This window comes from Bacteroidia bacterium (assembly GCA_026932145.1).
Classification (GTDB): domain Bacteria; phylum Bacteroidota; class Bacteroidia; order J057; family JAIXKT01; genus JAIXKT01.
Genome location: JAIXKT010000044.1, coordinates 1 through 57671 on the forward strand (window position 1 = coordinate 1; position 57671 = coordinate 57671).

At 39.3% G+C, this 57671-nt stretch carries 50 protein-coding genes and 1 tRNA gene (1 of these 51 running past the window's edge); 39 read left to right on the plus strand and 12 right to left on the minus strand.

Annotated features, from left to right (window positions below; genetic code table 11):
* The first annotated feature begins 65 nt into the window (after positions 1-65).
* Both LC115_09880 and LC115_09885 read left to right on the plus strand, forming a co-directional pair.
* Positions 66-1508, plus strand: coding sequence for a hypothetical protein (locus LC115_09880; protein ID MCZ2356973.1), 1443 nt, complete (start codon positions 66-68; stop codon positions 1506-1508).
* 217 nt (positions 1509-1725) lie between these two features.
* Positions 1726-2337: a hypothetical protein gene (locus tag LC115_09885; GenBank protein MCZ2356974.1), complete on the plus strand. Its 612-nt coding sequence runs from the start codon at positions 1726-1728 to the stop codon at positions 2335-2337.
* Positions 2338-2419: 82 nt separating this feature from the next.
* Here LC115_09885 and LC115_09890 read toward each other — a convergent pair whose 3' ends face one another.
* Positions 2420-3550, minus strand: a complete 1131-nt coding sequence (locus tag LC115_09890) for an anhydro-N-acetylmuramic acid kinase (GenBank protein ID MCZ2356975.1) — start codon at positions 3548-3550, stop codon at positions 2420-2422.
* A 149-nt stretch (positions 3551-3699) separates the two neighbouring features.
* Between LC115_09890 and LC115_09895 the strand changes: the two genes are divergently transcribed.
* From LC115_09895 to obgE, 4 genes are all read left to right on the plus strand, one after another.
* On the plus strand, positions 3700-4179 hold the full coding sequence (locus LC115_09895) for a transcriptional repressor (protein MCZ2356976.1): 480 nt from the start codon (positions 3700-3702) through the stop codon (positions 4177-4179).
* 10 nt (positions 4180-4189) lie between these two features.
* A complete protein-coding gene (locus tag LC115_09900) occupies positions 4190-4549 on the plus strand; it encodes an STAS domain-containing protein (GenBank protein ID MCZ2356977.1) in 360 nt (119 codons plus the stop codon).
* A gap of 4 nt (positions 4550-4553) precedes the next feature.
* On the plus strand, positions 4554-5801 hold the full coding sequence (locus LC115_09905; protein MCZ2356978.1) for an adenylosuccinate synthase: 1248 nt from the start codon (positions 4554-4556) through the stop codon (positions 5799-5801).
* Positions 5802-5932: 131 nt separating this feature from the next.
* Positions 5933-6964, plus strand: a complete 1032-nt coding sequence (gene obgE, locus LC115_09910) for a GTPase ObgE (GenBank protein MCZ2356979.1) — start codon at positions 5933-5935, stop codon at positions 6962-6964.
* Here obgE and LC115_09915 read toward each other — a convergent pair.
* Together LC115_09915 and tatC are read right to left on the minus strand one after the other, a co-directional pair.
* The gene (locus tag LC115_09915; GenBank protein MCZ2356980.1) at positions 6937-7440 is read right to left on the minus strand and encodes a hypothetical protein; all 504 of its coding nucleotides are present in this window, start codon (positions 7438-7440) and stop codon (positions 6937-6939) included. The genes obgE and LC115_09915 overlap by 28 nt on opposite strands.
* A 150-nt stretch (positions 7441-7590) precedes the next feature.
* A complete protein-coding gene (tatC, locus tag LC115_09920) occupies positions 7591-8412 on the minus strand; it encodes a twin-arginine translocase subunit TatC (GenBank protein MCZ2356981.1) in 822 nt (273 codons plus the stop codon).
* 151 nt (positions 8413-8563) lie between these two features.
* Between tatC and LC115_09925 the strand changes: the two genes are divergently transcribed.
* The 3 genes from LC115_09925 to mutS are packed head-to-tail and all read left to right on the plus strand — an operon-like array spanning position 8564 to position 12616.
* Positions 8564-9136: a hypothetical protein gene (locus LC115_09925; GenBank protein ID MCZ2356982.1), complete on the plus strand. Its 573-nt coding sequence runs from the start codon at positions 8564-8566 to the stop codon at positions 9134-9136.
* Between the two features lie 7 nt (positions 9137-9143).
* Positions 9144-9974 (plus strand): hypothetical protein, encoded by an 831-nt coding sequence (locus tag LC115_09930; protein MCZ2356983.1) that lies wholly within the window; start codon positions 9144-9146, stop codon positions 9972-9974.
* Between the two features lie 14 nt (positions 9975-9988).
* Positions 9989-12616, plus strand: coding sequence for a DNA mismatch repair protein MutS (gene mutS, locus LC115_09935; protein MCZ2356984.1), 2628 nt, complete (start codon positions 9989-9991; stop codon positions 12614-12616).
* Here mutS and LC115_09940 read toward each other — a convergent pair.
* Together LC115_09940 and LC115_09945 are read right to left on the minus strand one after the other, a co-directional pair.
* The gene (locus LC115_09940; protein ID MCZ2356985.1) at positions 12613-13389 is read right to left on the minus strand and encodes a hypothetical protein; all 777 of its coding nucleotides are present in this window, start codon (positions 13387-13389) and stop codon (positions 12613-12615) included. The genes mutS and LC115_09940 overlap by 4 nt on opposite strands.
* A 37-nt stretch (positions 13390-13426) precedes the next feature.
* Positions 13427-14281 carry a hypothetical protein gene (locus tag LC115_09945; protein ID MCZ2356986.1) on the minus strand — a complete coding sequence of 285 codons (855 nt, stop codon included), beginning with the start codon at positions 14279-14281 and terminating at the stop codon, positions 13427-13429.
* A 53-nt stretch (positions 14282-14334) separates the two neighbouring features.
* Between LC115_09945 and ychF the strand changes: the two genes are divergently transcribed.
* The 3 genes from ychF to LC115_09960 all read left to right on the plus strand — a co-directional run bounded on the left by ychF (position 14335) and on the right by LC115_09960 (position 21019).
* The gene (gene ychF / locus LC115_09950; protein MCZ2356987.1) at positions 14335-15429 is read left to right on the plus strand and encodes a redox-regulated ATPase YchF; all 1095 of its coding nucleotides are present in this window, start codon (positions 14335-14337) and stop codon (positions 15427-15429) included.
* Between the two features lie 361 nt (positions 15430-15790).
* Positions 15791-19606 carry a hypothetical protein gene (locus tag LC115_09955; GenBank protein ID MCZ2356988.1) on the plus strand — a complete coding sequence of 1272 codons (3816 nt, stop codon included), beginning with the start codon at positions 15791-15793 and terminating at the stop codon, positions 19604-19606.
* Positions 19607-19642: 36 nt separating this feature from the next.
* Complete coding sequence (locus LC115_09960) at positions 19643-21019, plus strand: T9SS type A sorting domain-containing protein (protein MCZ2356989.1); 1377 nt, start codon at positions 19643-19645, stop codon at positions 21017-21019.
* A gap of 190 nt (positions 21020-21209) precedes the next feature.
* On the opposite strand, the gene kdsA is transcribed toward LC115_09960, so the two are convergent.
* From kdsA to fabD, 3 genes are read right to left on the minus strand one after another with little or no spacing between them, the layout of a single operon-like run.
* Entirely contained in the window at positions 21210-22049 is an 840-nt protein-coding gene (gene kdsA, locus LC115_09965) for a 3-deoxy-8-phosphooctulonate synthase (GenBank protein MCZ2356990.1), read from the minus strand.
* Positions 22049-22828, minus strand: coding sequence for an enoyl-CoA hydratase/isomerase family protein (locus LC115_09970; GenBank protein MCZ2356991.1), 780 nt, complete (start codon positions 22826-22828; stop codon positions 22049-22051). The genes kdsA and LC115_09970 overlap by 1 nt, the downstream gene beginning before the upstream one ends.
* A gap of 2 nt (positions 22829-22830) precedes the next feature.
* Entirely contained in the window at positions 22831-23730 is a 900-nt protein-coding gene (gene fabD, locus LC115_09975; protein MCZ2356992.1) for an ACP S-malonyltransferase, read from the minus strand.
* Between the two features lie 250 nt (positions 23731-23980).
* Here fabD and LC115_09980 point away from each other — a divergent pair, with 250 nt between their 5' ends.
* The 9 genes from LC115_09980 to LC115_10020 all read left to right on the plus strand — a co-directional run bounded on the left by LC115_09980 (position 23981) and on the right by LC115_10020 (position 33109).
* Positions 23981-25474, plus strand: coding sequence for an NAD(P)/FAD-dependent oxidoreductase (locus tag LC115_09980; GenBank protein MCZ2356993.1), 1494 nt, complete (start codon positions 23981-23983; stop codon positions 25472-25474).
* Between the two features lie 99 nt (positions 25475-25573).
* Positions 25574-26083 carry a DUF4293 family protein gene (locus LC115_09985; protein MCZ2356994.1) on the plus strand — a complete coding sequence of 170 codons (510 nt, stop codon included), beginning with the start codon at positions 25574-25576 and terminating at the stop codon, positions 26081-26083.
* 10 nt (positions 26084-26093) lie between these two features.
* Positions 26094-27230 (plus strand): signal peptidase I, encoded by a 1137-nt coding sequence (gene lepB, locus LC115_09990; protein MCZ2356995.1) that lies wholly within the window; start codon positions 26094-26096, stop codon positions 27228-27230.
* Positions 27231-28145: a hypothetical protein gene (locus tag LC115_09995; protein ID MCZ2356996.1), complete on the plus strand. Its 915-nt coding sequence runs from the start codon at positions 27231-27233 to the stop codon at positions 28143-28145.
* A 54-nt stretch (positions 28146-28199) separates the two neighbouring features.
* Complete coding sequence (gene tatA / locus LC115_10000) at positions 28200-28427, plus strand: twin-arginine translocase TatA/TatE family subunit (protein MCZ2356997.1); 228 nt, start codon at positions 28200-28202, stop codon at positions 28425-28427.
* Between the two features lie 6 nt (positions 28428-28433).
* Positions 28434-29879: an Asp-tRNA(Asn)/Glu-tRNA(Gln) amidotransferase subunit GatA gene (gene gatA / locus LC115_10005; GenBank protein MCZ2356998.1), complete on the plus strand. Its 1446-nt coding sequence runs from the start codon at positions 28434-28436 to the stop codon at positions 29877-29879.
* A 5-nt stretch (positions 29880-29884) separates the two neighbouring features.
* A complete protein-coding gene (locus tag LC115_10010) occupies positions 29885-31459 on the plus strand; it encodes a transglycosylase SLT domain-containing protein (protein MCZ2356999.1) in 1575 nt (524 codons plus the stop codon).
* Between the two features lie 130 nt (positions 31460-31589).
* Positions 31590-32900, plus strand: coding sequence for an oligosaccharide flippase family protein (locus LC115_10015; protein MCZ2357000.1), 1311 nt, complete (start codon positions 31590-31592; stop codon positions 32898-32900).
* Positions 32897-33109: an AtpZ/AtpI family protein gene (locus LC115_10020; protein MCZ2357001.1), complete on the plus strand. Its 213-nt coding sequence runs from the start codon at positions 32897-32899 to the stop codon at positions 33107-33109. Before LC115_10015 ends, LC115_10020 begins: the two co-directional genes overlap by 4 nt.
* Before the next feature lie 90 nt (positions 33110-33199).
* Here the strand turns inward: LC115_10020 and LC115_10025 are convergent, their stop codons facing one another.
* Positions 33200-33376: a hypothetical protein gene (locus LC115_10025; protein MCZ2357002.1), complete on the minus strand. Its 177-nt coding sequence runs from the start codon at positions 33374-33376 to the stop codon at positions 33200-33202.
* Positions 33377-33467: 91 nt separating this feature from the next.
* Here LC115_10025 and LC115_10030 point away from each other — a divergent pair, with 91 nt between their 5' ends.
* The 11 genes from LC115_10030 to LC115_10080 all read left to right on the plus strand — a co-directional run bounded on the left by LC115_10030 (position 33468) and on the right by LC115_10080 (position 44799).
* Positions 33468-33929: a MarR family transcriptional regulator gene (locus LC115_10030; GenBank protein MCZ2357003.1), complete on the plus strand. Its 462-nt coding sequence runs from the start codon at positions 33468-33470 to the stop codon at positions 33927-33929.
* 2 nt (positions 33930-33931) lie between these two features.
* On the plus strand, positions 33932-34975 hold the full coding sequence (locus LC115_10035; GenBank protein MCZ2357004.1) for an HlyD family secretion protein: 1044 nt from the start codon (positions 33932-33934) through the stop codon (positions 34973-34975).
* Positions 34976-35000: 25 nt separating this feature from the next.
* Entirely contained in the window at positions 35001-36569 is a 1569-nt protein-coding gene (locus tag LC115_10040) for a multidrug efflux MFS transporter (GenBank protein MCZ2357005.1), read from the plus strand.
* 270 nt (positions 36570-36839) lie between these two features.
* Positions 36840-37655 carry an SDR family oxidoreductase gene (locus LC115_10045; GenBank protein ID MCZ2357006.1) on the plus strand — a complete coding sequence of 272 codons (816 nt, stop codon included), beginning with the start codon at positions 36840-36842 and terminating at the stop codon, positions 37653-37655.
* Positions 37656-37659: 4 nt separating this feature from the next.
* Positions 37660-37731 (plus strand) — tRNA-Arg (locus LC115_10050).
* Positions 37732-37750: 19 nt separating this feature from the next.
* Positions 37751-39145 (plus strand): histidine--tRNA ligase, encoded by a 1395-nt coding sequence (gene hisS, locus LC115_10055; GenBank protein ID MCZ2357007.1) that lies wholly within the window; start codon positions 37751-37753, stop codon positions 39143-39145.
* Positions 39123-40139: a tRNA (adenosine(37)-N6)-threonylcarbamoyltransferase complex transferase subunit TsaD gene (tsaD, locus tag LC115_10060; GenBank protein ID MCZ2357008.1), complete on the plus strand. Its 1017-nt coding sequence runs from the start codon at positions 39123-39125 to the stop codon at positions 40137-40139. Before hisS ends, tsaD begins: the two co-directional genes overlap by 23 nt.
* A gap of 18 nt (positions 40140-40157) precedes the next feature.
* Positions 40158-41117 carry a tRNA epoxyqueuosine(34) reductase QueG gene (gene queG, locus LC115_10065; protein ID MCZ2357009.1) on the plus strand — a complete coding sequence of 320 codons (960 nt, stop codon included), beginning with the start codon at positions 40158-40160 and terminating at the stop codon, positions 41115-41117.
* 17 nt (positions 41118-41134) lie between these two features.
* Entirely contained in the window at positions 41135-42130 is a 996-nt protein-coding gene (locus LC115_10070; GenBank protein MCZ2357010.1) for a glycosyltransferase family 9 protein, read from the plus strand.
* A gap of 134 nt (positions 42131-42264) precedes the next feature.
* Positions 42265-43434 carry an FtsW/RodA/SpoVE family cell cycle protein gene (locus tag LC115_10075; GenBank protein ID MCZ2357011.1) on the plus strand — a complete coding sequence of 390 codons (1170 nt, stop codon included), beginning with the start codon at positions 42265-42267 and terminating at the stop codon, positions 43432-43434.
* Positions 43435-43527: 93 nt separating this feature from the next.
* Positions 43528-44799 carry an aspartate kinase gene (locus LC115_10080; GenBank protein ID MCZ2357012.1) on the plus strand — a complete coding sequence of 424 codons (1272 nt, stop codon included), beginning with the start codon at positions 43528-43530 and terminating at the stop codon, positions 44797-44799.
* Positions 44800-44825: 26 nt separating this feature from the next.
* Here the strand turns inward: LC115_10080 and LC115_10085 are convergent, their stop codons facing one another.
* Both LC115_10085 and LC115_10090 read right to left on the minus strand, forming a co-directional pair.
* Complete coding sequence (locus tag LC115_10085; protein ID MCZ2357013.1) at positions 44826-47645, minus strand: hypothetical protein; 2820 nt, start codon at positions 47643-47645, stop codon at positions 44826-44828.
* A 69-nt stretch (positions 47646-47714) separates the two neighbouring features.
* Complete coding sequence (locus LC115_10090; GenBank protein ID MCZ2357014.1) at positions 47715-48104, minus strand: DUF3127 domain-containing protein; 390 nt, start codon at positions 48102-48104, stop codon at positions 47715-47717.
* 250 nt (positions 48105-48354) lie between these two features.
* Here LC115_10090 and LC115_10095 point away from each other — a divergent pair, with 250 nt between their 5' ends.
* Both LC115_10095 and LC115_10100 read left to right on the plus strand, forming a co-directional pair.
* Positions 48355-49815 (plus strand): C1 family peptidase, encoded by a 1461-nt coding sequence (locus LC115_10095; protein MCZ2357015.1) that lies wholly within the window; start codon positions 48355-48357, stop codon positions 49813-49815.
* Positions 49816-49854: 39 nt separating this feature from the next.
* Positions 49855-50079: a hypothetical protein gene (locus LC115_10100; GenBank protein MCZ2357016.1), complete on the plus strand. Its 225-nt coding sequence runs from the start codon at positions 49855-49857 to the stop codon at positions 50077-50079.
* Between the two features lie 90 nt (positions 50080-50169).
* Here LC115_10100 and recF read toward each other — a convergent pair whose 3' ends face one another.
* Positions 50170-51261 carry a DNA replication and repair protein RecF gene (recF, locus tag LC115_10105; GenBank protein ID MCZ2357017.1) on the minus strand — a complete coding sequence of 364 codons (1092 nt, stop codon included), beginning with the start codon at positions 51259-51261 and terminating at the stop codon, positions 50170-50172.
* Positions 51262-51283: 22 nt separating this feature from the next.
* Here recF and LC115_10110 point away from each other — a divergent pair, with 22 nt between their 5' ends.
* The 5 genes from LC115_10110 to LC115_10130 form a co-directional block, all read left to right on the plus strand.
* Entirely contained in the window at positions 51284-51421 is a 138-nt protein-coding gene (locus LC115_10110; protein MCZ2357018.1) for a hypothetical protein, read from the plus strand.
* 379 nt (positions 51422-51800) lie between these two features.
* Positions 51801-55283 (plus strand): molybdopterin-dependent oxidoreductase, encoded by a 3483-nt coding sequence (locus LC115_10115; protein ID MCZ2357019.1) that lies wholly within the window; start codon positions 51801-51803, stop codon positions 55281-55283.
* A 34-nt stretch (positions 55284-55317) separates the two neighbouring features.
* A complete protein-coding gene (locus LC115_10120) occupies positions 55318-56445 on the plus strand; it encodes a dehydrogenase (GenBank protein ID MCZ2357020.1) in 1128 nt (375 codons plus the stop codon).
* 45 nt (positions 56446-56490) lie between these two features.
* Entirely contained in the window at positions 56491-56871 is a 381-nt protein-coding gene (locus LC115_10125; GenBank protein ID MCZ2357021.1) for a cytochrome c, read from the plus strand.
* A gap of 31 nt (positions 56872-56902) precedes the next feature.
* Positions 56903-57671, plus strand: the 5' portion of a protein-coding gene (locus LC115_10130) for an ethylbenzene dehydrogenase-related protein (GenBank protein MCZ2357022.1). Its footprint extends 494 nt past the window's final position; only the first 769 of its 1263 coding nucleotides appear in the window; the start codon lies at positions 56903-56905; its stop codon lies off the right edge, out of view.

Genomic DNA, 57671 nt, shown 5'->3' on the forward strand with positions numbered 1-57671 from the left:
ATGATTAGAATTATGCTTAACAGAATAAAAAAATAAATTTTAAACAACCTCTAAAACCTATTGAAATGGTTTCTTGCGAACATCCTGATGTCTTGCTAAAAACATTTCAGAAATTAGCTATTGATGCATCAACTGTTGAAAGGTTAAATCAAAAAATTAGTGAGGCATTGCCTTCAATGCAACAGCAAAATATAGAAACCAAAAACACTGTTCAATCTTTATGGAATAATTATACAAATGAAGTTGCACAACTTAACAAACAAATTGAAGAAGAAATCCAGAAGATAAAACAAAAAACACAAACATTAAATAACTATATAGTTGATTTTTTCCCAAATGGGATAGTAGCTTCTGACTTATCTGATTCCATAAAAAAACTTACAAATCAAATTTACCTGAAAGAACAAGCTATAAATGATACGATACGCCTGCTCTCTTCTCAAAAAATATTTCATCCTAATCAAAGGAAATTTTCAACTTCTAACAATCAAACAGAAAACGAAGCTATTACAATAGCTTTAATAGAACAATCTAATCAAATAGAAAGTGAGTTAAGCACAAGCACAGCATATACTGAAATAACTACTGTTTACAATAAACAAACAGAAGACGTTAAAAAAGCTCAAACCACTTACAGTTATGGCAATATAAACCAATTGTGGGCATTTATTGTTCCTACTGAGGATGAGTTTATACTTCACCTTTTTGTAAGACGAGATGTATCGAAAAGCCAAGAATCACCCTCAAAAAACACAATATCTACTTATCGAATTAACCTGTCTGTTAATAACTATTCCAATATAGCAAAATTAAAAGGAAGTGGAACAAATTATGCTGACGGCTCGATTGTTCCAATTTCAATAGAACTCACCTCTAACGAATATACTTTTGAGGGTTGGTATGACGAGTCTTATAAGTTAATTTCAAGCAACAATTCTTGCAAAGTAGCTATAAACGGTAGGAGTAGAACCATTACGGCGCGTATAAGCAAAAAAACATTAGCTACAAATTATGATACAGATAACTCTTCTACTACCACAGAACAACCCACTACTCCTTCAAAGTACTATCCCCCCGCCACCACAAAAACACCCCCCAGCACTTCTGCCGATGAGCGTATTATTGAAAATATGGAAGACATACTGGTTGGAAAATGGATTTGTACTAATGATAATTACTATAAAGGGATGATAATTGAGATAAAAAAAGATTTTAACAGCGATGAATATGTAGGTAAAGTTATCGAATTACGGTCTGACGCATATACTATTATACAGGGTCGTAGATTTGTACGTTCTAGTAATAATGAAATCAGGTTAAGTTCATTCAAATGGCGAAAAATCACTTTTGTATCCAATGACCAACTTGATTATTTTGAAGCAAAAGTACTGAAACGAGATGGTAGCTATGTACGTGGAATTATTAAATTTTTAAATGACGAAACTATACAAGTAAGTGATAATTCAGAAAGCGGTATAGAAATATATAAACAGCTTAAATTTAAATAATTGTTTGTGGTTTAGACAGCTATTTTTCTCTCTATTGAAGTATAACTGCTATTAAAGTATGCCAATTCTCTTTCTTCTTAGAAAAGTAGATAGTTCCTCGAACTAATTTCTAATTTGTGATGAGTTATTTTCTCTTTCCTAGTACCCACCAATCATCCAGATTACTAAATCTATTATTTTTAAGCAAATGAAGCAGCTATTTTATTTGGGCCTTTTTTTGAGTGGAATATTTCTTCTTCGGTGCGATGGCTCAAAACTTTGTTATATATCCTGCGAAGATAGCTTGCGCCCTTTTTCTATCAGTTGGAAATCCGATATTGAGGCTCGCTTTCCAACTGTGATTGTTAAATTTCGATATGGAAATGCTGCTTTTTTATGCCAACAAGCAAAGTTAGGTGTTCCCACAGACTTATTAATACTGCCGGAACCAAACTGGATAGCTAAGTTTGGAATCCGAAATCAGGTTGTTTTGCTGGATTCTACGGCTATCGGAATAGTTTGCCCCGCTAAACCCAGTACCAATAGCTTTTTTTTACTGCCTACCCATGACCAAAGTTTAGCTCTTTCTATCCAAAACAACCGCTTGACTGCCCAGCAACGTAATACTTTTTATGTAAATACCGGCGATATAATTCCCCAATCTCTCCGTAAGGGAGTGGGAAAATGTGCCTATTTATATGAATTTCAGGCAGATATTTATCAAATGCCATTTCAAAGAATTACTGCTAAAACAACCCCAATTGCAATGATTATTTTCAGAGAAAATCCTGAAATTCAAGATTTTCTGGTAAGCCTCGCTGAAAAAAAACGATTATTTACAGCGCCCTGAATAGCTGTAATCTGGTTGTGGCTCAGATGGTATGATAAAAAAATGGGGTAATAACCGTTATTTCAACTTATTGGGTTAATATTCAGAACAATAACGAAATAGCGTTAGCATTATTGCCAGGCTGATGTATGCTGCCCGAAACTGCATTCCTAACCGAATGGGTAACACTTGGCTCGGTATTAGGCTGCCCAAATAACGTCTTTAAACCTAAAAAAGCAAAAATAAGAGCCTCTTTAAAATCTATAATTTCATTGCCTACCAAAGACAAAGTGATGTTTTTAGATGATAACTTACTGATTAATAATGATTTTGTGTATTCATTATGGAATCCGCCTCCGGTTATTAACGTCTTTGTAGTATCTGGAGCATATTCTATAATAGTTTCCGTAATTATTTCGGTAAGCCATTGGTGATATGTGTTTAAAATATCTTGCAGGGGAATATTTGCAGATAATAAAATCGGTATGATTTCTTTTTCAACTATTTCTCTGCCGGTACTTTTAGGAGGAGGAAGTTTTAAGTAAGGCCATTCTTGTAGAATTTGATACAATTCTGGGTTAAAATTTCCTTGTTTAGCAAGGTTTCCGTTTTCGTCATAACCGTTTTTTTGGGTAATTTGTTGATATAAAAAATTGGTTATCAGATTGCAAGGCGCGATATCCCAGCCGATAGCCGGTTTATCCGAAGTATGGAAGCTGATGTTTGCAATTCCGCCAAGGTTTAAGAATACAGGAATATCCGGAAACAAAATAGGTTCGACTACGGGAACTAAGGGTGCTCCTTGCCCGCCTAAGGCAACGTCTCGTGTACGAAAGTTCGTTACCAACAAGCAAGGTAGATAGGTAGCCATAGTTTCTCCATCTCCAATCTGGGCAGTGTAACCCTTTGCCGGATTATGAAATATTGTTTGCCCATGAGAGGCAACAAAATCCGGCCTCAATGCGTTTTTTTTGATAAATACAGCTAATTCTTTACCCAAAAAATGCCCAAAATAGATGTGTGTTTTCCAAAAAGTCTCTCCGTCTTGGTCCGGCAAACATTTTAATCGTGCATACCATTGCTCCGGATAAGGGATGTGTTCACATACTTCAAAGTTCCATTTCCATTTTTCACCCTCTTGCTGAAAGCGGACTGCAGCTATATCAAGTCCGTCTAATGAAGTGCCGGCCATCAGGCCGATTCCTAAAATTTTTCTATTCTGATTTAGGTTCATGTCGTTTAGTGTTCACAAATAGTTAGCAAGTTCTCCCAAAGGTTTCGCTACCGAAGTAGAAATAGTTGCAATTACCACTTTTTTTTTAAAATTTTGCAGTCAAAGAAAACCAATATTATTCTTTTTGCGTATAAATTCCCGATTTAAAGATGCCCGAAAATCCTAAGGTAATCACACAAGAGAAACTTGAATCTGTGAAAAAAATTTTCTCTGCCTACTTAGATAAGCATAATCAACGAAAAACTCCGGAACGTTTTGCCATCTTAGAGGAAATTTATTCCCGTACAGACCATTTTGATGTAGAATCTTTATACATTCACATGAAAAACAAACATTACCGGGTAAGCCGAGCTACTGTTTATAACACATTGGACTTATTGGTAGATTGTGATTTAGTAATTCGGCATCAATTTGGGTCTAACCAAGCACTTTACGAGCGTGCCTATGGATTTCGCCAACATGACCACCTGATTTGTATAGATTGTGGCAAGGTTTTTGAGTTCTGTGATCCACGAATTTCTGAAATACAAAATACTATGGGTGATTTACTTGGATTTGACATTAAACATCATTCATTAGTTCTGTATGGAAATTGTAAAAAAAATGATTGTGCAAAAATGAATGATTAATCTTAACTTTATGACAGATTTAGATATGACTTACACACATTATGTCGCTGATAGCAAAGTAGTTGTCTTTTCGTTAGACGGTAGTATGCTGGGAGAAAACGAAAGTGGAAACATTTCAGCAGACTTTGCTCGCTATTTAGAGCAAGGCTATACGCGGTTTGTTATTGACTTAACGGCTTTAAAACATATCAACAGCACGGGTTTGGGAGTATTTATCACATTGATGACCCGAGTCAGAAGCCATAATGGGGAAATGTTATTGAGTAACCCTGCAAAAAATATATTTAATTTACTTTCTATCACTAAATTAAATTCAATTTTTGGAATAACAGATACTGTTGATACTGCGATAGCACGGCTATCAAATTAAATTTATGGCAGTTGATGTATTAGTGGGGCTGCAATGGGGAGATGAGGGAAAAGGAAAACTGATTGATGTTTTAGCCCCTAAGTATCAGATTGTAGCTCGTTTTCAAGGAGGTGCGAATGCCGGCCATACTCTTTGGTTGCAAGGGAAAAAGTATGTTTTGCACTTAGTTCCGTCCGGAATCTTTCAGGAAGATTGTTACTGCTTAATTGGAGCAGGAGTTGTTTTAGATCCCATTACGTTTCGGGAAGAAGTTTTACAGTTAGAAGCGGCAGGCATTCCTGTGCGTAAGCGGTTAATGCTCGCAAAGCGTACTCACCTGATATTACCCGGCCACCGAGCTATTGACGCAGCCCGAGAATTAGCACAAGGTTCACAAAAAATAGGCTCTACATTACGCGGCATTTCTCCCGCTTATGAAGATAAAACTGGAAGACGCGGCCTCAGAATAGGAGATATATCAATGGCAGACTTCAAAACGCACGTCCGCCGTCTTACAGAAACACATAACATCTACTTAGCCCTGCTAAATGCCCTTCATGTTGCGGATAAACAGATAGATGAATTTTTAGATGCTACACAGTGGATTGTAGAGAATATTTCTATCATTGATGCTGAAGACTGGCTTTATGACCAGATAAACGCAGGCAGTTCCGTACTTGCAGAAGGAGCACAAGGTTCATTATTAGATATAGATTTTGGTTCTTATCCCTATGTAACCAGCTCTAACACAGTTGTTTCTGGTTCATTCACCGGATTGGGAATACCGCCCAGATTTATTCGTAATGTATTTGGTGTTTTTAAGGCTTATTGTACCCGAGTAGGGAACGGCCCTTTCCCCACCGAGCTACATGACCAAACCGGTGAACAGCTCAGAACATTGGGAAACGAATTTGGAGCGACTACCGGAAGACCCAGACGTTGTGGCTGGTTAGATATTCCTGCCCTGCGTTATGCTATCCGAAGAAACGGCGTTTCACACCTACTCATGACCAAAGCAGATATTCTTGCAGAGCTCCAAACAATCCAGGTTGCAACACATTATTTGGCAGATGGGCAAGAACTATCTTTACCTCCATATAACGCAAATGCCGCAATAATACCACAATATCAAACCCTACCCGCGTGGTCTAAACCTACCTCAATAAACGCCCCCGCTCTGCAGCAGTATATTCAACTGATTGAAAAAGAAGTACAAACTAAGATTCATTTTCTATCAACCGGGCCTGAGCGAGAATCTTGGGTGGAACTCTAACTGAAGTTTCTGCGATAAGGTAAAATAATAACATGAATTTATCATTTTTTGTATGACTTGCTTATTTTATTTTATTAATAGGCTGATTATCAAGAATATATTAAGCGATTTAGGAGTATAAAAAATCAAGTATGACTCAGTCTAATTTTGTTGATTACGTAAAAATTTACTTTCGCAGTGGTGCCGGCGGGAAAGGTGCCGTTAGTTATAGAAGAGAAAAATATGTGCCAAATGGAGGGCCTGATGGCGGCGATGGCGGTAATGGCGGCGACATTCTCGTTAAGGGAGATAAACAGCTTTGGACTTTATTAGACTTAAAATATCGCAAATTTATTAATGCAGACCCCGGAAAACCGGGTAGCGGAAGCCGGTGTAATGGAAAAAGCGGAGCTGACACTGTCTTGAAAGTACCGCTTGGCTCAACATTTTATGATGCTGATACACAGGAGTTTATAGGAGAAATCACTACTGACGGGCAAGAACTTTTATTATTAAAAGGCGGAAGAGGCGGGTTAGGAAATTATCACTTTCGTACATCTACGAACCAAGCACCGGATTACGCACAGCCCGGAGAACCCACCCAAGAACGCACTGTTATTATCGAACTGAAAACCTTAGCTGATGTTGGCTTAGTGGGCTTCCCTAATGCCGGAAAATCGACCCTTTTGGCAGCACTTTCTTCCGCAAGGCCGCAAATCGCAGATTATCCGTTCACCACACTTGTACCAAATCTCGGAATTGTGCAATACAAAGATTATCAGTCTTATGTAATGGCTGATATACCGGGAATCATTGAAGGAGCACATACCGGAAAAGGGCTGGGAATCAACTTCTTACGGCATATTGAAAGAAACCCTGTTTTATTATTTCTAATTTCGGCTACCCATGAAAATATCCTTCAAGAATACCAGATTTTACGTAGTGAATTAGAAAACTATCAGCCGGAACTCTTAGAGAAGGAATTTGTGGTAGTTTTAACCAAGATTGACCTGATAGCTGACCCCGAAATCATCGCTGAAAAATTAGCCTTACTACCTTCAGATATTTTAAAAATAGCTATTTCAGCAGCTACCGGCCAAAATTTGGCTACCTTAAATGACCTTGTATGGCCAATGATTCAACGAGCCAGAAAAAACTATGGTACTGAAACTTCTTTCGTCTGAATAAGCCGATTAACCTCGTCCGTATCCACATTTCCGATACAACTCCAGATTTTTTCACCACTTGGATTTAGCAAAAAGTAAGTCGGAAAAGAATAAACACCTAAATCTTGTAATGCCAAAATCGTTCTATCTCGTTCACTATCAACTCTAAGGAAATTCCAATTACCTAATTTAGCTTGATGAGAAAGTTGTTTTTCAAAAGGTTCATTCGTAATGGCGATACCTTCAATATTTGGTTTTGAAAACAACGCGGCACTTACTTTGGGCATACCCTCGTGGCAATCTCCACACCACGTTTGCCAAAAAACTACTAATTGAAACTTTCCATTAGGCTTTAGAAATACTTGCTTTCCTTCCCAAGAATAAAGGTTTATTTGGTTAAAAAAAATCTCCGGAACTACTCGATACCTATCATATAAAAAAAGAAAAAGAAATGCTAATACTATAATTACAAGCAATTTATATGTATATTTCACAATAGGTTGCGGTTAATAATCAATCTTGCAAAACAAATATAACCTTGATTTAGTTGTTTTCAGCGTCAGCATTTACGTTAAAAAAATAGCGCGGAATTTCTATTTAACACAAAATTAAAATTGATTTCTAATCATCTTATATCCAATAAGCTATCTTTGTTTTACTAACTTTTTTCGTTGTACATAAGCACTAATCAAGATGCTTACTTCATAAAGTCCCCACATAGGAACTCCGAGTAATATTTGGCTTAATGGGTCTGGCGGGGTCAAAATGCCGGCAACTATCAAAATGATAACAATTGCGTGGCGGCGATACTTTCTCATAAAAGCAGGTGTTAAAATCCCCAACCTTGATAAGATGTATGAAACAAATGGCAGTTCAAATAAAATCCCTCCTGCAATGCTAATTTCGGTAATTAATGAAATCACGTCCCCAATTCGCCAGATATTTTGTACCTCAGGAGCTAATTTAAAAGAAGATAAAAATCGGACGGAAAAAGGTGTAATCACAAAATAGCCGAAAACAAAACCCGTGTTGAATAAGATAAAAACAGACCAGAACGCCCAGCGGGCTAAACTTTTTTCGGAGCTACGCAAGCCAGGCTTCACAAAACGCCATACTTCCCACAAAATATACGGAGAGCCTACCACCAACCCGCCCATAAAAGCTAAAAAAAACGCCCGCGTAAATTGCTCATAAGGCTCCGTAGCCTGAAAAACAACATCTATTTTCTCAAAACATAAATCCTTATTAACCATACAAAGCCAAGCATTTACCGGAAAATTTGGGCGAAAAGGAGCCAAAACAACTTCTGCTATAACCTGATCTAAATAGTTGAAAACCACTATCATCAATATTCCTACCACACACAGGCTTCGTACCAAATGCCACCTAAACGCCTCCAAATGGTCCAAAAAGGACATTTCTTGTTCAAGGTTATTCTTTGATTTTCTACTTTTAAACCGAAACATCTTATTTCTCGCAGCTAAACTACAAAGCCCTTGCTTATTTCGGTAAAAAAAACCAAAATATCCGAATATTTTTAAACCACCTGTTTAGCTGCCCTTTGAATGTTTGGGTAAAATTCAATGCTGAATTATAAAATTATTGTACCTTTGTTTGATGCTTCGGTTATTTCGGGTTCGTTGGTTGTTTTTTGTGGCTGCACTCAACTTAATATCCTGCGGGGAAGTAAGTTATATCATTAAAAACGAGGTTGTTACACTTTCTCCACAATGGTCAATAGTGGGTGACCACCTTAATCAAATAGATAGAACAATCGGTATTTTAGAATCAAGTATAACCTCAGTTAAAAATGAGTTGGCTCAAGCTGCCAGAGTAAACAACGAAGAACAAAAAGAACAAGCTCAACAGCGAGTAGCAGTTTTTGTTGAAAAATATCAAGGCCATACCCGAAAATTTAAGCAAACCTATCAGCGTTTACGTAAAACCTATACTAAGTATCGTACCGAATTTAACGAATGGGAAACCAATATCCTTAGTGATAACATTACTGATAATCAAGGAGCTACCGTAACGTTAAAACAATTTAAAAGAAAATACAAAGATATTTTTAATGATACCAGCACAACCGAAATACAGCTAAATCAAGAAATTTTAGACTACAATACAAACATTCGCCAGTTAGCTGAATCTATGGGTGTTTATACCAGCTACGAAATAACCCTAAAATAAACCCCGTATGAATAGCAAAGTATATGTTGGGAAATTATACAGCAGCTTAATCAAAATCATTAATTACAAGACAATTACCATTACTTTTTTGTCTTTGGGAGCTACCTACATTTGCCATCATTTTGGTTATACGGCAGACTTTCCGCAGGCGTTGATAGCCACAGCTATCGTTTTCCCGATTGTTTTTTCCATCAACTCTGCTTACCAACGGAGAGAAGCAGCCCTAAAAAGCCTTGCCCAAATAAAATCAGGCGGTTTATGTATTTACTACGCTGCCCGAGATTGGGGAGACCCTAAGTTTGACCAGAATAACCCATTCCCAGAACGAGTAAAATCTTTATGTTTAGAACTTTTAATGGATATTGAACTCTTTTTCATCGCTCAAGAAGAAATTGATACCCAACGAGAACAAGTAGTTTATAGCCGATTTTCAGATTTTTCTAAATTGATTAGAGAGATGAGAACCGTTGGTATTACACCAAGTGAAATATCCAGACTTAGCCAATATCTAAACAAAATGATAATGTGTTTTGAAGAAATGAAACTAATCATCAGCTACCCGACTCCAATCACATTACGAGCTTATAGTAAAGTATTTATATTTTCTTTTCCGATAATTTACGGGCCTTTTTTTGCCCACACATTCAAAGACTATACCAATGGATTAAGCTACGTTCTGCCAATTTTATACTCATTTGTTTTAGTTAGTTTAGATAATATTCAGGAACATTTAGAAAATCCTTACGACCAGTTAGGAGAAGACGATATTCGAATAGAAGTAAAAGAATATATGAAACTATTTGTGGATCAGGAGAAATCGTGGGATATAAGCGCGTAGTTAAGTAGCATCCTATGCGAGGTTCTGATAAAAACAAGGCAGAAACTCCTTTGATGCGCCAGCATCGGGAAATAAAGACAAAATATCCGGGAGCTATTTTGCTCTTTCGGGTAGGTGATTTTTATGAAACTTTTGGAGAAGATGCTATCATTACTGCACAGGTTTTGGGAATTACGCTAACCAAACGCTCTAACGGAGCAGCAGCCGACCAAGAATTAGCCGGATTTCCGTATCATTCGTTAGATACTTATTTACCAAAATTGGTTCGAGCAGGGCATAGAGTTGCTGTCGTTGACCAATTAGAAGACCCGAAACAAGCCAAAGGAATTGTTAAACGCGGCGTTACCGAATTAGTAACGCCCGGAATCGCTTTGAATGATAAAATATTAGAAACCAAGCGCTACAATTATCTAATGGCAATACTTTTTAGCCATAGCACTACCTCTGCCGCATTTATAGAACTTTCTACTGGAGATTTTTTTTGCTTTTCAGGAAAACCAACGGATATTCAAAAAGTTACTTATGCTTTACAGCCAACTGAAATTATCGTAGGCCGTACTGATTATCCCAAATTGATAGAACTTTTGGGTAAAGATTATCATATTTTTCGCCTTGAAGACTGGCCTTTTCAGTATGATACTGCATACAAAATTTTAACCCACCATTTTAGAACTGCTTCTTTAAAAGGTTTTGGCGTTCAGGAAGAAGAATACGGAATCCGAGCTGCCGGCGCACTCTTGCATTATCTGCATGAAAACGAACAAAAAAATCTTTCCCATATCCATAAGATTTACGTACTCCCGCAGCATGATTTTATGATGATGGATAAATTTACCTTACGAAATTTAGAAATCATTGAACCCATTCATCCCGAAGGTAAATCATTAGCTGATGCCTTAGATTGCACTTTAACACCAATGGGCGCACGGTTACTGCGCCGGTGGCTCGTATTTCCGCTATCCGACTTGCAACAAATTCAATATCGGCAAAATACCGTAGAAACTTTCATTATTCAGCAGCCTAAGCTGGCGGAATTAGCCAGTTTCTTGAAAAATATCGGAGACTTAGAACGAACAACGGCACGGTTAGCAGCCCGTAAAATATCCCCCAGAGAAGCTACCCAACTCCGAAATGCCCTCCATTACTTTTTTCCACTATTTGAATTATTGCAGCAAGTTGCCCCGCAAACAACTCAAACACTAATTCCCGTTATACCTGATATTCAAGAGGCAGTTACATTGCTCAAAAAAACGTTGCTTCCAGAATGCCCCGTGCAAACAAATGCCGGAAATATTATCCAAGATGGTATATCTGATAAATTAGATGAATATCGAAACATCCGCCTACACGCTCAAGCGATTCTATCAGATATTCAAGAACGAGAAATAACAAAAACCGGAATTTCCACCCTAAAAATATCCTTCAACAATGTTTTTGGCTACTATATCGAAATCACCAATGCCCATAAGCACAAAGTTCCGCCGGATTATATCCGAAAACAAACCCTAACAAACGCAGAACGCTACATAACTCCGGAACTCAAGCAATTAGAGGAAAAAATATTACACGCCGAAGATCGTATGGTTCAATTAGAATCTGAACTGTATCAAGAACTAATCGAAAAGCTATTGGCGTGGGTTACGTCTATTTCGGCAGCGGCTAAAGCCGCTGCCGAAATAGACGTATTGCGTTGCTTCGCTTGGAATGCAATTAAGTTACAGTATTGCAAACCGGAGTTTCATGAAAACCCTACACTTGAAATTATAGAAGGCCGTCATCCTGTAATTGAGATATTGCTCCCACGAGATAAACCATTTATACCAAACGATATTTATTTATCTCCTGATAATCAACAGATTTTGCTGATAACCGGCCCGAATATGTCTGGTAAGTCTGTTATTTTACGGCAAACGGCGTTGATTGTTTTGCTGGCTCAGTCGGGTAGTTTTGTGCCGGCTACCCAAGTGCGCTTAGGAATTGTGGATAGGCTCTTTACACGTGTAGGTGCGAGCGATAACGTTTCTGCCGGCGAAAGCACATTCATGGTAGAAATGAATGAAACAGCACAAATTGTGCACCAAGCAACCCCCAGAAGCCTCGTCCTGCTCGATGAAATCGGGCGCGGAACCAGCACCTATGACGGAATCTCAATTGCATGGGCATTGGTAGAATACCTGCATAACGAACCCAGCATTTCTGCAAAAACCTTATTCGCAACGCATTATCATGAATTAGCAGCCTTAGATGACCAACTCCCCCGCGTTCAAAACTATCACGTTCAGGTACAAGAAACCCAAGAAGAAATTATTTTCCTGCGAAAAATAGTACCCGGAAATAGTGAACACAGTTTTGGTATCCATGTTGCAGAGCTCGCCGGAATCCCCAAACCGATTACCCAACGCGCCCATGAAATCTTAAAATGGCTTGAAAGCCAAAGAGATAATAGACCAGCCGAAAACCAAAACCTGCCTACTATCAAAAAAACAAAAATTCAACAGCCGCTACAGCTTCAGCTATTTGCCTTAGCTGACGAACAAGCATTTAAAGTACGAAAAGAAATTGAAGAAATTGATATTGAAAGACTTACTCCCATAGAAGCCCTCTTGAAATTGCAATATTTAAAACGTCTTTTAGAACACTAACGCCTATTTTGCCTCCGTTGCGTCTCAAGCCATAAAACGGTATTCCTTACTCCTTGAGCAAAGTGTTGAAACTTTTCTTGGTTTGACTTATCAACTATGTTATGTGCCAAACGCTGCCCCCCAAAGTAAAATGAAAAAAATAAACCATAACCAACTAATGCACTGCTTACATAGTAATGATTTAATAACCAATAACTTCCTATAAAAACAAACGCAGATTGAATCATCATTGAGGAAATTCCTTTGTACCAGCTTCCGGCATAAATCTGCCCTAAGCCCGGAAAAAAAGATAACCTTTCTGCTAAAATAGGGTTTTTAAACTTTGGCAACTTCCATATTTTTAACAATGAATCTTTTACAGTTTCATTCGCCCAATCTTCTATAAATTGTTTGTATAAATTCTGCGTAATTTGGATATTCTCAAAATTCTGAATATCAAGCATTGACAAGATATGTAACCATTGGCACTGAATAGAATCCTGTTTGTTTGCCGAAGATAAAAAATCCATTACGGTATTTCGGCAAGCCTGAAAATTGCCTATTGTGTAATAAGAAACAGCTAATTCATACCGAACTTGCTGCGCAATCTTGGGGCTAAGGGAATCTATAGAGATCCTAAGCAATGTTTTTAAGGCAAAATCATATTTTTTAACTTGCTGATAAATAGTAGCTTTTTCCAACAAAATAGCGGCAGTATTATCATTATTTTTTTCAGAATGATTAGAAGTTTCCTGAAAATACCGTTTTTCGGTTTCTACTATTTTTTTCAGCATAGAATCCGGTAACTGTAATAATGGCTGCGCCGGTGCGTTAGGGATAGATATAACGAATAGGCAAACGCAGATCCAGTAATAAAGTTTGCTTGAATGTATCAAATTTTTCACGATAACTAATACCCACACTAAGCGCGCTCCCCCAGATGTTTCCAACATAAAATACTGTAAATAAAGAACTTGAAATTATCATTTGCGGCGAAAATCGTTTGTCTATATGCCATGCATCCCAAACCAATGCGGCTAAGATAACTTGCTGTAAAAATGCTGTATAAGCACTCATTTTTTTGCCGGCATATAATTTCCCTGCTCCCGGAACGGCAGCCGAAAGTACACCTGCTAAAAACGGGCTTTTGTGTGGTAACTGCTTATAATCTCTATAACGTGCCCACAAAGACTCTTTCAAAGTCAATAGCTCAGGAATAGCTGTCTTAAATATTGGTTCTTCCAAGATGCGAATGCACTTTTTCGGCTGATGCGAAAGTAGCCCCAAACCGGCATCTAATAAATGATGATATAGCTGGATATTATTATTTGAAGATATTGGCATCTCTTCTATAATAGAAACTGCCCGATTCAGACTGTCAGGCAATGCAGCTAAAACCAACTGCCCCATCCCTGCATGAAATAATAAACTATCATGTCGAATACCCTGAAATAAAGTAGCTGCAAAGTCTAATTTATTGATAGCTAACCAAGAACAAGCGGTGTAGTATAAAGTTGAATCGGTATGATATTCTTTTGGCAAAGTTTGAAAGTGGTAAATACATTCTTCATAAAGAGCATTATGATATAGATGTGCCGAAAAGCTGCTTTCAGATTGCGCGGCTCCCTGCCACGTAATTATAAAGAATAAACCCGCCTGAAAAAAGCTAAAAAAATTTAGGCTCAAAAAATACCGACACCAAGTTAGCATGAAATCTTAATTTCGCACCAAATATAACTATGGGATTCAAATGTGGAATTGTTGGGCTACCCAACGTAGGAAAATCTACCTTATTTAATGCATTATCTAACAACCAAGCCGAAGCAGCAAATTATCCTTTTTGTACAATAGAGCCAAATGTTGGAATTATTAAGGTTCCGGATAGCCGCTTAGATGCCTTGATAGAATTGGTAAGGCCGCAAAATGTAGTACCTACGGTCGTCCAAATTGTGGATATAGCCGGCTTAGTAAAAGGTGCCAGCAAAGGAGAAGGACTCGGAAACCAGTTTTTAGCAAATATCCGCGAATGCGATGCTATCATACACGTTTTAAGGTGCTTCCAAGATGAAAATATTGTGCACGTAGAAGCAAGCGTTAATCCTTTACGAGATAAAGAAATTATTGATACAGAGCTGCAACTCAAAGACTTAGAAGCATTAGAAAAACGCTTAGATAAAGCTAAAAAAAACACCAAAGGCGGAGATAAAGCCGCTATTCAGGAATTAGAATTAGTGCAGCAGCTGATTAACTTTGTGCAGCAAGGAAATTCTGTACGGACGTACCCCCAAGATGACAACATGGCTAATTTGATTCAAGATATGCGTTTGCTAACCGCTAAGCCTGTTTTGTATCTCTGTAATGTTGATGAAGCCGGAATAGCTACTGAAAATGAATACGTTAAACAGGTTCGGGAAGCAGTAGCTACCGAAAATGCGCGGGTCATTGTTGTTTGTGCAGCTATTGAAGCGCAGATTTCCCAGTTAGACCCTGCCGAACAAACAGACTTTTTGGAAGCATTAGGCATACAACAATCCGGATTAAATCAGTTAATTCATGCTGCATACGGATTGTTAGGCTTACAAACCTATTTTACTGCCGGTGTCAAAGAAGTACGTGCATGGACAATCCCGTACGGAACCAAAGCCCCACAAGCCGCAGGCGTTATTCACTCTGATTTTGAACGCGGATTCATCAGAGCAGAAGTTATTAAGTTTAAAGACTTTGTATTTTATAAATCTGAACTTGCCGCAAAAGAAGCCGGAAAATTAGCCATACAAGGAAAAGACTATATCGTAGAAGACGGCGATATACTCCACTTCAGATTTAATGTTTAAGCAGTAATATCTTAGATACTAAGTATTATTTCTATTAATAAATAAGTAAATTTACGGATCATCCTTAATAGAATTACTTCTATAATCCAAGCCTGAAGTTATCATGAAGCTGGATTGCACCTTATTAATTAACAATTAATTCATCTTTAAAATAAAAACCTTACTGATAAACAAGTCATTAAGTTAATAAAATTTTCTATTCGTGATATTTTTATTTTTAGAGAAAAATTTATTTCCAAAAAATCAAAAAAAAACACCATTGAGATGATAATACGGCTATTAGTTTAAAACTTTTTTTAAATTTGTAGCGTATAAATTCATTTAAACTTACTTAATAATAGATTAAAATTTCAAAAGTTATATGAAACAATTTTACTTATTCCGTTTATTCTTTGTCATTTTCATAATTGTACATCACAATAGTTGGTCGCAAGTATTCTGGACAGAAGATTTTAATGACGTAGGTGCAGCCACTCGTTGGAGTACCGAGAATGGCTCCGGCAGCAAGACAAACCCCACTCCGGCAGGCGTAACGGGTCTTACATACATCGCTAACGACCCGTGTAACAACTATTTTGTTATCAATGACTTCAATACCCCTGAAAATAATCCTTTCGGTGTATTGCCCATAAGTTCTACCGCCAGCTACAACACACGGTTTGTTCGAGGCAGAAACTATAACTGCTATGCTCCCAATGATTTGCCTAATCCCGACCCGGGAGGCGGCGTAACGAATAAGAGTCTGCACATAACGTTCAAGGGCTGCTCCGATAGCTACGCCTTTGGAATGAACAACGGGCCGGAAGATTATGCCGATGAATATTCACTCATCAACATAGACGGTTCGTCTTCGCCGGGCGCATCAAATAGCGATCAAACAGCTTATCTAACCCAAGACATTAGTACCGTAGGGCAATGCAATATTCGCTTAGAGGCACAGTTCTTTTTGGGGGGAGATGCCGCCGCCGCTCATTCTTATGGAACAGTCTTATACAGCATTAACTCTGGAGGCACTTGGAAAATCCTAGCAGATAACATTATCCCGTCAATGTTTTTCATAGCCGGAACTTGCAATAATTGGGAAGCCCGTAGCTGGTTATTACCTGCTGAATGTGAGGGGATTACCACATTACGGATAGCTTTTCGCTGGCGAAATGATGCCAACGCCATTGCAACAACAGCTGACTATACCCTCATGGCCGGCTTTAACGTAGATAACGTAGTTTTGAAACAAGTAGGCCCTACTGTGGACTTTGACTTTGGCCAAGCAGGAGACACACGTATTACTTCTTGGTCTGGTTGCAAAATGCAGGATGTAACCACATTGAGAAACATGAGTTCCGGAGCCGGTATTACAGGCTATTCGTGGAATATTCCAGATGCTGTTTATATCAATGGCACCAACACTACTGATTTTGAGCCTGATTTTCGTTTCCCAGAAGCTGCTTCTTTTGGCACCAAAACCATCACCTTAACAGCCTATTATGGTGCCGGATGCTCTGTAACTTTTTCCAGAAACATCACCCTAAGCTCTTGTCCACCTTATCTTGAATTTACTGCTAAATACACTACCCTCTGCGCAACTACCCCTGCTCCTGTTTCAGGCTCTATTACAGTAGATACGCTGATAAACACAACGACTTCTCCGGCAGGACGTGGTGTTGTAAGCTATACATGGACTATTACCGGCCCCGGTGCCGTTACCTATGTAAACAGCACTAATAACACCTCCGTGAACCCACAAGTAACCTTTGGTGCAGTAGGGCAATACACAGTTCGGTTAGACGCCAGCAATTTAGACGGAGCCGGAACTAACAGCCCGCTCACAAAAACAAACTACATAAACGCCGTGAGTTGCGAATGTGGAACCGCAGCCGCCGGAGACATAGCCATTGTAAGCTATGATTGGAGCGTAGCTGCTAACTTTTTAGGCTGGAATGTTACACAGAACCAAGGAAGTAGCTTCTGTGGATCCCTCGGTATGCCTAATATATGGAATGTATCTGACAAAGAGTCTGCTCGTCCTCCAAATACTTGTGGGGCTGCTAATCAAGGAGATATGAGTTTATTTTTTGGTGTTGCCAGTATGGGAGCTGCGCACTGCTCTACTCCCCACAACGAAACAGACATCATACAAAGCCCAGTCATTAGTACTGTGGGGTATAATAATCTTACTCTTCAATTTGACTTTATCGGTGGTGGAGGAACTTCATACGCAGCCTTTCAATACTCTACTGATGGTGGAACTACTTGGATTACTCCTGCAGCACCTGCATTCACAACGGCTAATCCTGCTGTGCCCGGGGGCTCTAATTTAACCAATATGAAAACTAACAACAGTGGTTGTGGTGGTCAAGGGAAATGGACAAGAGTAACTTGGGCTATGCCTGCTGCCTGCGAAAATATTGCTACATTAAGACTTCGCTTTAGTTTTAGTATATTTAGTAGTGGCGGAGCTGCCGATCCATCTTTTGCTGTGGATAAACTAAAGATTACGACACCGTTACCTCCTTCTCCACCTTCTACTTGGGTAGGAACTACTGCGGACTGGAATACCGCTGCCAATTGGAATACAGGAGTCGTTCCTAATGCCGGAACGAGCATTACGATACCTGATCCGGCAACGTTAGGAATGGGAGGATTTATGCCCGCTATCACAGCCAATGCCGTAGCCTTAAACGTTTGTAACTATGGAACAATCACAATAGGAAACGGGGGCACAAACGTATCTCTTTCTATCGGCGGATTCTTGAATAACTTTGGAGCCATTACCACCACAAACAACAATAGCGGGGCAGATATTATCTTTAACGGAGATAATTGCAAATATCGCGGAGGCGGCCTAAATAATGATGTTGATTATCAAGTAGGTACAAGTTCTAATCATAAATTAACCTTAGAGGCAGATTTATCTTGCCGGTCATTTAATCTAAATGCAGGTACTTTTGATATATCTAATTCAGCTTTAACGTTGAAAAAGGATTTCACCAGAGCTGCTGCCACTACGCTCACGACTACAGCTACCAGTTCGTTTATATTTAATGGTCCGATGGCAGCTAATTGGACAAATCCGTATAGCAACCCTCCGGGGGCGGTTATTTCGACCCAAGATGTTACTACTGCTCAAAACATCACCATAGGTCTGGCTACCACTTTCCCAAATATTTATGTTCGTAAGCAAAGTGATCCAAACATCTTAACCTTAGCTTCTGCCCAGACTTATACGGTTTCAAGTTTATTGCAAATTGAATCTGGCACCTTAGATGCCAATACAAGGACACTAAACGGAGGGGCTGCCGTGTCCATGACGGGTGGGCAATTGCGCTTATCAAAAACATCTGCGACACTACCGGAAATCACCGGAATATACACACTAACAGCCGGTACTATTGACTTTTACGGAGCCGGTGCTCAAACTATTCGTTTGCTCCCTTCCGGAAATTCTACACCATATTACAACATGATTTTTCAAGGGAGTGGCACCAAAACCTTATCAGCCGGAACAACTACTTGTAATAACGCTGTAACGATTCAAAGCACTGCTTTGGTTGAAGTTTCTACCAATACTTTTAATGGTCCGGCAACACTTACTATGGCCGCAACCGCTTGCAGTTTACGTGTTTCAAAAGTAACAGGCTCCCCTACTTTGCCCGAACTTACCGGTAGCTATACCCTAAATTCTCCAAGCGTCATAGAACTATACACTGCGGCGGCTGGCACTTTTACCCAGTACTTGCGCACCGCAAGTTACTCCAGACTATTATTCTCAAACCCAACAGTAAACTGCAATATAACTCGCTATTTATCAAATAATACCAGCGTTAGTAGCCAAGTAACCATCAGCAATGCTTCAGGACTTTCAAATGTTATTGATATACAGAATTTCACCTTTGGAGGTACTGCCAACTTAGCTATGGCAAATAAGAGTGTTCTAAGAATATCCAAAAATGGTGCTGTTATCCCTGAATTTTCTGGAACTTATACCTACACCGATGGAGGCAGCATTGCCGCTTCACCTACCGTAGAACTTTATGGCAGCGGTAATCAAACCCTACGCCTTGATGCCGGATATCGAAATCTTTTATTCAGCAATGTTGGTACAAAGACCTTACAAACAGGTACAACCACAGCAAGCAGACAGGTTTCTATAACAAACGGCGTAGTGGTCGTTCCCTGAAGCACAGACCAATTTAACGGTACTGCTGAGTTAAATATGACCGGTGGTGAACTGCAAATTGCCACTTTACAAAGCACTGCAAACCCGATTCCCCAATTTACCGGAACATACTCGCTCACGGCAGGACGAGTTACTGTCAATGGTACAGGGTCTCAAACCATTCGTTCTGCTGCTTCAACGCCAACTGCAACTTACCATGAGCTAAACTTTGCCGGATCCGGAGTCAAAACACTGTCAGGAGACGTTACTGTAAACTCTCGGTTACTTTTAAACTTACCAACCTCTACTGGCAATTATGTTAATGCAGGTATTAACATCCTAACAGTCAATAATGATGCGGTTGGCGCAGTAAACAGAACCGGTGGGCATATCGTTGGAACCCTTAGACGTGCTGTTGATAATACTACCTTTCCGCTAACCTACTTTTATCCGGTAGGTAGTGATAACAGTAGCACAGCTACTTACTACGAGCCGCTATTTGCAGTGCTTAACTCAACATTTCCGGGTGTCAACTTTTTACAATCTTTCTTCAGCAAAGCGACTCCTTCCTCAAATTGGTCTCCTCCACTTTCAGAAAATGGAAATAGTTACACTGATATTGAAGATGAGGGCTTTTGGGACTTAACCCCAACGACTGGGCCTTCCGGCTCTGTTAGCTATGGAGCGCGGGTAATTCCTTCTTCCGGCTGGGCTTATTCAGGAACTAACTTAGCATTAGTGAAACGGTCTCCCGCATCTCTTGACCCAGATAATAAATGGAACTGGCATTCAAGTACCCGAATATCTGATTTTGAAAGAACGGATTATACAACGTTTTCAGAATTTGGAATAGCCTCCGGTTCAACTCCTTTGCCAATAGAAACCAGCCCTTTAACAGCTTGGCCTGTTCATTCAAATCCGTCTATTTTGCTACAATGGCAAAGCTTGATGGAAGTGAATCTGAAACAATATGTATTACAAAAAAGTTTAACCCTAAACTTTGAGCATTTTGAAGACATTACCACTTTAAATGCTCACGGAAATAATTATATCTATAATTATCAGGATTTTCAGATAATACCTAATCAACTATATTATTATCGTTTTAAAGCTGTTGATAAAGATGGGAAAACACAATATTCCAATATAGCAACAGCGATATTGAATAATGAGCAGAATCTATCTTTTCAGGTATTTCCAAATCCGGCTAAGGAAACTATCAACTTCTCCATTTTTACGGAGGACAAGGGAAATTTAGTCATCGAAGTGTTTGATATAGCACAAAAAAGAGTATTACATTTTTCAAAAGAAATTCCTGAAAATCAGGTTTATGCTCACAAATTTGATCTTGACGGTTTATCATCAGGGGTTTATGCTTACCGTATATCATTGAACGGAAAGATTATTACAGATAAGTTTTTAATAACTCGCTAAACTATCCATTTCAAACTAAGCATTTTGGGCGTATCTATTTTGATTAGATACGCCCAAAATGTTTGGGAGTGGTTCAGAAAGCTATGATTCCATTGGTGGAGCATTATTGTAATCTGGGCATCATGGTTTTCTGATCATAATTTCAGTCTTTCTCAAGCTATGCTGTTTGAGCTACAATCAAAGTATCAGACTATTCTATGTTGGTGGCGGTATGCAGTCTGAGTATTTTTGTTAAAAGCGGTTCAAGGTTTGGGATTTTCAGCATATTAGGTCCGTCACTGGGGGCGTTATCCGGGTCTGGATGAACTTCTAAAAACAAGGCATCCATTCCTACTGCTGCTGCTGCTGCTGCTAATATCGGTACAAATTCACGTTGTCCGCCACTACGGTCTCCTAAACCTCCGGGCTGTTGAACACTATGGGTAGCATCAAAAACAACCGGAAAACCTAACGCCTGCATCTGCGGTAAACCCCGAAAATCTACTACCAAAGTATTGTAGCCAAAAGAAGTACCCCGCTCGGTTAGCAATATATTTTCACAGCCTGATAGCATTAACTTTTCTGCAACTCCCTTCATATCCCAAGGGGCCAAAAACTGGCCTTTTTTTACATTTACGGGTTTACCTGTTTTAGCTGCCGCTACCAATAAATCTGTTTGCCGGCATAAAAAGGCGGGTATCTGCAAGACATCTACTACTTGAGCGGCTACTTCTGCTTGCCAACTCTCATGTATATCTGTCAAAACAGGTAATCCTGTTTTTTGGCGAATATCTGATAATACTTGTAACCCATATTCTAAGCCATTCCCGCGAAAAGAACGGTTAGAGCTTCGATTTGCCTTATCAAATGAAGCTTTAAAAATAAATGGAATATTTAACTTGCTGCATACGGCCTGAATTTCAAGTGCAATTTGAAGTGTTAGTTCGGGCGTTTCTACAATACATGGCCCGGCTATCAGCACTAAGGGATTCTGATTCCCAATGAGAATATCCCCTACACGGCACACACGGGTATGTAGTGAATTTGCCATTAATTTCCGGTAAAGTTAGGGGAGCGTTTTTCTACAAATGAACTTACACCCTCAATGTAATCATGGGTTTTACCTGCAATTTCTTGGCTAAACATCTCTGATTCAAGTGCTTTTTCTAATGAAACGGAACCTGATTGGTGCAGCATCCGCTTAATAAGCCCGATTGCTTTGCTTGCAGATGTTGCATATTTTTGAGCTATTTCAGCAGTTGCAGAGTCTAACAATTCGGGACTTACTACCTGATTAACAATTCCTTGTGTAAGTGCTTCTACGGCGGAAATTTTATTACCGAGTGTAGCATATTCAAATGCTTTTCGGTATCCCACAAGGCGCGGAAGCGTAAACGAACTGCCGGTATCAAGAACCAAACCGATATTAACAAAAGCAAAGAGTAGGGATGCCTGTTCGCTGGCTATGATATAGTCGCAAGCGATAGCTACACCGGCACCGGCACCGGCAGCTATTCCGTTTAATTTTGCAATAAAGGGTTTCTCTATTGTTTGAATCAGTTTTGCTTTGGGATTATAACGGTTAGCCACAGACTCCCCTAATGAACGGGTTACGCCGGCAACATCTTTGAGGTCTTGCCCAGAGCAAAAAGCCTTTCCCGAACCGGTAATTACGATGGCTCGCACAGCACTATCTTTGTCAGCCTTCTTGAGTGCATCTATAAATTCTGCACTCATCTCATTGTTGAAAGCATTATAACGATCCGGACGATTAAAAGTTATCGTTAAAACGCCGGAATCAAGTTCGTACAATAGTGTGTTGTAGTTCATTTTTAGGTTAATTGTGGGGGGATCATTTGGTGGCCGGTAACGCTTACGTTTCGTAAAATTCGTTTTACCAGTCCTTGTAATACCTTGCCTGGCCCAATTTCAATATAATGTGTGAAGCCGTCTTGGTGTAAGTTACGAACTATTTGTGTCCAGTAAACGGGGGATGTTAGCTGCTGAATCAGGCGTTCTCTGATAACGCCGACATCAACGGTTGGTTCTGCGGATACATTTTGGTAAATAGAGCAAACAGGAGGTCTGATTTCTGTATTGTTGATTGCTTCGGCGAGTTTTGCTCGTGCTGACTCCATCAGTGGGGAATGAAAAGCACCGTTTACAGGAAGTATTTGTGCTATTTTAGCTCCGGCTTCTTTGGCAGCTACTGCCATTTTTTCAATACCTTTACAGCTACCGGAAACAACTAATTGATTGGGTGAGTTATAGTTAGCCGGCCATACGTCTCCTATTTTTTGGCAGAGGTGCTCTACTTCTGCGTCTTCTAAGCCAACTATAGCGGCCATAGCACTGGGGGTGGCATCACAGGCTTCCTGCATAGCCCGTGCACGCGCCAGCACTAACCGAAGCCCGTCTTCCCAATCAATAGAGCCAATCGCCGCTAACGCCGAAATCTCTCCCAAAGAATGACCCGCTATTGCAGCAGCATCTTTGGAGATATTCATCGTTTGAGCTAATAATACTGAATGAACATAAATAGCAGGCTGAGTTACAGAGGTTTGCTTTAGCTCCATATCTGTTCCGTTACACATAAGGGCAGTAAGAGAATATCCGACTATTTCATCTGCACGGGCAAACTTCTGCCGTAAATCCTCAGAATAGCTGGATAATTCCCGCCCCATACCTGAGAATTGCGAGCCTTGGCCTGGAAAAAGGTAAACGACTTTCATTGTATTTGGGTTCGCAAAATTACATCTTTTAAAAATAAAACCCGCATACATCCATAGCTTTTTTCTAAGACCTCGCTGAAAGTTAAACCATAGCTTAAAACCTAAATTCTAATGTTAAGACTTTTAAGCTAATATCCAAAAAAATTTGGAATCAGATAATTAATTTTAGTTGGAAAAATAAGGTTTTTGTTAAATCTATCTTGTTTTTTAAGACTTTCGCGAAAGATTTTTTAGGGTAGAATTTATTGGGATGGAAAAGTACGATGTATGTGTGATCGGGAGCGGCCCTGCTGGTTTTGCAGCAGCAATGCGCGCATTAGATTACGGAAAAAAAGTGGTGCTTATTGAAAAAAACTTAGTTGGCGGTGCCGGCGTTTTTAATGGAGCACTATCCTCAAAGACACTCTGGGAACTCTCTAAGGATATTCGCAAACTAAATGTTACCGATAGAGGATACGTAATAGAGCGATATGAAGTTGATTATCAAGAAATTACCAAAACAGTTCATGCGGCTGTTATGGAAAGAAAAAAACTATTATTACATCAGATAAATAAGTTACAGGGGCAAATTTACCCTGGCCGTTTTCGGCTAATGCGTGGATTTGCCAGCGTTGAAAGCCCGAATACAGTCTCTATTACAGACAAAAAAGGAAATAAAGAAGTCGTTTTTGCCTATAATATCATTTTGGCCTCCGGCAGTACGCCCAGAAAGCTACCCACTATTCCTATTGATGAGCAAGTAATCGTTACAAGCGATGGTATTTCTAACTTTAAGGATTTTCCGAAGAGTATAGTTGTTTTGGGGGCTGGTGTTGTGGGCTGCGAATTTGCTACTATTTTTTCCAATTTCGGCAAAACGCAAGTGCGCCTGATAGATAAAGCACCCCGAATGCTTTCCTTTGAAGATGAAGATATTTCTAAAATCGTAGAAAGTAATCTCAAAAAAAATGGGGTTTTATTTCATCATAATGCCTCTTTGGATTGTATGACCATTGAGAATGGGCGCGTAAAATATGTGTTAAATTACCGCGACGGCAGTAAAGAAACACATTATGCCGAAAAAGCCTTAGTATCTATCGGAAGGGTAGCTTCTTTTGAAAATATGGGGCTTGAAAAAATCGGAATACAATTTACGGACAAAGGAAATATTTGGACGGATGACTCCCGCACCTCTGTCCCTAATATCTATGCCGTTGGAGATTTAACTGCAGATATTTCTTTGGTAAATGTAGGTGAATTAGAGGGAAGGCACGCCGTTGAAAGAATTTATGGAAATATCTCAAAAACACTTAAGTATGATAACATCTCTACTATTATGTTTTTGCATCCGGAAGTTGCCGGAGTAGGGTTAAATGAAATAGAAGCCCAGAAAAAAAATATCAATTATCGAGTAGCTACCTATAGTTATTCCCATATTCCCAGGGCAATTGCGATGCGCAACACAAATGGTTTTTTTAAGATTATTGTTACAGATGACGAAGAAATGCGTATTTTGGGTATGCGCGCCATTGGAGAGCACGCCTCCAGCGTGATAGAAGCCGTCTCTTTATTGATTTCGATGAATAAAGGGGTGTCAGAACTTGCGGAACTCATTCACCCGCACCCGTCTATGACAGAGGGAATCCAAGAGTGCGTTCGGATGCTATTTGGAAAATCTATTATGAAGCCGGCTGTATTTACCGAAAACCTAAAATGCTACCGCGTAGTAAATGGACAACGTTTTGAGTTTCACAAAGGAAATTAAACACCTTTTTAGAATCATTATACCGTAAAAATCATTCTGTTTATCCAAGATTCACAACAAACAAAAGCAGGTTCACGTACATTTGTTACAGATTCAAAAATGAGTATTCCATTTTGGCAAGATTCCCAGTTTTACCGCAAGCAAACCTATTTATTACTACTTGCGCTGGTATTAAATGTTATTTTTGTTTATTCGCCGACCTATACTTATACTGATAATGCTGTTTCTTTGGCAGAAGCTACCGGCGGGCAGGTTCTGCTATTTCAACCACAAGCAACACTTCCGGAAACGCTGATGCTAAAAATGATGTTTCCGCTTACTATCATAACTATCCTTACGGTAGTAATTTCGATTTTTACCTTTGCGAATCGAACTAAGCAGGTTTTATTTGGCCGTTTTGCATTTTTAATGCAAGTTGCGTGCTTGGTATTGTCTTATCTCAGCGGGGATATTTTACAATCACATTTTACGGTTACCTCTCAATCCGTTAAAATGTCTTTTAGCTATGGGTTGATATTTCCCGTATTGAGTTTACTGTTAATAGCTGCTGCAATCAAATTAGTTCAACGAGATATTAAACGGCTTAAATCAATGGACCGTTTACGGTAATTTTTAAAACATGACTTGGAAATTTTGGCAAAAAAGCACAACCGCTAATTCCAAAGAAAAGCCTAAAAAAGGCCCCTTTCGGGAATGGTTAGATGCTATTGTGTGGGCTGGAAGTGCCGCTATCATCATTCGCAGTTTTTTCTTAGAACTGTATATGATTCCAACAAGCTCTATGGAAAGTTCCCTTTTAGTAGGTGATTTTCTGGTAGTGAGTAAGTTTCATTACGGAACCCGTCTGCCTATGGTGCCACTTTCAGTGCCATTTGTGCATAACAAGCTACCATTGGTAAATGTCAAATCTTATTTAGATTGGATAGTTTTACCATACTTGCGCCTGCCCGGAATTACAGAAGTAAAGCGTAATGATGTGGTAGTCTTTAACTATCCAGCGGATGATATTGAACCCAATAACCCGGATTTAGGCCCCGTTGCTGAAACCAGTATAAAAGAAAACTACATCAAACGTTGTGTGGCTATTTCGGGAGATACATTACAAGTTATTAATCATCAAGTATATATTAACGGAAAAGTTGGTTTTAACCCGCCCGAAATGCAGTATAGCTATGATGTGCGTACCTCTCAGGAAGGCTTTAATCCAAAAGCGTTAGGTGAATTAGGCTTTCGCGACCCAGAAGATAGTAACCGAAATTGGGGAGAAATAGGACCAGGGCAATATCGGTTTGATATGACAGCCAAAACAGCGGCTACGATTAAATCATGGAGTAACGTAACCAAAGTAGAGCCCGTTATCTTAGACACCTCCATTTATTTAGATAATATTTACCCCAAAAGCCCACTATTCAAATGGAATTATGACCAATTCGGCCCAATTATTATCCCCAAAAAAGGAATGACAATTTCACTAACAGACTCAAACATAGCTACTTACAAGAGAGTTATCGTTGCTTATGAAGGCCATACCTTAGAAGGTTCTGCCGGAAAAACTCTGATTGACGGAAAGCCGGCTACCACTTACACCTTTGAAATGAACTATTATTTTATGATGGGTGATAACCGAAATAACTCATTAGATGGCCGTTTTTGGGGATTCGTTCCAGAAAGCCATATTGTTGGGAAGCCCTTGATTGTTTTATTTTCTAAGGAAAATGGAATACGCTGGGGACGTTTCTTTCGTTTAATAGATTAGATGCTTCATTGTGAATTTTTTCAGGAATTTTCTGGCCATAGAGGAGGTATTTATCGCTTAGTTCCCGGCCAAGAAGATATTTTTTATTCTGTTGCCGGAGATGGCGTTGTTGCTCAATGGGAGCTCGGTAATGTAACCGCTACCGCCTTATTGCAAACGGATAGCCCCATTTTTGCGGCTTATATTGCACAAGAACAGCAACTTTTCTTTGCAGGTCAGCAAAACGGAATATTGCAAATACTATCCCTACAAACCCGTAAGATAGTTCAGAAAATCAACTTATCTGCCCCTATCTATGATATTCGGGTGATTCATAACCAGTTATGGGTAGCCTGCGGAAAAGGTTTTTGCGCTGTTTTAGACCTCAATAACTTTGAGAAACAGCATACGATTCAGCTAAATAACCAAAATATCCGTACAATCCTTCCAATTCTGGGTAAACAACAGGTGGCAATATCCGGCAGTAATGGAAAAATTTATCTTTTAAATTCCAATAACTACCATATTTTGCAGGAATGGCAAGCCGCTGTTAGAACGATTTTTACTTTAGTAGAAAAACCGGCTTCTAACCTGCCCATTCTGTATAGCGGCGGCTTAAATGCAGTATTAAATCGGTGGTGCATTAACCCAATCAACAAAGAAGTAGAAATTTCTGCCCATCTTTTTGCCATTAACCAAATTATTATCATTCCAGAATTTAGTCTATTAGTAAGTGCTTCATCGGATAAGTCGTTTAAAATTTGGGACTTAGAAACATTAACTTTATTAAAGGTTATTGATCCCACTAAGCCAAAATCTCATATTGCCAGTATAAACACTATTTGCTGGCTACCTAACGCACAAATGTTGGTAACCGCAGGAGACGATAAGAGAATATTAAGTTGGAAAATTTACCGTAACCAGCACAACAATTAAGCAGAAAAAGAACTAACTTTGCCAATTATTCAACATTTTTAATTCAAGCAATTTATGTTTGGTTTAGGTACTGGGGAAATTATCTTAATACTATTAGTTATCCTTGTTTTTTTTGGTGCAAAGCGCATACCTGAGCTAGCGAAAGGGCTGGGAAAAGGTATTCGAGAGTTTAAAGACGCTTCACAAGGCATACAAAATTCTGTACGCAAAGAAATTGAAGCAGACGTAGAAACTACTAAGCGAATTGAACCCAACACAACAGAGAAGAAACTGGAAGATTAGGAAGTCGTGAATGTAATTCAAGATAATATAACGTTATCTGCTTATTACCAGCTTCGGCAGCTAATAGCATCAGGCGAAGCTACTTGCGTGGGAGCTGTTCAGACTTGCTTAGATAGCGCAGCTAAGTATGCAAATTTGAATGCCTTTATTGAACTCTTTACGGAAGAGGCTTTATTGGCTGCCCATGAGTCTGATAAGCGGTTTCAAAATAACACTGCTCGCCCCTTAGAAGGATTAGTCCTTTCTATCAAAGACAATATTTGCCTGAAAGGCCACACATTAACGGCTTCTTCAAATATCTTAGGAGAGTTTAAGTCCTTGATAACGTCAAGTGCTTTGCAGCAACTGATTGATGCTGGGGCTATTGTGCTGGGCAGGACGAATTGTGATGAGTTTGCGATGGGTTCAGCCAACGAATATAGCCGTTATGGTGCTGTAAGAAATGGTTTAGATACGGATCGCGTTCCGGGGGGGTCGTCCGGTGGAGCCGCCGTTTCTGTTCAGATAGGTGCCTGCCACGTAGCCCTCGGCAGTGATACGGGCGGGTCTGTCCGTCAGCCAGCTTCTTTCTGCGGCCTATTTGGCCTAAAGCCAACCTACGGAAGAATTTCCCGTTATGGCGTTATCGCCTACGGATCCAGCTTTGACCAAATCGGCATATTAGCTCACAGTGCCTTAGACATCGCTATTGTCTTAGAATACCTTGCCGGCCAAGATCCCAAAGACAACACCTCTTCAACCCAGCCGGTATCAAACTATTTTAGCCAATCACAAGAAACCATTAACCCTAAAAGATTTGCTATTTTACGCCAAACGGTAGAGTCAGAAGGACTTCAGCCGGAAATTAAAGATATTTTTTTGCAAAAAGTAGAACAGCTATCTGCCGCAGGACATCATATTGAGTATGTGGACTTTCCTTACTTAGACTATTTAGTTCCTGCTTATTACGTTTTAACGACTGCAGAAGCCTCTTCAAATCTGGCAAGGTTTGACGGTATTCGTTATGGATACCGGTCTCAAACTGCCAAAACGTTGGATGAACTCTACTGTATGTCTCGTTCCGAAGGGTTTGGGCAGGAAGTTCAACGGCGAATTTTGTTAGGCACATTCGTACTCTCTGCCGGCTATTATGATGCCTATTACACAAAAGCCCAAAAAGTGCGTAGAATTTTATTTGACTATACGCAGAATTTATTAACCAACTTTGACTTTTTAATTTCCCCTACTACACCCACAACTGCATTTTGTATCGGAGAAAAACTAAAAGACTCTATCAGTATGTATCTTTCAGATATTTATACCGTTCAGGCAAACTTAGCCGGCAATCCTGCTATTTCTATTCCTATCGGTGTAGATAACCGAAATCTACCTATTGGTTTGCATCTTTTAGGGAAGCAATTTCACGAATCAGAATTACTACAATTTGCTCAATTTATTTCAAAAACTTCTTAACCTTTATGAAACGCTCCATTATCATATCATTGCTATTTTTTTTAACCAACTATTTTGTTGGGATTTCGCAACACTCTGCCGGAGAACCTATTATCCCTGAAAATACGGCTGTTGCAGAAATTATGGATAGCCTCTTAGCCGATTATGAAATGCAGTTTTTTTATAAAACGCGGCAAGATTCGGTGAATCAAAATCGTTTTGGTTTTGCACCTGACTATATCCCTCGATATAGTCAGGCAGAAACTGCACAACGCATCAAAGAGTTATGTACTGTTTTTCCGCTTGAATACAATGCTCATGTTCAGGCGTTTATAGATATGTACACAGTTCGTAAGCGGGAATTGACCTCACGGTTACTTGGCTTGCAGTATGTTTATTTTCCAATCATAGAGCCGATATTAGATCAGATGGGGATTCCATTAGAGCTCAAATATCTATGTGTAATTGAAAGCGCATTTAACCCTTATGCACGTTCTCGGGCAGCGGCAGTCGGCCTCTGGCAATTTATCATCGGTACTGGAAAACAATATGGCTTACGTATTGATTCTTACATTGATGAACGATGCGACCCCTACAAAGCAAGTATTGCGGCTGCAAAATATTTAAAAAATCTATATTCGATATATAACGATTGGCCATTGGTTATCGCTGCCTATAATTGTGGGCCTGGAACTATAAACCGAGCAATCCGATATGCCGGCGGCAAAGTTAATTACTGGCATATACAACGCTATCTGCCCATAGAAACCCAAGCCTACGTCCCTGCATTCATCGCAGCAACCTACATAATGAACTATGCAGCAGAACATAACCTATACCCTGTATGGACAGACTTAGCCTTTCCACAAGAATTTATTTCTGTTTCAAATCAAAAAGTATCACTTGACCAGCTTGCCAGTAGATTTAACTGTGATTCCAGAGTACTAAAGCTGATGAACCCCGAATACAAAACAGGCGTTGTACCTTATGCTACTGCTCCATTTAAGGTACGGGTAACAGACAAAATAGCTGACTGGGTAAAATTGCATCCGGAAGCCTTAGAAAACATTACTAGTACTGAACCTTCTACTTATAGTACATATCAGCCAAAATACAACCCAGTGCCGGTTCCTGTTGTCGTTTCACATACCTCTCCTCCTCCCTCTTCCGCCCCCAATCCTACGAACTCTTACGAAAATATTCCCGTAGGCTCAAAGCTAATTTATCATACAGTAGCCACCGGTGAATCTATTGGCCAAATAGCTGATAGGTATCATGTAGAAATTGGAAATATCATAAATTGGAATAGCATACAAAACTACTATATCCAGCCCGGGCAAAGTTTAAAAGTGTATATCCCTGTAAACCAGCAATATGCTTCCAATACAGCAAACCCAGCAGTAAAGGCTTATCCTGCGGCCCCTGTAAAAACTGCCGCCAAAGGTGCTCGTTACCACAAAGTTCAGTATGGAGAATCTCTGTGGAGCATTACAACACTCTATAAAACAATTGGACTAAGTATTGACAAAATCTGCTCTTACAACAAGATAACCCCGCAAACAAAACTTAAAGTAGGCCAATTCTTAATCATTCAACTTTAAGACTATAAAAGATTGTTTTAAGCCATTGTTTGGTGGTTTTTGGTAAAAAAACTTAGTGCGGAGTATAAACATAGTTCATTTATTTACGGGATTTTCTTCCTTATTCTTATGATGAGATACATCATCAGCTATGCCTATTCTGTTACGACAAAGAATTAAGACAGCTCGTAACCTGCTATTGCACAGCGAGACAGTACAGCGGTTCATTAAACTTTTTTCCGTTGATGTGCTGGTTCGCACTTCCAGTTTCTTACTGTTACCGGTTTATTTACGCTTAATGTCCCAATCTGAGTTTGGGGTTTATGGTTATTTATTTACGGCTATCGGCTTGTTTGCTTCCCTACTCAATTTAGGTTTGTACGTTTCTCAAACAAAACTATGGTTTAAGCCGGAAATCAATCGGGGGGATTTAGTATTCACAATCAACGTGTTATACTGGGGAGTTACTATTTTGACCTTAATAATTCTAAGTATTTCCGGCTTAGATAATGTGTTACTAAACCTGCTTTTTAAACAAGATATTCAAATTGCTCCTTATCGAGGTGCTATTTATCTGGGAATTTGCGCCAGTTTAATTTCCTTATTTTTTCAAAATCACTTAACAAATTCGGAATTAACGACCACATTACAGCGTTACAATTTCACAAAGATACTGGCTATCCATACATTAAGCTTAGCTGCATTACTTGTGTGGAGGCAAAATACTTCCGGAGTTCGCTTATATGCACAATATTTAGCAGAGTTAGTAATTAATATAGTATTTCTGCACACTTATATCCGTTATTTTTCGTTTACTTTTGACAAGTCATTGGTTATCCCGATTTTACGATTAGGTATTCCCGTATTTGGATCATCTATTGCCGGGTTGTTTTATAACTTCATGGATAGATTTTTACTTGAAAAATATGTTTCTTTGAGTGAACTCGGTGTCTATAATTTAGGGATGACTTTGGGAAGCGTTGTGTTATTAATCCTAATGTCGTTTTATACCTTGTATATGCCTCAATTTCTGAAAATTAGCTCTATTGTAGAATCAGTTTTTACCAGCAAACGTGTTTTACGGCGGCTTATCTTAGTTTTGGTATCAGTTGGAATTGCTATTTGGTTTGGAACATGGTTTGCTCTAACGGTAGGTATTATCCAAGTAAAATACGACTCTGTGTTGCATTTTTTACCAATATTATTAGTTAGTTATTTATTTCAGAGCATTAATGTTATTTTAGTGTTATTTTATGTTAAGTTTGATGATACTCGTTATGCGTTATTCACCAGTTTAATATTAGCTCTTATCAGTACTGTTCTAAATACTTTATTGATACCGATTTGGGGAAATATGGGAGCGTCTATTGCTGGAGCGATTTCGCATGGGCTTTGTGTGTTTGTAAATTTATTTTTCATCAGAATGCTTCTTCACAGCAAATCAGATGTAGAAACAATATGAAAAAAGACTCCCAAAATAGCTGGTTATTTCGCTTCTTAGGTCTTGGTTTACAAATGGTTGCTTTTATTTGCGTGGGTTTTGGAGGGGGATTATGGATAGACCATTCATTGGGAAACCAGTCTAAAATAGCTACTGTATTCGGTGCGCTAATAGGCTGTTTAGCCGGAATGATTTACGTAGTGCGTGAAGCCCTAAAAAAACCTAAATAAATTTCAAATTGATAACTTGTTGTGTATTTGGGTTTCGTAAATGGATGCTGAACGCGATTAAAAATACGGGGAGCTCAGAAAGCTGTGATTTCATTGGTGAATTATTATTGCAATCAAGGTATCATGGGTTTCTTGTTTCTCAGAAAAGCGCGTGATATTCCTGACAAATATTCTGTTTCTAACTTGTAATGAGTTGTTTACGTTTTTTTGTTTTCTAAACAAAGAATTATTTCCGGCAGGTGGAGCACAAGTAATACTAATCTCCATTTTTTCAATTCAATTTTTAATATAGTTAATAGCATTAACTGTTTGCATATCTAACTATCTTTGCGCTCTAACTTTCAATCTCATTTTAGTAATGGAAGAAAGACTATCAGTAGGACGGCATTTAGCACAATTAACGAAACTTTATGCCGGTGTTATCAGTAAAAAGTTGGAGCACCTTGATATTGAAAGATACTTTCATGTATTACTTACTATTGATAAATCAGAAAATAAAATTACACAACAAGAGGTTGCAAATCAATTAGAATTAGATAAAGTAACTATGGTAAAAATGGTAGATTATCTGGCCCAAAAAGGTTATCTGAATAGAGAACAAAACCCAAATGACCGAAGAGAATATCACCTTTGTTTAACTGAGAAAGCCCAAAAGGTTATTCCTGAAATCAAAGAAGCATTTCAGGATATTCATAAAGCAGCAACAAACGGATTGACAAAAAATCAGATTGATGAATTTTATAAAGTAGTTGAACGGATTGACAAAAATCTAAGAAAACTCCCCAACAATAAAGTAAACATAAGAATCAAGAAATCCTGAAAATGGAAAATAATACAACGAAAAAAAAGAACGGAAAAATAATTGGGCGTATTATCATTGCTTTAATCTTACTGGCAGGGCTATTTGCCGGCTTCTCTAAAATCCGCGATATGCAAAACTATGAAACCACCGATGATGCTCAGGTAGAAACTGATATTACCCCAATTTCTGCCCGAGTTTCAGGATATATCAATGAAATACGGTTTAAAGAGAACCAACCCGTAAAAAAAGGCGACACACTTATATTGCTGGATAACCGAGAACTTAAAATAAAGGTAGAACAGGCACAATCGGCCCTGCAAAATGCTATAGCTTCACTTGATGTAGCAAAAGCTAATGCCATTGCCAGCCATGCCGGCACAAACACCTGTCAATCAAAAAATGAAGAACTAAAAATACGACTTGCTTACGCCGAAAAAGAACTGAAACGTTATGCTAATTTACTGGCAGAAAATGCAACCACACAACAGCAATATGATAAAGCTAAAGCCGACAAAGAGGCTTTAGAAAAACAACTACAAAGTTCCAACGACCAAACCAATGAGTCTATACGGCGCTCAGGAGCTGTTAAAGAACAGATTAAGGTAGCCGAAAGCATCGTAAACCAAAGAAAAAACGATTTAGAGTATGCCCAGCTAATACTTTCTTATTCTTATATTCTGGCATCTACCGATGGAATTGTTTCCAAAAAAAGTGTGCAGGAAGGCCAGTTAATTCAGGCATCACAAAACCTGTGTGCTATAGTTACCGATAGTTTGTGGGTAGTGGCTAATTTTAAGGAAACCCAATTGGTCAAGATGAAAATAGGGCAAACGGTAGAAGTAGAACCAGATGCTTTTAAAGGAAAAATTTCTGCAACAATTGAGTCTTTTTCGGGAGCTACAGGAGCTAAGTTTTCCTTATTGCCTCCCGATAACGCTACGGGTAATTTCGTGAAAGTGGTGCAACGTATTCCGGTAAAAATTTTACTGGATAAAAACAATGAACTTTATAAAAAACTGAAGCCGGGTATGAGTATTTATGTTAAAGTAAACATCAACTCCTAAGCCCGCCTAACTTCAAAAGTATTTTATGCAACGTATTTCTTTTGATAAATGGGTTATTATTTTTACCGTGGTATCAGCCTCTATGCTGCAACTCATAGATACCTCCATTGTAAATGTTACCCTTACTCAAATGATGGGAAATTTAGGAGCTACATTGGGCGATATAAGCTGGGTAGTAACGGCTTATGCTGCTGCCAATGTTGTTATGATAACCCTTTCGGGCTGGCTGAGTGCCAAATTAGGACGAAGAAATTATTTTACGGCTTCTATTATCGTGTTTACCTTAGGTTCTATTTTTTGCGGCACAGCCACTAATGTATGGGAGCTTGTGGCTTTTCGGGTATTACAAGGCATTGGTGGTGGAGGGCTTATGTCAACAGCACAGGCTATTTTAATACAAACTTTTCCACGCGAAGACATTGGAATGGCTAATGCCATATTTGGCTTGGGTGTAATTATAGGACCAACAATAGGACCAACTTTAGGGGGGTATATTACCGATCATCTATCTTGGCACTGGGTGTTTTTTATTAATATTCCTTTTGGTATTATAGCTACTGTTTTGTCCCTGCTTTTTATAAAAGATCCACAGGAAACGATTAAAACCGGTAAAATGGACTGGCTTGCATTGGTATTGCTCATCTCGGCAATTGCTGCTATTCAAATTGTTTTAGAAAAAGGAGAAAGCGAAGATTGGTTTGACACTTCATACATCACGGTATTAACACTTATTTCTGTAATAGGTGGCGGTATCTTTATTTGGAGGCAACTTACCGTAGAGTATCCTATTTTAAACCTTCGCTTATTAAAACATTCTCGCTTTGCTATTGGAACATTTTTTGGTTTCGTTCAGGGCTTTGGTTTATTTGCTTCGGTGTTTATTATTCCGGTATTTTGCCAAAGTATGCTGGGTTATACAGCCGAACAAACCGGCTGGTTGCTAATGCCGGGAAGTATTGCCTCAGCCTTTGCTATGCCCGTTGTAGGGCAACTGATGAAAGGTGGAAAAGTTTCCCCGGTACTATTGGCTGGTATAGGTTTTGGTTCGTTTATTGTTTTTGTGTGGATGCTCTCCGGAATGACCTTAAATACAGGAGAAAATGATTTTTTTATCCCTTTAATTATTCGTGGTGTGGGAATGGGATTATTATTTATTCCCTTAACTACAATTACGGTTTATGATTTGGATAACCGCGATATGCCACAAGGTACAGCACTTACCAATATGGTACGGCAATTAGGAGGCTCTTTTGGAATCGCTATCATGACTACTTTTCTAAGTACACGTTCCGTATTTCACATCAGCCGTTTATCAGAAAGTGTTACATCTTTTAACCAGGCCACAATTGAGCGTTTGCAAGGTATTACCGCCTTGCTCATGTCCAAAGGAGATTCTTACAATCTGGCTCAAAGCAAAGCATTGATAATGATAAAAGGAACTGTTGCCAAACAAGCTATGATACTTGCCTACAATGATGCTTTTTTATTGGTCGGCATTTTCTTTATGGCTTGTTTACCGCTGTTATTATTATTTAATTACAAAGGCAAGAAGAAACCAGAAAAGCCAAATATAGAATTACACTTTGCCGAATAATAGAGATTATGAAGCAATACTGTCCTAAACGTTTTTTAAAAACATTTGTATCTTATTGAAAATGAGCAAAATATAAGTACTTTTAAAATGGGATGGTTGTTCTTTAAAACGAGTTGATTATCAATCGCCTAAGGCATTGTTTCGGACAAGATTGATTTCTGAACTATAACCGATATAACCTTGTTTTTAGCTGCGATATATTTTGAGCTGCTATCACAAATACAATTAACTTTGCGGCGGACTTGTCGAGTCTTGTTTTGAGTTGGTTTTATGGCAGGATACAATCTATTAGCGGGAAAAACAGGAATAATAACGGGTGCATTAGATCCCGGTTCTATTGCGTGGCAAGTTGCCTTGCGTGCACGCGAAGAAGGTGCTACCTTTATCTTGACCAACGCACCGGTAGCTCTGCGTTTTGGATCTTTGCGGGATTTATCCGAGCAAACTAATTCAGAAATAGTCCCTTGCGATGTTTCTGTGCAAGATGATGTAGATAAACTTATCCAGACGGCTAAGGAGCGTTTCGGAAAGATTGATTTTTTGCTGCATTCTATCGGGATGTCTTTAAATGTCCGAAAAAACCGCCCTTATACAGATTTAAACTATGACTTTCTACACAGAACGTATGATATTTCCGCAATATCATTTCACCGGATTTTGCAGGCAGCACTGCAGCAAGATGTGTTTAATGAATGGGCATCAGTAGTGGCTCTGTCTTATTTAGCAGCTCAACGTACCTTCGGCAAATACAACGACATGGCTGAATCTAAGGCATTATTAGAATCCATTGCCCGCAGTTTTGGGTATCATTTAGGGAGGCTCAAAAAAGTTCGGGTAAATACCATATCCCAGTCTCCCACACCCACAACAGCCGGATCAGGTGTTTCAGGGTTTGATAAAATGATATTATATGCCGAAAAAATGTCCCCATTGGGAAATGCAACTGCCTCTGAATGTGCAGATTACGTAATTTCTTTGTTTTCTGACTTGACTCGTAAAGTAACCATGCAGAATCTTTATCACGATGGAGGCTTCTCTATGGTTGGTGTAACCGAAGAAGTCTTAGAAGCATTACCCACAGAATAGCTTGGGCGCCGTAGTTCAATGGATAGAATAGAAGTTTCCTAAACTTTTGATACAGGTTCGATTCCTGTCGGCGCTGCACCATTTTTTATTTACCAATGGCCGAAAAGATTGGCATACCTCGCGGAACGAGGGATTTTTTACCCGAAGTAATGTACCGTAGGCAATTTATATTCAATACGCTACGCGACGTTTTTCAGAAATTTGGCTACGAACCCTTAGAAACCCCGTCTATGGAACTCCTATCTGTATTAACCGGAAAATACGGCGAAGAGGGAGACCGTTTGATTTTTAAAATCCTAAACTCCGGAGACTACAAAAAAGAAATCGCCCCAGCAGATTGGGAGCAATCTTCGGCCTTATTAGCTACAAAACTGTGCGAAAAAGCATTACGCTATGACTTAACAGTACCTTTTGCCAGAGTTGTTGCTACCCACAAAAACGAACTTCTCTTACCCTTCAAAAGATACCAGATTCAGCCCGTTTGGCGTGCCGATAATCCCCAAAAAGGAAGATATAGAGAGTTCTATCAATGTGATGCCGATGTTGTGGGCACTAAATCCCTAATCGTAGATGCCGAATTAATTAAATTGTATGAATTTGCATTCCAAAAACTTGGCTTAAAAAAATTCACCATTCACATCAACCATCGGGGAATTTTAAGCGGAATAGCAGAAGCTATCGGCACTCCTGAACGCTTAACAGAACTTTGCACCATCTTGGACAAAATCGATAAAATCGGCATAGCTAAAGTACTCCAAGAACTTCAATCACGAAATTTTTCTGAAAGTAGTTTAGAAAAATTAACTCCACTCTTAGAGCAAAGTATCAATACCGGCATTTCATTAACCCAAATTGCTGAATTTGTTGAAAATACAGAAGAAGGAAAACGCGGAATTAATGAGCTAACCGAAGTCTTTAAACACCTCGAAACCTTTTCAGTAAGCTGTAAGCGTATTTTGTTTTCACCGCTTCTGGCGCGTGGGCTAAACTACTACACCGGATGTATTTTTGAAGTAACGGCTGATGAAGTGATTATCGGAAGCATCGGTGGAGGCGGAAGATATGACAACCTAACCGGTGTTTTTGGCCTACCCGGAATATCCGGCGTGGGAATATCCTTTGGAGCAGACCGAATCTATGACGTTTTGCAAGAACTAAATCTTTTTCCGGAAAAATGCCACACATTCACCCAAGTACTGATTACTTATTTTGAAGCCGAATCTCTATCAGCCCAAATTTCATTATTAAACTCCTTACGCTCCGCCGGAATTTGTGCCGAAATGTTTCCAGAACCCATTAAATTAACGAAACAATTTAATTATGCAGATAAAAAACAAATCAGCCATGTCTGCGTTATTGGAGAAACAGAAAGACAGAACAATAACGTGGTCATCAAAAATCTAAAAAATGGCAGTCAAATAGTTATTGGGATGAAGCAGGCCATTTCATACTTTCAAGAAGTATTGTATGCCCAAGATATTAGCCATTGAATCTTCTTGTGATGATACTGCGATTGCTGTGTGCTGTGGGGGGAAGATTCTGGCATCCTTTGTTTCATCTCAGGCGCAGGCGCATACGTCTTACGGAGGCGTTCTACCGGAGTTAGCTTCGCGCATTCACCAGCAGCAAATTACACCCTTAGCGCGTTTGGCCTGCGAAACAGCCAAAATCAAACCTGCTGACTTAGATGCAGTAGCTTGCACTGCCGGCCCGGGGCTGTTAGGCTCATTGCTGGTAGGCGTTTCCTTTGCCAAAGGATTAGCACTCGCGTTAGCAAAACCACTTATTGCTGTTAATCATTTGCAAGGTCATTATTGCTCCCTGTTTATCAACCAGCCGAAACCCGTTTTTCCGATGCTCTGTTTAACCGTATCCGGTGGGCATACGCAATTGGTATTGGTTCATGAGCCTTTAAAGGCTGAGGTTATCTCCCAAACCAGAGATGACGCTGCCGGCGAAGTCTTTGATAAGGCTGCAAAACTTTTAAGCCTTCCTTACCCCGGCGGACCAAGCATTGACCGGTATGCCCAAACCGGAAATCCAGAACGATTTACCTTTCCTGTTTCACAACTTCCTAATTTTGAATATACTTTTAGTGGATTAAAAACAGCTTTGTTGTATTTCCTGAAAGAAAAATTATCCCAAAACCCAGATTTTATCAATCAAAATATTTATGATATATGTGCCTCTTTTCAGAGTGCGGTTGTGAAACAATTGGTATCACAACTTACTAAGGCTGCGCGGACATTGTCTATAAAACATATCGGTCTTTCCGGTGGAGTTGCTGCAAATTCTGCCCTGCGAAAAGCAGTTACTGATATTTGCCAAAAAGAAAGTTGGCTTTATTCCATTGCTTCCCCCAATGTGTGCTCTGATAACGCCGCCATGATAGCCCTTGCTGCTCATTATCAATATTTGCAAGGAACCTTTTCTAACCAGACCTTAGTTCCTTATTCAAGTATGGGAAGTTCGTTTAGTCGGTAGTTAAATTGTTTTACAAACTTGAATCTTCAACTCAATAATATTCGGGAAAAAATCCGCAACTATGCGTTATCAATAGGTTTTGAGGCTGTTGGTTTTGCCCGTGCCGAACCCTTAGATACAGAGGCCAAACGTTTAGAATACTGGCTTATGAATGAAAAACACGCAGATATGGCTTGGATGCAAAATACATTTGACATTCGCACGAACCCACTGTTGCTGCTACCGGAGGCAAAAACGATAATTGTTGGCTTAGTTAATTACTTTGGGGGAAATAACCATTCACTCTTAGAAGTGCCTCGCATATCTCGCTACGCTTGGGGAAAAGATTATCACTATGTGATTCGGGCTAAGTTTCAGCAGGTATTATCGTTCATTGAAAGTTCCGTTGGGAAGTCAGTAGCCGGCAGAATTGTGGTAGATTCAGCGCCATTTATGGATAAGGTTTGGGCGGTTCGTGCCGGTTTGGGCTGGATTGGAAAAAATACAATATTGATTCGTCGCAAATCCGGTTCATGGTTCTTCATCGGTGCGTTGCTGATAGACCTGCCCTTAGAACCGGATAATACTGTGTCTAAAGACTACTGCGGCCAGTGTACCCGCTGCATAGATGCTTGCCCCACTCAGGCAATATCTCCCTATCAAGTTGATGCTAACCAATGTATTTCCTATCTAACCATTGAAAAAAAAGAGGATATTTCTTCGGAACTTTCTGAAAAATTAAAGGGCTGGGCTTTTGGCTGCGATATTTGTCAGGAAGTATGCCCCTGGAATTCTTTTGCTACTTTGCATACAATAGCAGAGTTTGAGCCATTATCTATCCTATCTGAATTTAAAAATCCTTTAATTACATCACAGCTCACTAAGTCTCAATTTTATAAGCGAACTCAAATAAGCCCTATTTCCAGAGTACGGCTTCCCAAGTGGGTTAGCAACATAGACTTGGCTGTTAAATCTACCCAACAACCGAACATAGATTGACGAAAAATTTCCACTCTATGCAAAAGAATACGTTACGGTTTTTGATTATTCAAACAGCTTTTATTGGGGATGTTATTTTAATCACAGCATCTATTCAAAGGCTGAAGCAGGCTTATCCTAATGCACAAATAGAAGTTGTGGTTCGCAAAGGAAATGAATCGTTATTGCAAGCCGATACTAATATCACTCGGTTATGGATTTGGGACAAAAAGAAACGTAAGTTATTCAATTTAATCCGGTTAGGTTTTCAGTTATTCAGGGAGCGTTATACCGGAGTGATTGTAGTTCAGCGTTTTTTTTCTGCCGGTTGGCTGGGGCTGATGGCACGTACTGACAAACGGGTGTGTTTTTCTGCTAATCCTTTATCTATTTTCTATACAAACACGTATCCACACGAGCTAACCGGAATCCATGAAGTAGAGCGAAATAACTCATTATTGACCTCTTTTTTACCTTCGGGATTTACCGAAGGTTTTGCACGTCCCTATTTAGTGGCTGCTTCTCAGGAATCTGAAAAAATGAAGCCTTACACTGACCAAACGCCTTACTATGTGATAGCTCCGGCATCGGTTTGGTTTACCAAGCAAACCCCTCTTGTCATTTGGAAAAATATTCTGGCAAAACTACCTGCTGATAGTACTGTTTATCTGATTGGTGCTCCCAATGACGCGGAATTTTGTTTGGAATTAGCCCAAGCTCACCCCAATGGAATATCTTTAGCGGGGAAAATTTCTTTGATAGAGTCTTATTTGCTGCTGAAAGGTGCGCGTCAGGTTTTTGTAAACGACAGTGCGCCGCTACATTTAGCTTCGGCGGCCAATGTTCCCACAGTATCTTTATTTTGTTCAACTATTCCCAAGTTTGGTTTCGGTCCCTTAGCAGAAAATTCACAAATAATTGAGGTTAAGAATCTCGATTGCCGTCCTTGCGGGCTTCACGGGCATTCAAAGTGCCCGTTAAAGCATTTCCGCTGCGGCTATGAACTTCCTATCCAAGAAATACAGTATCAGTAGCCGTTTCTTTTGCTTTTGTACCAAGCTCGCTATTGTAGCCGTTGTTAATTTCCACATATTCTTTTGGGTGGCGATTTGAGGATTCGTCATAACTTTTTGGCACAACAGAGTAAGCTAAGAGATAGTTTTGCAGTATGATTTCGCGTTGGACAAGGAACTTACTCAATAAATTGGAGGGCGATAGAGGAATTTGGCTGTCTATATTGTTGCTATCTGCCATATCAGCTTTAGCTGTTTATAGTTCTACGAGTGAATTAGCTTTACGTTTTAGGGACGGCCATGCGGAGTACTACCTTACGAAGCATCTAACTTTGATGTTTATAGCTTGGGTTGTGATGTATTTTGTCCATAAATTTGACTATCGTGTTTTTGCTCGCTTTGGTTATTTACTATTGTTTATCACGATAATCTTGCTGGTCTATACGTTGTCGCAGGGTGAAAAAGCGGAAATACATGAGGCAAATCGCTGGATTTCTCTTTTTGGGCAATCTTTTCAGCCTTCTGACTTAGCAAAATTGAGTTTGATGATATTTTTAGCCCGCATACTTACCGAGAAACAGGATATTATCAAAGATTTTAGGAGAGGTTTTTTGCCCATTATTTTTTGGGTGTGCATTATTTGTGGTTTGATAGCTCCTGCGAACCTAAGCACAGCAGTACTTATTTTTTCAACAAGTTTGCTTATTATGTATGTGGCAGGAGTTAGTACTCGGCATATTTTGGGGCTGTTAATTATTGGTTTAATTGGTGTTACAGTGTTGATGTTTACTGTAAAACGTGGTAAGACGTGGCAAAACCGTTTGCATGATTATGTAGGGCGCTATATGGATCCGGAATATGAACCCAACTATCAAACACAGCAGGCAAATATTGCGATTGCCTCCGGCGGCGTGATGGGAAAAGGTATTGGCAAAAGCCAACAAAGAAACTTCTTACCGCATCCGTATTCAGATTTTGTTTTTGCAATTATCATCGAAGAATATGGGCTGATTTTAGGTGGCGGCGGGTTGTTACTGTTGTATTTAACGATACTGATACGAAGTGTAGCCATTGTTACGGTCAGTAAAACCTTTGGGGCTTTGCTGGCCGCAGGGTTGTCTTTTTTGATCGTTATTCAAGCGTTGATAAATATGGGCGTTGCGGTTGGGCTGCTGCCGGTTACCGGCCTGCCACTGCCTATGGTGAGTATGGGAGGAACGTCTTTAATATTCACCGGAATTTCTTTTGGGATTATCCTAAGCGTAAGCCGCAGGGCTATTCAAGAAAAACAAGAAGTGCCCGAAGTTACACCAGTGCCTGCTTAAACAAAACATATTGATAATAAATTAGTTATTCTGGTTTAGTGTTTTTTACTACTGTTGAAAGATTCTTTATAAACTAACTACTTTTGTCAGATAATGCAAGAGCTAACAATACACAAGTTTGGAGGAGCCGCCCTAAAAAATGCCACTTATATTCGCCGGATAGCTCAAATCATTCAAGAATTACCCGCAAAAAATACCGTTATCGTAGTTTCTGCCATTGATAAAACTACAAATCATCTTGAAAGGTTAGCAAGATATGCTAAAAACCTTGACTCCAATCAAACTCAAAGGCAGTTTAAAAAAATAAAAGAATTTCATAATCAGATAGTTAATGAATTATTTAACGAAAAACTTTATTTTAATACGGTTGAAAAGCTATCTGTCTTATTTAAAGATCTTGAGCAGATTATAGCTGGAGTTCTTTTGTTAGGAGATTTTCCAGATAGAACCCATGACCGGATTATGAGTTTTGGGGAGCTTTTTTCAAGCATCATTGTGTATGAATATCTGGCAGCTCAGCAGCTCAGTATTACTTGGGTAGATTCTCGGGAAATAATCATTACAGATTCGCAGATAGGCCAGTCAGATGTAATCTGGAGTTTAACGGAAAAATATATCCAACAGAAAATAAGTAGTTTATTATCATCAGGCTACATTTTAACGCAGGGATATATTGCTGCCAATACAGAAGGAAAAACCACGACCTTAGGTAGAGAAGGTTCGGATTATAGTGCCGCCATCATCGCAGCATCTTTAAATGCCCGGAAAGTAATTGTTTGGAAAGACGTTTTGGGTGTTTTAACCCAAGATCCTCGCTTTTTTGATAGCCCAAGCCTAATTTCGGCACTAAGCTATGAACAAGCTATTGAGATGACTTACGCCGGAGCGTCTGTTTTGCACCCCAAAACCCTGAAGCCTTTGTTTCAAAAAAACATCCCACTACAAGTGCGCTCTTTCTTAGATACCAAGAACGCCGGAACAATTATCGGAAATTTCCCCTACCTGCATCACCTTCCCATTAAATTAAAAAAAACGAACTTAGCCGCTATCCAGTTTACTATCAAAGACTTTAACTATCTTACAAATAAAAATTTATTGGAAATAACAGCCAATGTTTCCGAGCTTAACTTTACCATAACCTTTATACAGCATCAAGCCAGAACCTTATTACTCTGTATCGAAAATAGACCAAACGACATTCAAAAACTACGCGAACAAACGATGGATTTATACGACATAACCATTTGGTCGCCGGTTTCTGCCATAACTATTCACAATGAACAAACAGAATTTAGCCCAGCCCAAAAGATGATAGCTAAGCAGCTAATTGATAATAAATTAGTTATTGTTTTGCAAGAAGAATAAAGTAATGAATATTTAAGTTTTTCTGCCTATGCTGAATCGGGTAAATTCAGATGGATTTTAGAATTTAAAAAACTCCACGTTAAAATTATCAAGCGGCAATTATCGCATGGTTGTTTAGCCACAAAATCAACCCATGAAGATTTGTAGGAGACCTCCGAATTGGGCTGGTATGACTCAAAGAAGATAGGCGTTGGCTCTGTTTCCAAAGAACCATAATCCCGCACAAACCCAACCGGAATTATATTTTGCTGCATTAAGTTTGCATATACAACATCGGGATTTTTTTCGTGAATTAACTCAACAGAATAGGGAACGATATACAGATTTAAACCCTGCTTAGCTTCTTCCGGCTTGTTTATCATGATTTTACGTAATACATTTGATAAGCCGGGCTGCTGAATAACAAAGGCTTTGAGCCTTGAAAAAAAGTCTATTCGATTATAAAAATCAAAGCGAACTTCCATTCTATCTTGATATTCAGATAAAGTTCGCTTAATGAAGCCGGAAATCACAACTTCCCGCGATTTATTGTAGGTTTCTATAACAACGTGCAGCTTAAGCCGCTGTCTGGTAGATTGAACACCCGCTTTTTGTAGCAAATTATAAACAAAAGTGGGAGACTGAAAAGCTAATTGAGAGGCCAAACTATCAGAATCTTCATCAGTAAGTTCTTGATTATTAGGTAAATTACAGATAATTATCTGAATACGGTAGGTTATATCCGAATCCGTGTTTTGAAAACAACCTAATGGCTGGATATTATCCCAATCATTGGCCAATATTGAGGTATAGTCTGGATACAAAATAACGCCATAGTTTTCCAAAAAAGAGCGCGCTGCCTGTAGCGACTTACCGTGATAGTCTGGGTGATAAAATAGGTAAGTAAAATCTCTAAATTCATCTAAGGCTAAACGTTCGAGCATTGGGATTGTCTCTTGATTAAAGCCCAGCAAAATATTGATAATAACATCATTTTGAGGAATAATAGGATTTTTTTTCAGCCGTGCTAACCGTGAATCCGGAAATTGTACCGTCTTTTTCCAAGGCGTTGCTAAGTGGTTGATTATAATTTCCTCAGAAAAAGTTACCTCAAATTGATTTCTCGCTAAAACAATAAAAACATCCTGCTTAGGGTCAAAGTTCATTAAACCTGCTCCTGCATACAAGGGTCGGATATTATAGGTATGGTTGGTTATGCTTGAATCTTCGGCGTAAAAATTGTGGTAAACAGCGATCAAATTAAGTCCCTGATGAAATAAATAAAAGTGTAAGTCTAAAATTTGGTTTTCATTGAGTAAAAAGCTGCGTTCTTGCTTTTCAAAGCCTATCCAACTTAGTAATTGTTCTTGAATATCAAATTGTTGTTTGAATAATGGGAAGATGCTGACCGTTCCTTCTGGGTGGCTTAAATTACTTAGCTGCATAAGTTGCTCAAACACGCGGGTACTTAGATACACCCGCAGGGATTGTGCAATCAAGATTCCGGTAAAGTTGGGTAAGATAATGGTTTCTAAGCGAATATGTTGCTGTAGCTGTTTTTTCAGGTTGTCGGGGCAGTTTTTGAGGCCGTCAAAGTAGGTATTAAGCAGAACTACCGGCTGAGCCCGATGTTCTATCCCAAGAAATTCTAAGGTGATGGAAACCGGTGGTCTATCCAAGAGTTCACCCCAAAGCTGCTCCTGTTTTTCTTGCGGAAGTTTATTTCCCAGCAATGTTGCGATTACTGCCATAAACTTTTGGAGCACCATAGAGTCTTGGCGTAATGGGTCGTTATAAACCTCTACCGGAATGTAGATATTGCGGGCAGTATGAATAGCAGCTCGCTCTAAAATAGGAGGTAAAGTAGCACTTCCGGCTACAAAACTGATGTTCCCTAAATCAAAGTATTCCGGCGATATTGTTTCGTTAATTAAAATTAATTCCGGGGGTGTGGCCAGATAGTTTCGGAAGTTTTCCTGAATAAAATGAAAAATTCGGCTTAGGTCTGGTGAGATTCCGCAAAAAACAATGGTATCTACAGCCGTTATTTTCCCGCCTCCCACCCGCAGAGTATGTATTTTATCTTGAATAATTGTGGTAACTGTACCTGCAATGCTCCCAAAGAAAATTACCCCACCGATAATTACCATCAACATTACAAAGCGGCCGGTTAAAGTCTCTACAACTGTACCATCACCGGCCCCTACTAAACTTAGGGCTGTCCACCAAACTACGTCCCAAAAACTACGTAATTCGGAGCTATGCCCTAACTCAACCAAATAAATAATTCCAATACCGATTAAAATTATCCCAGATGAAAATAGTACCGTAATCTGTAAATGTTTTAAGAAAATTTTCCGAACTACTTGATTCAAGCGAATATCTGCAACAAGGTTTCTAAACGCTCTATAACGCATAAGCGTAAATATCAACGGTCTCCAGAGTTTTAGCAGACGTACCAAACGCAGTATCGTGATATTGAGAATAATAAATTCAAGTGAAACTAACCGCGTTCCTCGCACTAACATCAAAATAGGCGGTACAAATAGCGGCGCAAAAGCTGCAAAATCTACTAAACCGGAAAACGAAAAGATATACCGTACCGGTTTGGAACTGGAAATTATCCGTAAGAGATATTCAACTAAAAATAAAAAATGAATGGAAGATGTCCAGTCATAGAAAGTTTCTTGCTGAATCGTTTCTTTAAAATGTATTTCTTCAAAAATAAGAACAGGGATACTAATGATAGTCAGAGCCATAGAGATATTACCCAGTAATCCCATCTTTTTAGATAGCTGTTGCCTTAGAGTACCATTAAAAGACTCATCTAAACGCCGTTTAAAACGTAACCACTTTGAAACACGCATATAACAATCCCCTACAACCGATTTTGAAACGGCATACGCAAAATTATACTGGAAAAAATTAGTTACCTATCAAAAAGGTAAATCGTCAATAGCGTCAGTAGTAGCAGGCGAAGTGAACCCGGGGGGCTGCTGATAATTAGTTGTTTCTAAATTCTGGGGCGATGCTTCAGCATTTGATGAAGATGCTGAAACGATTCTCCACGCATCTAAGGTGTTAAAATAGACCAACTCTCCCTTTGGATTTTTCCATTCGCGCCCCTTCAAGTTAAAACTCACATCAACGGTATCTCCAACCTTAAATTTATCTAAATGAGCGCATTTTTCTTGGGTAAACTCAAGTTTAATAAACTGAGGATACATTGGGTTATCTGCGCATATCAAAACAAACTCCCGCTTTTTAAAAGAAGTACTTACTTGCTGTTCTCCAAATATCGCATGAATTTTCCCTACAATATTCATATTATTTTTCTACAAAAATGCACACTTTTTAGCTTAGAATAACAATATTTTTATGCGTAAAAATTAGGGGCGTGGTTCAAAAAGTATAAAAACTATGATTTCATTGGTATATCATTATTGCTATCATGGCATCATGGTTTTCTTTAACCACGAAGTTATCCCTGATTACTAATCTTTTTATTATACTTTCTGAACCACAATCATAAAACATCTTTAAAACTCTTGTAAACTTGCATTTAAAACTACACAGATGTTAAAATTTAAGTTTGAACTAAGTTATCTTTTGTGGATAATATTGTTTGCTACCAGTTGTGGGCATAAAGGCAATTCTGGAGATCCTACGGGTTATATAGATGAGGAAACCGTAACTAAGGGATGTTCTATGGATACTGCTAAATTTAGACTTGCTAAAATTTTTGAGCCATTATCTAAGGAATCCGAAAAGAATCGGCTACCTGCATCCGCTTCCCTTCATGAATATGCACCTCGCAGGGTAAGTCAAGGTTCTCAGGGGTCTTGTGTAGCGTTTTCCTCTGCTTATGCAGCCAGAACTATCTTAGAATGTATCGCCACAGGAAAAAGCCCGGATTCTCTGATTTTTAGCCCTGCATTTTTGTACAATCAAATTCGCTTGAGCGATTGCAGCGGAGGTTCATATATTCAAGATGCAATGGAAAAAATGATGTCAGAAGGAGTCGTTCGCTGGCAGGACTTCCCCTATGACCCCAATAATTGCGACCGGCTTCCCAACCAACAACAAAAACAAAGTGCCAAAGAATTTAAAATTGCCGGCTACAATAGACTTACTCGAGGAAGTAGCTTCGATATTGACTTAGACGCAATTAAGCAAAATATCGCTAAAAAAGCACCCGTTGTAGTAGCCTTACCCGTTGGAGGAACTTTTGACGACTTATTCGGCTCAAAAATCTGGAAACCAACCCCAAATGACTATAAAGAACTTGAAAAATATAAAAAAAGACAACGCTCGGCCTTAGGCGGCCACGCAATGTGCCTGATTGGGTATAATGACAACATAGAAGGCGGAAGCGTTGAAATCATGAACTCTTGGGGCAGTGAATTTGGTGAAAGTGGTATATTCTGGATGCCATACAAAGCTTTTTATGACTTCTGCATAGAAGCATGGGGGCTTTTTCCACTACCTTCTAAAATAGCTCCCAGCGAACAACTATTTAAAGTATCTTGTGGCCTTGTGCGGAACAAAACGAAAGAATATATCTCGTTAGAGCAAAAAAAAACCGGTATTTTTATTACCACAGATGACTACCCCGCCAAAACTAAATTTAAAATAGAAATTAACAATACCACGCCTTGCTATGCCTATGTATTAGGCCAAGAAACCAATGAAAGTAGCTACATCTTATTTCCATACACCCAAGAACATTCTCCCTACTGCGGAATAACCGGAACCCGTCTTTTTCCCAGTGATTATTCACTTGTGTTAGATAACATCGGGAAAAAAGACTATATGGCAATTATCCTAAGCTTAGAAGAACTTGATATTCAGGAAATAAACAAAAAAATTAATGATATAAACGGAAAAGACTATGCTGATAAAATCAACAAAGCCCTAAAACCAATACTGATCCCTGCAAATGATTGGTCCGTTCAAACAGGTGAAACCGTAGATATTTCTGTAAAAAAAGCATCAAAAAACACTATCGCTATTGTTTTTGAGATTTTAAAAAAGTGATTAATTTAGCCCCCGAATTCTAAACCAAATATATCAACTATGCCTGTTCGCATACAAAAAGACGAAGATGAACTTTTAGAAACAGAGTCAGACGAAACGTTAGAGGATGATTTCGATGATTTCGATGAAGAATCAGACGATGATTTTGATGAATTAGACGAAGATTCGGAAGAACTTGATGAAGACTTTGACGAAGCTTACGAAGACAACTTTGACGAGTTTGACGAAGAAGACACAGAAGAAGACGCAGAAGAAGACTTCTAACCTACATAGGTACTAAACTAAATCTTAAAAATAAGATTTAGTTTAGTACCTATGCCGCTTATTACTACCGTTATGTAGTTCAGTAATTATTCAATATAATGTTTGAACTTGCCCGTTTTTTACCAACCAGAGAGACGCTTTTATTTGATTAGCAATAGCTTGGCATCTTTCTATTTGTGAATCTGTAATAAACACCTGTGTTTGTTCAAATTGCAGTAATTGTTGAGCCAGAATCTGGGTACGAAGCGGGTCTAACTTATCAAAGATATCATCTAAGAGAAGCCAAAGAGATAACTGTTTAGTAGTACGTTGATAAGCAATCAGACTAAAGTACAGAGCTATACTTGCAGAGTGAATTTGACCTTGAGAGCCAACTTCTTTGAGTGGGCGGTTCTCTACCGTGATTTCTATATCATCTCGATGCGGCCCTACAGAGGTATAGCCTAACTGAAAATCTTTTTGCCGGTACTTTTCCCATACTTTTCTTAAATCTACGTAGCTATCAAGTAGTTGCGATTGAGAATAATTTAATTTTAAGGATAAATTGTACTCAAACCGATTAAAATATTCCTGAAAATATGGTACAATAGCTTGGAGCAGTTGCTTCCGATATAGAATCAGTTGCTGCCCATTTACGGCCATTTGTTCTTCCCATGCAGACAAAAGATCATTTGTTGTTTGAGGGTTGTGTAACAGGCTGTTACGCTGTTTTAATGCTATTTGGTAACGGGTAAGATATTCTAAATAGTCAGTTTGTTGCTGGCACAAAAAAGAGTCCAAAAAGGTACGTCTTTCGCTTGCTGGGCCAATAATAACTTCGGTTTTATTGGGTAACAATGTAATTACCGGATAATGACCAATAAATTGACTTAATCGCCCAATAGGGTTTTGAGATAACCAAAGTTTTTTTCCGTCTGCTTCTGAATAAGCTACTCGAACGGTCTCTGGGGAAATCTTTGCACCCATATTTCCAGAAACAGCCCAAAAAGGCTGAGCAAATTGAAGTAACTTCTTATCAGTAGTTGTTCTAAAACTACGCCCAAGGCTTAAAATATGAATGGCTTCTAAGATTGAGGTTTTACCTGCACCATTTAGCCCGCTGATGACAGTATAGGGAGAATCTATAACACATTCAGTTTCAGTATGATTTCTTAAATGTTGTAAAAAGAGTTTGATTAGCACAGAGTAGTTGCAAAAATACATAATGCTATCCAGAAATATGCGATTTGCTATTCATCAATTCACACCTGAAACAATTATTCAAAGAGGTGCAATGATTTATGCCGTTGAACTTGGGTTGTGCTTCAGAAAGTATGATGAAGTTTTTGGCCATAAAGACTAACCTTATCGTCTATGCCAAAAGTCAAACTAACTGCTACTTGACCACTCGTTGCCAAAGTGCAAAAACAACTAAGAATAAATATAAATAACTCATTACAAGCCAGAAACAGAAGATTTGTCAGGAGGGCTACTTGCTTTTTCAAGAAAACAGAGAACCATGATGCCATAGTAGTAATAATGCTTCACCAACGAAACAATAGCTTTCATATTTTCTGAACCACAACCCTGAATTATACGTAAACCGGCTAATTTTACTCAATACTACTCTATTTTCAGGATGTGATTAATATCACATTTTACCGTAATGCTTATCATGTTTTAGCAGAGGAGATATCCGGAACTTTGGCTACATGAATCAACCCGTCTAAAATAATTGAATTATGGGAATCAATAGAAGAAAATTTTTAAAAAACGGGCTACTAACGAGTTTGGGAACGGCTGCTTTTGCCAGCCTTCCATTTGAGGGTTTTAACAAAATATTTACATTTTTTGACCCAATAGATGTAGAGAACCCGTTAGCTAAGTACCCGAATCGGGATTGGGAAAAGACCTACCGAGATATGTGGCAGTATGATGAGGAGTTTACTTTCTTATGTGCGCCAAATGACACCCACAACTGCTTGCTAAAAGCTCATGTAAAAAATGGTGCCGTAGTCAGGATAGCCCCGAGTTATGCTTTCTCAAATGCCAAAGACTTACAAGGGAATCAAGCCACAGCCCGTTGGGAGCCCAGATGCTGCCAAAAGGGGTTAGCTCTTGCCAGACGCTTTTACGGAGACCGCCGAGCAAAATATCCCGTAATCCGCGAAGGCTACCTAAAGTGGATACAAAAAGGAATGCCCAGAAATGCTGATGGCACAATTTCACAAGAATATCTCCAAAGAGGAAAAGAAGCCTTCGTTAAATTAACGTGGGAAGATACTTTCAAATACACCGCTGCGGTGTTAAATAACATCGCCCGCACCTACAACGGAGAAGAAGGAAAGAAAAAACTAACTGCACAAGGCTACGATCCCTTGATGGTAGAAGCTACCGAAGGGCACGGAACACAAGTGTTAAAGTTTCGGGGCGGAATGGCACCCTTAGGTGTAACCCGTATCTTCGGGATAAACCGTTTAGCAAACTCATTAGCACTTTTGGATGCCAAGATTAACAATATCGATCCGGAACACGCACACGGCGCACGCTGCTGGGATAGTTATGCTTGGCATACTGACTTACCTCCCGGACACCCAATGGTAACCGGTGCCCAAACCGTTGACTTTGACTTAGCTTGTGTGGATCACTCTGACCATATCGTTGTTTGGGGCATGAATTGGATAACTACCAAAATGCCTGATGCTCACTGGCTTACAGAAGCTCGTATGAAAGGTGCCAAAGTTACTGTAATCGCTTGCGAATATAGTGCTACTGCCAACAAAGCAGATAACCTTATCGTATGCCGCCCGGGAGTTACACCAGCATTAGCACTCGGGTTCGCTCACGTAATCATCCGCGACAAATTGTATGACGCAGACTTCATGAAGAAATTTACCGACTTACCATTCCTAATCAGAATGGATAACCAAAAAATCCTGAAGCCTACCGACATCATCAAAAAATACCAGAAACCGGGATTAAAAAATTACATCGAAGTCCTAAAAGCCGGTGAAAAAAACAAACCCTCTCTAAAACAAGGAATACCTTTCGTAAGCGAAGAATTAGCAAATGAATGGGGAGACTATGTAGTGTGGGATGAAACCAAAAATGCACCAACTGTCGTTACCCGAGACGATTACGGCAAATTTATGTACGACAAAGGCGTGAACCCAGCCCTCGAAGGTAAATTTAAAGTTAAAATAATAGGGGAAAAGAAAGAAGTAGAAGTTCGCACAGTCTTTGACCTGATGAAAGAATACATCATGGACAACTTTGACCCCAAAACCGTAGAAGAACTTACTTGGGCACCCATACAAGGTATCGAAACAGTAGCCAAAGAAATAGCTAAAAACAAAGGCAAAACGATATTTGCTACCGGAATGGGACCTAATCAATTCTTTAATAATGACTTAAAAGACAGAGCTGTACTATTTTTAGCAAGCATTACCTCAAATATAGGTAAAATAGGTGGAAATGTCGGTTCTTTTGCCGGAAATTATCGTGGAGCTTACTTTTCTGGATTAGCTTGCTACATCGCAGAAGACCCATTCAATCCGGAGTTGGATACCACCAAAGCACCCAAAGTAAAAAAATATTTCCATTACGAATCAGCTCACTTCTTTAACAATGGAGATAGAATTTTACGGATGGGGAATAAAAACATGACGGGAAAAACCCACATGCCCGCACCTACCAAATCTATTATGGTTTCCAATGGAAACTCTCTCTTAGGAAACTCAAAAGGGCATTATGATAACGTAATAAACGTTTATCCCCGAATTGATTTTATCGGTGTATCAGAATGGTGGTGGACAGGCTCTTGTGAATATGCAGATATTGTATTTGCCGTTGATTCTTGGGCAGAGTTTAAGTTTCCGGATATGACTATTTCTGTTACAAATCCGTTCTTATACACATTTCCCAGAACTCCACTCAAAAGAATTTTTGATACTCGAGGCGATATAGAAGTCTTAGCCGGAATCGCATCCGCTTTTGGAGACCTGACCGGAGATAATAGATTTAAAGATTATTTCAAGTTTGTTCATGAAAATAAGCCGGAAGTGTATTTACAACGGATATTAGATACCAGCCAAGGCATGACCGGCTATAAATTTGAAGAAATTGAAGCACTTGCCAAAAAAGGAATCCCCTCATTGGTGATGACACGCACCACCCCAAAATATGTGGGAATGGAGCAAGTAGAAGAAAATAAACAATGGTACACCAAATCCGGCAGGATGGAATTTTACCGCGATGAACCGGAATTTATCGAAGCCGGCGAAAACATGATAGTATTCCGCGAACCCATTGACTCTACTTTTTTTGAACCAAACGTCATTGTTTCCAAAAAACATCCTTGCATTATGCCCGATACTCCTCAAAAGTACGGCGTAGATACCAATAATTTAACAACAGATGTGCGTCAAGCAAGGAATGTAGTGAAACCGTGGAGTGAGGTTAAAAACACTAAGCATCCGCTCCAAAACGCAGATAAGGACTTTAAATTTATTTTCCATACACCTAAATTTAGACATGGTGTGCATACAATGCCGGTAGATACCGATATTATCGCAGTTTGGTTCGGCCCATTTGGAGATATGCACCGCCAAGATAAGCGGAAACCGTATGTTACTGAGTTATATGTGGACATTAACCCATTGGATGCCAAAGAGTTAGGTGTAGAAGACGGAGATTATGTTTGGATAGATGCAGATCCTTCGGATAGGCCATTTCGAGGCTGGCAGCAGAAAAAAGATAGCCCTGAATATGAGCTATCCCGCTTAAAAGCTCGTGCCCGCTACTACCCCGGAACCCCAAGAGGCATTACCAGAATGTGGCATAACGCATACGGATCAACCTACGGCTCTGTAAAAGGTGCTAAAGAAAACGAAAGCGGTATTGCCAAAAACCCAAAAACCCATTATCAATCTCTTTTCCGTAGCGGCTCCCACCAAAGTTGTACCCGTGCTTGGCTCAAACCTACACTCTTAACGGATTCTCTCGTTCGTAAAAATAACTTTGGGCAAGGAATCGGTAAAGGCTTTGAAATTGACGTTCACGGTGCTACCGGAAACCCACGCGAATCTTTTGTAAAAATAACCTTAGCTGAAAGAGGCGGATTAAACGCAGAAGGACTATGGGAAGGCGCAACCGAAGGAATGAGACCTACCTATGAAGATAACGACTTTAAAAATTACCTCAAAGGCGGATTCGTGAAAAAATAACTTGAAAATTACTAACAACTAAATCTGAAAACAAATGGCAACAGTTAATAATTGGCAGCTTAAACGAGAAATGGAGTATCCATACGAAGAAGCTAAGCCTAAAAAACAAATTACATATATTTTTGATACAAATAAATGTATCGCCTGTCAAACTTGCACCGTAGCTTGTAAAACCACTTGGACTTCAGGGCGCGGTGAAGAAACAATGTTCTTTAACAATGTTGAAACGAAACCTTACGGAAGCTATCCGCGTAAATGGGACGTTAAAACTTTGAAACTCACAGAGCAGCAATGGGATAATGCAGGCGTTTTTAAAGGTAATACCATCTTTGAAAACACTGCTCCCGGAGAACGTGTACACGGCTTTCGCCCAGATGAAAGGAGTTACGCTTACCCAAACATCGGAGAAGATGAAGTTATCGGAACAATGGAAAAGGGCGCGTTCTTCAATGGTGTACATAATGTCTGGATGTTCTATTTAGCCAGAATTTGTAATCATTGCTCGTACCCTGCTTGTTTAGCAGCTTGCCCCAGAAAAGCTATCTACAAACGCGAAGAAGACGGGATTGTGCTGATAGACCAATCTCGTTGCAGAGGCTACAAAGAATGTGTTAAGGCTTGCCCATACAAAAAAACATTTTTTAATATGGTAACTCGTGTATCAGAAAAGTGTATTGGATGCTATCCCTTGATAGAAAAAGGTGAGCAGCCACGCTGCGTAACTACTTGTATCGGCAAAATCAGATTACAAGGATTTATGGAGGACGCTAAGGAACCCAGAAAAGATAATCCGATAGATATGATTGTGCGGATAAAAAAAGTAGCTTTGCCGTTGTATCCACAATTTGGGACCCAACCCAATGTTTATTACATCCCACCGGTTCATGTACCCAAAGATTTTCTATTTCAGATGTTTGGCCCGGGTGTAGAAAAAGCTGTAGAAACATATCGTAACATGAAAGATGATAAAGAACTTTTAGCAGCGTTCTTACTGTTTGGAAACAGTAGCAAAATCACTCACTCTTACAAAGCAGAAGCCAATCATGCCGTAGGTTACGACGCTGCCGGAAATGAAATCATTAGAGTTCCTTATACAGAACCTGTATTCACACGCCCGCACTGGGATGAAAGTTTACAAACATTCCGCCATAACAATCCGTAATTCAAAAAGTATTATTTTTAAAACCAAAATTAAAATTACCGAACTATGAAAAAAATCATTCTAATCAGCACAATATTATGTATGGGTTCACTCTACGTTACTGCTCAAAATGCAGCCCAAGGAGAAAAAGCCTTTAAGTCAATTTGTGCAGCCTGCCATAGTGTAGGAAAAGGTAAAGTAGTTGGGCCAGATTTATCCGGCGTAACAGATAGAAGAACAGAAACTTGGCTGTTGAGTTTCATTAAATCATCACAAACAATGGTAAAAAAAGGAGACCCCGTTGCTGTGAAACTATTTAATGATTACAATAAAATTCAGATGCCAGACCAAAATATGACCGATCCACAGATTAAAGATATTTTGGCTTACGTCAAGAGTTTATCACCCAAAACCACAGCACCTGCAAGTGCTCCCCCCAAAAAGTAACCTGCTTTAAATAACTTTTAATATATTCAAAATGAAGAAGTTCATTGTAATAGCTATGCTAATTGGGTTTGTTATGCCTAAGCTAACAGCTCAAAATGCAGCAAAAGGAGAAAATACATTCAAAGGGATTTGCGGTGCTTGCCACACAGTTGGAAAAGGTAAACTGGTTGGCCCGGATTTGTCCGGCGTAAATGAACGCAGAACACAAACTTGGTTGTTGAGTTTTATCAAATCATCACAATCTATGGTAAAAAAAGGAGACCCTATTGCCGTAAAATTGTTTAATGAGTTTAATAAAATCCCGATGCCAGACCAGAATTTGACGGATGTACAGATTAAAGATGTATTAGCTTACATTGGAAGTTTATCTCCCAAGAGTGCTGCTCCTTCAAAAACAACCACAACTCCCGCTACAACAACAACTACACCCCAAGCCTCTGCCGGAAACCCACCTAACTGGGTAAAAGCAGATAACGAAGTTAAGTGCGTAAAAAGTACCAAACAAATTGACCCTAAGTCAGTAGCAAATGATCCTGTTTGGAATAAGACAACTTGGAAGAAATTAGCACTGTCTCCCCAAAACGTAGTTTATCCTAACTTACCGAAGCAATCTGTAGATGGAATTTCCGTCAAGAGTGCCTACTTCGGAAAAGAAGTGTATTTCTTAATTGAATGGGCTGATGCTACCAAAAACACAGAAGTTGATGCGGATAAGTTTTGCGACCAGTTAGCAATTCAATTGCCTTTGGACCCCGGAAACATTCCCAGTTATATGATGGGCAATGCCGGCGGCCGCGTTC

Bases quoted from the DNA above. Each gene is read 5' to 3' on its own strand.
- LC115_10020 (MCZ2357001.1), top strand. From the start codon at position 32,897: ATGAAAAAAGACTCCCAAAATAGCTGGTTATTTCGCTTCTTAGGTCTT.
- LC115_10090 (MCZ2357014.1), bottom strand. From the start codon at position 48,104: ATGAATATTGTAGGGAAAATTCATGCGATATTTGGAGAACAGCAAGTA.
- LC115_10115 (MCZ2357019.1), top strand. From the start codon at position 51,801: ATGGGAATCAATAGAAGAAAATTTTTAAAAAACGGGCTACTAACGAGT.
- LC115_10120 (MCZ2357020.1), top strand. From the start codon at position 55,318: ATGGCAACAGTTAATAATTGGCAGCTTAAACGAGAAATGGAGTATCCA.
- LC115_09930 (MCZ2356983.1), top strand. From the start codon at position 9,144: ATGAATAGCAAAGTATATGTTGGGAAATTATACAGCAGCTTAATCAAA.
- LC115_10040 (MCZ2357005.1), top strand. From the start codon at position 35,001: ATGCAACGTATTTCTTTTGATAAATGGGTTATTATTTTTACCGTGGTA.
- LC115_09995 (MCZ2356996.1), top strand. From the start codon at position 27,231: ATGCTTCATTGTGAATTTTTTCAGGAATTTTCTGGCCATAGAGGAGGT.
- LC115_09900 (MCZ2356977.1), top strand. From the start codon at position 4,190: ATGACAGATTTAGATATGACTTACACACATTATGTCGCTGATAGCAAA.
- LC115_10110 (MCZ2357018.1), top strand. From the start codon at position 51,284: ATGCTATCCAGAAATATGCGATTTGCTATTCATCAATTCACACCTGAA.
- LC115_10075 (MCZ2357011.1), top strand. From the start codon at position 42,265: ATGATTTCGCGTTGGACAAGGAACTTACTCAATAAATTGGAGGGCGAT.
- LC115_09940 (MCZ2356985.1), bottom strand. From the start codon at position 13,389: ATGCTGAAAAAAATAGTAGAAACCGAAAAACGGTATTTTCAGGAAACT.
- LC115_10100 (MCZ2357016.1), top strand. From the start codon at position 49,855: ATGCCTGTTCGCATACAAAAAGACGAAGATGAACTTTTAGAAACAGAG.
- LC115_09955 (MCZ2356988.1), top strand. From the start codon at position 15,791: ATGAAACAATTTTACTTATTCCGTTTATTCTTTGTCATTTTCATAATT.
- LC115_09960 (MCZ2356989.1), top strand. From the start codon at position 19,643: ATGACCGGTGGTGAACTGCAAATTGCCACTTTACAAAGCACTGCAAAC.
- lepB (MCZ2356995.1), top strand. From the start codon at position 26,094: ATGACTTGGAAATTTTGGCAAAAAAGCACAACCGCTAATTCCAAAGAA.
- mutS (MCZ2356984.1), top strand. From the start codon at position 9,989: ATGCGAGGTTCTGATAAAAACAAGGCAGAAACTCCTTTGATGCGCCAG.
- LC115_09980 (MCZ2356993.1), top strand. From the start codon at position 23,981: ATGGAAAAGTACGATGTATGTGTGATCGGGAGCGGCCCTGCTGGTTTT.
- LC115_10125 (MCZ2357021.1), top strand. From the start codon at position 56,491: ATGAAAAAAATCATTCTAATCAGCACAATATTATGTATGGGTTCACTC.
- LC115_10095 (MCZ2357015.1), top strand. From the start codon at position 48,355: ATGTTAAAATTTAAGTTTGAACTAAGTTATCTTTTGTGGATAATATTG.
- LC115_09985 (MCZ2356994.1), top strand. From the start codon at position 25,574: ATGAGTATTCCATTTTGGCAAGATTCCCAGTTTTACCGCAAGCAAACC.
- LC115_10030 (MCZ2357003.1), top strand. From the start codon at position 33,468: ATGGAAGAAAGACTATCAGTAGGACGGCATTTAGCACAATTAACGAAA.
- LC115_10080 (MCZ2357012.1), top strand. From the start codon at position 43,528: ATGCAAGAGCTAACAATACACAAGTTTGGAGGAGCCGCCCTAAAAAAT.
- kdsA (MCZ2356990.1), bottom strand. From the start codon at position 22,049: ATGGCAAATTCACTACATACCCGTGTGTGCCGTGTAGGGGATATTCTC.
- LC115_09895 (MCZ2356976.1), top strand. From the start codon at position 3,700: ATGCCCGAAAATCCTAAGGTAATCACACAAGAGAAACTTGAATCTGTG.
- tatA (MCZ2356997.1), top strand. From the start codon at position 28,200: ATGTTTGGTTTAGGTACTGGGGAAATTATCTTAATACTATTAGTTATC.
- tatC (MCZ2356981.1), bottom strand. From the start codon at position 8,412: ATGTTTCGGTTTAAAAGTAGAAAATCAAAGAATAACCTTGAACAAGAA.
- LC115_09925 (MCZ2356982.1), top strand. From the start codon at position 8,564: ATGCTTCGGTTATTTCGGGTTCGTTGGTTGTTTTTTGTGGCTGCACTC.
- fabD (MCZ2356992.1), bottom strand. From the start codon at position 23,730: ATGAAAGTCGTTTACCTTTTTCCAGGCCAAGGCTCGCAATTCTCAGGT.
- LC115_10025 (MCZ2357002.1), bottom strand. From the start codon at position 33,376: ATGGAGATTAGTATTACTTGTGCTCCACCTGCCGGAAATAATTCTTTG.
- LC115_10085 (MCZ2357013.1), bottom strand. From the start codon at position 47,645: ATGCGTGTTTCAAAGTGGTTACGTTTTAAACGGCGTTTAGATGAGTCT.
- LC115_10070 (MCZ2357010.1), top strand. From the start codon at position 41,135: ATGCAAAAGAATACGTTACGGTTTTTGATTATTCAAACAGCTTTTATT.
- tsaD (MCZ2357008.1), top strand. From the start codon at position 39,123: ATGCCCAAGATATTAGCCATTGAATCTTCTTGTGATGATACTGCGATT.
- ychF (MCZ2356987.1), top strand. From the start codon at position 14,335: ATGGGATTCAAATGTGGAATTGTTGGGCTACCCAACGTAGGAAAATCT.
- LC115_09905 (MCZ2356978.1), top strand. From the start codon at position 4,554: ATGGCAGTTGATGTATTAGTGGGGCTGCAATGGGGAGATGAGGGAAAA.
- LC115_09880 (MCZ2356973.1), top strand. From the start codon at position 66: ATGGTTTCTTGCGAACATCCTGATGTCTTGCTAAAAACATTTCAGAAA.
- LC115_09970 (MCZ2356991.1), bottom strand. From the start codon at position 22,828: ATGAACTACAACACACTATTGTACGAACTTGATTCCGGCGTTTTAACG.
- LC115_10015 (MCZ2357000.1), top strand. From the start codon at position 31,590: ATGCCTATTCTGTTACGACAAAGAATTAAGACAGCTCGTAACCTGCTA.
- obgE (MCZ2356979.1), top strand. From the start codon at position 5,933: ATGACTCAGTCTAATTTTGTTGATTACGTAAAAATTTACTTTCGCAGT.
- hisS (MCZ2357007.1), top strand. From the start codon at position 37,751: ATGGCCGAAAAGATTGGCATACCTCGCGGAACGAGGGATTTTTTACCC.
- LC115_10010 (MCZ2356999.1), top strand. From the start codon at position 29,885: ATGAAACGCTCCATTATCATATCATTGCTATTTTTTTTAACCAACTAT.
- LC115_09890 (MCZ2356975.1), bottom strand. From the start codon at position 3,550: ATGAACCTAAATCAGAATAGAAAAATTTTAGGAATCGGCCTGATGGCC.
- LC115_10035 (MCZ2357004.1), top strand. From the start codon at position 33,932: ATGGAAAATAATACAACGAAAAAAAAGAACGGAAAAATAATTGGGCGT.
- LC115_10045 (MCZ2357006.1), top strand. From the start codon at position 36,840: ATGGCAGGATACAATCTATTAGCGGGAAAAACAGGAATAATAACGGGT.